Raw genomic sequence first — 55,639 nt, forward strand, 5'->3', positions numbered from 1 at the left:
ACCACCATCTACCGGTGGTGGCCGAACAAGGCCGCCGTCATCATCGACACGTTCCTCGAGAACCACATCCTGTCGACACCCGTTCGCGAGGACCTCCCGGCTCTCGACGCCCTGCGCGAGCACCTGGCGTCCCTCGCCGCCGTGTATGACGGCTATGAGGGGCGGCTGATGGCGCAGCTCATCGCCGAATGCCAGTACGATCCGGCCACGCTCGAGGAGTTCAAGAAGCACTTCTGGCGCCCGCGTCGCGAGGCCGTCAAGGTCCTCATCACGCGGGGGATCGAAGAGGGATCGATCCGCGGCGACCGGCCCGCCGACGAGCTTGCCGAGCGCATCTACGCCGCGATCTACTTCCGCCTGCTCTTCCAAGAGGGCTCGCTCGACCCGGCGGCGATGTCGGCTTCGTTCGAGCTCGCGCTCGAGGGCATCGCCGCGCGCTGACCCGCGCCCGCGGCGCCGATCAGAACCGGTCGGGCGACGGGGTGCCGTGGCCATAGCGGATCACGACGTCGGCGTGCCGGTCGAAGCGGTAGCCGACGCCGCGCACCGTGCGCACGACATCCTCGTACCGTCCGAGCTTGGCGCGCAGTCGCCGCACGTGCACGTCGATCGTGCGCTCGCCGGGGGCGTCCTGTTCGGTCGCGCTCTGCCAGAGCGACGAGACCAGCTCGGTCCGCTCGATCGTGCGACCCTCGCGCAGCACGAGATACTGCAGCAGCTCGAACTCCTTGAAGGTGAGCGCGGCCGACTCGCCGTCGATGACGACGCGCTTGCGCGAGATGTCGACCACGACGCCGCCGGGCACCGTCTCGGGCTCGGGGTCGGGCTCGGGCTTGGTGCGGGCCACGGCGCTCGGCTCGTGCAGCGCGAGGCGGACGACGTCCACATCCCGGCCGCCGGCGCCGACCGGGGCGAGGGCGACGGTCGCGTAGGTCTCGGCCTCGGGCGCGACCTCGGCGAGGGTGCGACGCAGCGCGTCGACGATGGTGCCGAGCGACACTCCGGATGCGGCGGCCTTGATCTCGTCGAACCCGACATACAGTGCGAAGCCGCGCGGCGTGGTCCCCGGGGGCAGGTTGCGGTCGGCGGTCGCGGCCGGAGCGGGAGCGGTGTCGGGGATGTCGGCGACGAGGCGGAGGGCGGGTCGGGTGGAACTCGTGGCGGTGGGGCGCTCGAGGAGGGCGGTGTTCGACATGGGATGACGTCCTTGACGGAAGAGACCTGCCGGTCGGCGATGCGATCGGCGGCGTGTGCGGTTGTGCTGCGATGACGGCCCGAAGCGGGCCGGGGCGAGGCATCCTTGCGCGGAGTGCGCCGAGGTGCTCGGGGGCTCAAGCAGCGCGGCCTTCGAGGATGGGAAGGCGGCGTGTGCGAGCCCGGCGGGGTTACCGGCTCAGCGGCACATTCGACAACACAGGACAACGCGGCCGGGCATCATGATGCCGGCAGTTCCGTTCGCCTCCCGGGCGGACAGAGAACGGGCGTTGTGAGTCATGTCGCTGATTATGACGGAATGCGTCCGCAGGTGTCAAATCGCTCGGATCCCGTCCCAGCCGCGCGTCGAAATGTGACAGATTGCTCAACCGGGCGATGGCAGTGTCGTCCGAGCGCCGAGAGGGCCGACCCGGCTGGCAGACTGTCCCCTCGTGAAGGTGCACATCGTCGGGACATCGGGCTCCGGAAAGTCGCGCCTGGCCGCGCGCGTGGCCGAGGCTCTCGGCGTGCCGCGACTCGAGCTGGATGCCGTGTTCTGGGATGCGGACTGGACTCTCCGCGACCTCGACGAGGCGCATCGGATGATCCCCGACTTCGTCCGTGCGCACCCGGACGGCTGGGTGATGGACGGCAACTGGGCGTCGCGGCTGGGCGACGTGCTCGACCCGCCCCACGAACCCGACGTCATCGTCTGGATCGACCACTCGCGCCTGCGGACCGTCGGCCGGGTGATGCGGCGCACCGCGCGCCGCGGGATCCTGCGCGAAGAGCTGTGGCACGGCAACCACGAGCGACCCTCGTCGTGGCTGCGCCGCGACCCCGAGGAGAACATCGTGCTGTGGTCATGGACGCAGCATCCGGTCGCCCGCGCGCGGATGGAGCAGCGCCTGGCCGACGGCGAGCCGATCGTGCGGCTGCGCGGTCAGCGGGCAGTGGATGCCTGGGTTCGGGCGATCCATGGCGCCGCCGACGTCGCACGGGGTTAGCCTGGCGATGTGGATGAGCTCATCTTCGCGAAGGAACCCGAAGCCTCGCGCTACACACTGCACCGTGGCGAGGATCTCGTCAGCGTGCTGGACTACCGCGACGACGGCCGCACCGTCGCCATGACCCGCGCCTACACCGTGCCGCCGTTCCGCGGCCACGGCTACGCCGGTGAACTCGTGGACCGCGCGGTGGCCGACCTCGAAGCCGACGGCGACCGGACCATCCGGCCGGTGTGCTGGTATGTCGCCGACTGGTTCACCGCGAACCCGGCGCACCGCGGCATCCTGGCGTCGTCGACGACGCAGCGCTCAGCGTCCTGAGACGAACGCGGATCCGCGCGGCCGCGGAACGCGATGACGGATGCCTCGGCCTGCCGCGATCGCGATGTCGGAGGGCGCCCGTACCGTGGGGGACATGCGCATCCTGCACACCTCGGACTGGCACATCGGGCGGACCTTCCACGGCAGCTCGACGCTGACGGCGCTGCGCGGCGTGCTCGACGCGCTGGTCGTCGAGGTGCGGGACCGCGAGGTCGACGTCGTCGTGGTGGCCGGCGACGTGTTCGACTCCGCCGCCCCCGCCGCCGACTGCTACACGCTGCTCACCGACACGCTGGTCGCGCTGTGCGACACCGGTGCGCGCGTCGTCGTCACCAGCGGCAACCACGACTCGGCGGCCCGGCTCGGCTTCCAGGCGAAGCTGCTGCGCGACGGCATCCACGTCCTGACCGATCCGACCGCGATCGCGACGCCGATCACGATCGACGACGAGCACGGCCCCGTCCACTTCTACGGGATCCCGTACCTCGAACCCGCCCTCGTGCGCCGCCAGTGGCCGGGTGTGCGCAGCCAGGCGCAGGCGCTGTCCCGCGCGATGGACCTGGTGCGCGCCGACGCCGCCGTGCGCGGCGGCCGGCACGTGGTCGCCGCGCACTGCTTCGCCGCGGGCGTCGAGGCGACGCCGCAGCTCGAGCGCGACATCCAGCAGGGCGGCCTCGACGTCGTGCCGCTGTCGGTGTTCGACGGGCCGGACTACACCGCGCTCGGGCACATCCACGGGCGCAACGTGCTCAGCGAGCGGGTCCGCTACGCGGGCGCCCCGCTGCACTACAGCTTCGGCGAGCGCGACAAGCCGCGGGGGGCGTGGCTGGTCGAGCTGGATGTCGCGGGCCTGGCCCAGGTCGAGTGGGTCGATCTGCCGGTGCCCCGGGCGCTGACGGTGATCAGCGGGCCGCTGGACGAGCTGCTCACCGCGGCGCGATTCGCCGACGCCGAAGGGGACTGGGTCAGCGCCCGCTACACCGACACGGCCGCGCAGCCGGATCCGATGCGGCGCCTGCAGCAGCGCTTCCCCCACTGCGCCGAGGTGCGGCATGCGCCGGAGCGCAGCGCACCGGCCGATTCCCGGTCGTTCGCGGCGCGCGTGAAGGCCGCCGAGTCCGAGACCGAGCTGGTCGAGGCGTTCCTCGCTCACGTCCGCAACGGCGAAGGCGCCGACGAGGCCGAGACCGACCTGATCCGCGATGTGCTGGACGAGCACGTGGCGGCAGAGGTGACGGCATGAAGCTGCACCGGCTCGAGCTCGAGGGGTTCGGCCCGTTCCTGCAGCACCAGAGCGTCGACTTCGACGCGTTCGACGACGACGGCATCTTCCTCATCGCCGGGCGCACCGGCGCCGGCAAGTCCAGCATCCTGGACGGCGTCGGATTCGCCCTCTACGGCGGGGTGCCGCGGTACGACGGAGGTGCGAAGCGGCTGCGCAGCGACCACTGCCGCCCCGAAGACCGGACCGAGGTGCGGCTGGAGTTCACCGTCGCCGATCGGCGATGGCGGGTGACCCGGTCGCCCGAGTACGAGCGGCCGAAGAAGAACGGCACCGGCACCACCACCGAGGACCACCGGGCGCTGGTGGAAGAGCTCGTGGACGGCGAATGGGTGGGGCGAGCGGCGAAGCCGCGCGAGGCCGGCGAGCTGCTCGGCGAGATCATCGGACTGAACCGCGAGCAGTTCCAGCAGGTGATCCTGCTCGCCCAGAATCGGTTCGCCGAGTTCCTGCTCGCGCGCAACGACGATCGGCAGGCCCTGCTGCGGACGCTGTTCGGCTCGCGTCGCTACCAGGACTACGAGAGCGCCCTCGAGCAGCGTCGCAAGGATGCCGAAGCGGCCGTGGCGACGGGGCTCCGCGGCGTCGAGGCCGTGCTCGACGAGGCCGACCGGGTGATCGCCGAGCACGACTTCGGCGCGGACGACGACCCGGCCGCGACCGTCCCGGACCGCCTCCTCGGAATCGAGCGGGCCACCGAGCGGGGCCGGTACCGGATCGAGGTGCTCGACACCGAGCGGGCCTCGGCCCTGGCCGCACGGGATGCCGCGCTGACCGCCCACCACGAGCTGCAGCGCCTGCACGAACGGGTGGCCGCCCGGATCGCCGCCCGTGCCGCGCTGTCCGCGCTGGAGGAGCGCGCCGACGAGATCGCGACTGCACGCCGCACGCTCGCGGACGCGCGCCGTGCCGAGGCCCTGCGCGCTCCGCTCGAGACCGCGGCCGAGGCCGAGGCGGCGGTCGCCGCGCACCGCGATGCCGAGGCGTCCGCGCGCTCCGCCTGGTTGGACAGCTGGGTGAACAGCAGGGTGGACGGCAGGGGCGACACCGCCGACGACGTGGACCGCGGCGCCGACGAGGCGTCCCTCGCCGCCGCGATCGACGAGCTGACCGGCGCACTGGCCGTGTGGCACACCGCACACGCGCACGAGACCGCGCTGTCCGAGCTGCGCACCACGCTGGCCGCGCGCGAGGCGGACGCCGCGGCGGCAGCCGAGCGGATCGTCGCGCTGGAGGCGCTGCGCGCACAGCTGCCCGCCCGGCGGGCAGAGCTCGAGACCGCGCGGCGGACGCAGGCCGCGACGGCTGCGACCGTGGAGGATGCGCGCACCGCCGTCGCCGATGCCGGGGCGCGCCTGTCCGCGGCGCTCGACGCGAAGGCGCGCGACGACGAGCGCGCGGTGGCCGAGAGGCGCCGGCTGGCCGCCGAGGACGACGCCGTGACGGCGGCCGCCGCCTACACCGCGCTCCTGCGCCGCCGGGTCGAGGAGCGCGCCGGCGAACTGGCCGCCGGACTCGCCGAAGACGAGCCCTGCCCGGTCTGCGGCTCGCGGGAGCATCCCGAGCCCGCGCCGGCCGCGGACGCGCCGGTGACCGACGACCAGCTCGCCGCCGCCGAACGAGACAAGGATGCCGCGCAGCGGCGCGCCCGCGAGGCCGCCGAGGCGTACGCCGCCGCCCGCACCGCCCATGCGGGGGCGGCCGGCCGCGCGGCCGGAATGGATGCGGCGGCCGCCCAGGCCGCCCACGACGAGGCGCGCGAGCGGCTCGCGGCGGCCGAGGCCGCCGTCCGCGTCCGCGAGTCGCTGGACGCCGATCGTGCCCGGCTGGACGAAGAGGACGCCCGCACCGCGGACGAGCTCACCGAGCTGGGTCGCCGCCAGGTTGCCCGGGGCGAAGAGATCGCCGCCCTGCGGGAACGGGCGACGGCCGCGATCACGGCGGTGGACGCTGCCCGGGGCGACTTCGCCACGGTGGCCGAGCGCATCGCGGACGGCGAGCGCCGCCGCACGGCTGCCGTGAGCCTGCAGGAGGCCCTCGTCGCGCGTGCCGCGGCCGAGACCGCGGCCCGCACCGCCGCCGCCGACCGGGACCGGCGGGTCGCGGCATCCGCCTTCGCCGACCCCGCCGCAGCCCGCGAGGCGCTGCGCGACGACACCGAGCGGCAGGTGCTGGAAGAGACGATCGGCGCGCACGACAAGAGCATCGACGTGCAGCGGGCGCGCCTGATGGACCTCGAGATGGAGCTGGCCGGCATCCCCGACCCGCTGCCCGCACTGGACGACAGTGCGGCCACGCTGGCCGCCGCACGGGAGCGCGCCGATACGGCGGCCACCGCGGCGGCCGCCGTCGAGCACGCCGTGCGCACGCTCGGCGGCCTGCAGGAGCGTGCACGCCGGGGGCACGAAGCCATCGCCGACCTCGAGCAGCGGCACCGGCTGATCGCCGGGGTGGCGCATGCCGTCGCCGGACGCAACGATCGCAAGATGGACCTGGAGACGTTCGTGCTGGCCGCCGAGCTCGAGCAGATCGTGGACGCCGCCAACCTGCGGCTGGACGAGATGTCGTCCGGCCGGTACCGCCTGCAGCACACGGACGCGCTGGCCGCACGCAATGCCGCCAGCGGCCTGGGTCTTCAGGTCATGGACGCGTACACCGGGCAGGCCCGGCCCGCGCAATCCCTGTCCGGCGGCGAGACGTTCCTGGCCTCGCTGGCCCTGGCACTCGGGCTGGCCGAGGTCGTCACCTCACGGGCCGGCGGCATCCGCCTGGACACGCTGTTCATCGACGAGGGGTTCGGATCGCTCGATCCCGAGACGCTCGAACTGGCGATGCGCACCCTGGACGAGCTGCGCCAGGGGGGCCGCACCGTCGGGGTGATCAGCCACGTCGAGGCGATGAAGGAGCAGCTGCCCGCGCAGCTGGTGGTCGAAGCGGCCGCCCACGGGCCGAGCACGGTCCGTCAGACCGCGCTCGACCCGGTGTGAGCTGCTACTTGACGAGGTACTGCTGGGCCGACGCGAGCACGGCGTGCATGAACTGCTCCGCCTGCTCCTCGGTCACGGCGCCCTGGCTGGAATCGACCATGGACTGCGCCTCGGTCGAGATTGCATCCTCGCCCAGCGCGTCATACGCCTGGAGCATCGCGGTGCCGATGAGCACGAGCGTGTCGTCCGCGTAGAGCTGGTCGATCTGGTCATCGGTGGCACCCGGCTGGATCTGCGTGACGAGATCGCGGATCTTCGGCCGCACGTCCTCGACGTACGCGGCCTCGTCGTAGGTGCCTGCGGCGCCGTCGGTGCCGTCGGTCGTCTCCGAGTCGGTGGCGTCGTCCGAGGCCTGCGCCGACGGAACCGATCCCGAGCTCGAGTCGGACAGCGACGAGTTCGCGGCCAGCCCGATCCACAGCAGCGAGACGGTGAGCGCGATCGCGAACACCACTCCGCCGACGATCGAGACGATCAGCCCGGCGATGCCGAAGCCCTTGCCGCCCTGTGCCTTGCTGGCCAGCGCGACGATCGACAGGATGAACGCGGCAAGCAGCAGCACGCCGCCGATGATCGCGAAGATCACGCCGACGAACGGCACGAAGCCGACGAACGTGACCAGCAGGCCGATGACCGCCAGGACCAGCCCGACGATCGCGAGCACCTTGGGCCGTCCATCCGGCTGCCGCGGCGCAGGCGCGCCGCCCTGCGGGTAGCCGGCCGGCGGGTAGCCGCCCTGGGCCGGGGGCGGATAGGCGCCGGCCTGCGCCGGGGCCGCCGGGGCGACGGGTCCGGCGGCGGTGGGACCTCCGCTCGGCGCCGGCGGAACCGGAGGCACCGGGGGCAGCGGATTGCCGGACGGGTCAAGGGGAGTGGTCAAGAGAGTCCTCCAAAGGACGTCGGTGTCCGATCAGCCTAACGAATTCTCTGCGGCGCCTATGAATGCGGCGCCGAGGGAGGCTGCACGTCCCGTGCCGACAGCGACACCGGGCGGACCAGGACGTGTCGCCGGTCGCGCACCCACCGCAGCCGATCGGCGCGGAACTGTGCCCGCGTCGCGAACCGATAGCGATACTCCACCACGCGCACCCAGCGGGGGCGGGCGCCGTCGAACGGATCGGAGTCCAGCAGCCGGAGGGTGGCCGGGTCCGCCTCGAGCAGGCGGATCAGCAGGGCCTGGAACCAGTCCTCCAGCGACCGGCCCAGTGGCAGGAACCACATCAGCCAATCCAGCCGCAGATGGTAGGGCGCCACCTGGCGGGGCAGGCGCCGCAGCGAGCCGGGCTTGCCTTTGAACTCGTACTCGGACCAGGCCGCGGCATCCGGGTCTTCGTCTCGCGTGCCCTCGATGATGTACTCGATCCGCACCCTGGTCACCGTCCCGAACGCCCCGTAGGCGTTGGCCAGCTGCCACCGGTTGAAGCTCGCGTTCATCAGCTGCCGCTTCGCCACGAGGTTGCGCGCCGGCCACCAGCTGAGCACGAGGTACAGCAGGAACACGGCGGACGTGACGGCCACCCAGTACACCGGCATGTCGTCCGGCGCCCACCAGTCCGTCCCGTTCGCGCCGGCCGCCGCGTCCCCCCGGTGCAGGCCGTAGCCCGAGAACGCGAGCACGACCGTCGCCCAGTTCAGCCAGGCGAAGTTGCCGGTGGCCACGAGCCACAGCTGGGTGGCGATGACGATGGATGCCGCGACCGCCCCCACGATCGTCGGCACCGGACCCGGCAGCCAGAGCCCGAGGACCGGGGCGAACAGGAACCACGGCACCACGAGCTGCGCGAAATGGTTGCCGAGCACCTCGCCGCGATGGAACCAGCGCGGCAGCAGGTGCGCCCGCCGGCTGAGCGGCCCCGGCATCGGCTGCGTCTCGTGGTGGTAGGTCAGCGCGGTCAGGTCGCGCCACTCCCGCCCGCCGCGGATCTTGATCATCCCGGCGCCGAACTCCAGCCGGAACACCAGCCACCACATCAGCACGATCACCGTCGTGGGCGGCGGCTGGGTGCTCGAGCCGAGGAATGCGGCCAGGAATCCCGCCTCCAGCAGCAGCATCTCCCAGCCGAAGCCGTAGAACGTCTGCCCGATCGAGACCACCGACATGTACCCGAGCCACAGGGCCAGGAAGCACAGCATGGGCACCCACGGCGGGGCCAGCTGCGGCACGCCGACCACCAGCAGCGCCGCGACCGCCATCCCGCACCAGCACAGCGCGGCCAGCCGCCGATCGGTGTACCGCCAGCGCCGGAACAGCGTCGGGCGCAGCATCCGCCCCGCCCGCGCCGACGAGCGGGCCCAGTCCAGCAGCTGCGGTGCCGGCAGCAGCCCGTGCTCGCCGAGCAGCGCCGGGAACTGGTTGCGAGTGGACAGGAATGCGATCAGGTAGAGCGCCGCGATGCCGCGCTGCAGCACCTCGCGTGCGAAGCCGAAATCGACCGCGGCGAATCCGTCCATCGGCTCACCCGAACAGCTCGGTCAGCTCGGTGGGCTCGGCGGTGTCGCGCAGCGCCTGCCGCGCGGCCAGCCAGCCCGGCATCCCGTGCACGCCGGGTCCGGGCGGGGTGGCCGCCGAGGCGAGGTAGACGCCCCGCATCGGGGTGCGCCAGGGCGTGCGCGAGAGCACCGGACGGGCGAACGCCTGGCGCATCGTGAACGATCCGCCGAGGATGTCGCCGCCGATGTCCGCCGGATTGTACGCGTGGCGCTGCGCGGCGGTCATGACGTGGAAGGCGACGATGCGGTCGCGGAAGCCGGGGGCGAATCGCTCCAGCTGTGCCGTCACGGTCTCGGTCGGATCCAGCGTCGAGCCGCTCGGCACGTGCAGATAGGCCCACAGCGTCTGGGCTCCATCCGGTGCTCGGGACGGATCGAGGATGCCGGGCTGGACGGTGAGCACGTACGGCCGGTCCACGACCCGGCCCGCGGCCACCGCGTTCTCCGCGGCCTCGATCTCGGCTCGGGTGCCGCCGAGGTGCACGGTCGGCGCGGCGGCGACATCCGGGTTCGCCCAGGGCACCGGCCCGTCCAGCGCGAAGTCGACCTTCGCCACGGCGGGCCCGTACCGGTACCGGCGGACCGCCCGCGCATACCCGGCCGGAACGCCCGGCAGGGTCAGGGCCAGGCGCGGGGCGGTGTCCAGCAGCAGCAGGTCGCCGGCGGCCGGGTCGCCCCAGTCCAGGGCCGACAGGTCGCCCACCCGGTGGCCGGTGTCGACCACGCCGCCGTGCGCGCGCAGATCGTCGATGAGCGCATCGGCGATCGCGTCCGAGCCGCCGCGCGGATACGCCCACCCGGTCGAATGCGCATGCGCGAGCAGGTAGAGCGCCGACGCGGTGGCCGCCAGCGACGGCAGGGTGCTGTTGGCGTGCGCGACCACCCCGGTGAACAGGGCCGCCGCCTCGTCAGTGCGGAATGTGGGCAGCACCCGCCGCCCGGCCGTCGTGCCCAGCTGCGCCATCCGCAGTGCGAACCGCGCCGCCGTGACCGGATGCCGGGGCACCCGGATCAGCTGGTTCCCGGTGAAATCGGCCACCCCGGCCAGCCGTCGGTTCAGCGGCCGGACGATGCGCCGCCATGCCGGGCCGTCCGCGCCGAGGTCCGCGACGGTGCGGTCCAGGTCGCGCCAGGCCACCGCGGCGCGCCCGTCGTCCAGCGGGTGGGCGAAGGAGGCCTCGGGCACGATCCAGTCGATCCGGTCGAGTCCGAACGCCCGGAAGAACGGCGAGCTCAGCGCCGCCGGGTGGACGGCCGAGCACACGTCGTGCCGGTACCCCGGGAGGGTCAGCGCGGCGGTGCGAACGCCGCCGCCGGGGGTGTCGGACGCCTCGACGACGCGTACGCCGTAGCCGGCCCGGGCGAGCGCGACCGCAGCGGCCAGCCCGTTCGGGCCGCTCCCGACGATCGTCGCTCGTCGTGCCATGGGTCCAGTCTGGCACCTGCGGCGTCCACTCATGGGGGGTTGACAGCGTCGGTGCCCACGATGCGGGGCCGACAGGCCATGATGGAGAGCACAGGTCCACGAAGGGGGAGTGGTTGAGATGGAATCGACGAAGCTGGATGCCCCGGATCCGATCGCGGCGCGGCTGGGCTGGGAACCGGGATCCGAAGCGGGAGCCCGGATCCGCGCGCTCGCCAAGGAGATCCTCGCCGACCGTCTCGAGATCGACCCCGTGTTCGTGAACGTCGAACGCGAGGCGCCCCGGCAGTTCGGGCATCACCCGCAGCCGATCGCCGTCGTCGACGGGCGCGAGGTGCCCCTGGCCGTGCACACCTCCAGCTTCCGGTCGGCGTCGGTGGTGGCCGTCTCAGAGCCCGGGGTGCTGGTCGGGCTCGACATCCGCGACCACCAGCCTGACGAGGGGATGCTGCACGAGATCCGCGGACACTCGCACCTGTGGGGCGACAGCCTGTGGGAGGACGCCAGCACCGAGAAGCTGCTCATGCACTGGTCGCGCGTGCAGGCGGTGCGCCAGGCCGACCCGCGTGGGGTGAGCGTGCGCCCGGAGCAGGTGCGGCTGGATCCGCCGTTCGCGAAGGCGTGGACGCCGGATCGGACGAATGCCTACCGGCTGATCGACCTGTCGCGAAAGGGCTTCATCATCACCCTCGCCTGCGGGTCGGCGGCCACCGACTGACCGGTCAGTCCACCAGGTCCGGCAGCGCCGCCTTCAACTCGGCCAGCCAGGCACGGGCGTTCCCGTCCGACGGAGCCCGCCAGTCGCCGCGCGGCGAGAGCGAACCGGCCGGCGACACCTTCGGCCCGTTCGGGATCGCGCTGCGCTTGAACTGCGCGAACGCGAAGTAGCGCTGCAGGAACACCTGCAGCCACGTCACGATCGTGGGCAGATCGTAGCCGTACCGCTCGTCGACCGGGAACCCGGGCGGCCAGGCTCCGGCATCCGGGTCCGCCCATGCGTGCGCGGCGAGGAAGGCGATCTTGGACGGCCGGAAGCCGTAGCGCAGCACGTGGAACAGCGTGAAGTCGTGCAGCGAGTACGGCCCGATCCGGTCTTCGGTGGACTGCATCCCGCCGTCGGCGTCGGCCGGGACGAGTTCGGGGCTGATCTCGGTGTCCAGCACCGACTGCAGCACGTGGGCGGCCCCGGCATCCAGCCACCCCTCGTCGGCACCGCTCGCGATCACCCAGCGGACGAGGTGCTGGATCAGCGTCTTGGGCACGCCCGTGTTGACGGCGTAATGGCTCATCTGATCGCCCACACCGTAGGTCGACCAGCCCAGGGCGATCTCAGACAGATCGCCGGTGCCCACGACGAACCCGCCGCGCTGATTCGCGAGTCGGAACAGATAGTCGGTGCGCAGCCCGGCCTGCACGTTCTCGAAGGTCACATCGTGCACGGGCTCGCCGCTGGCGAAGGGATGCCCCATCGTGGCCAGCAGCTCTTGTGCGGCGGGGCGAATGTCGATGGTCTCGATCGAGGCCCCGACGGACTCGGCCAGCGCGATGGCATTCGACTTCGTGTGCTCGCTGGTGGCGAAGCCGGGCATCGTGAAGGTCAGGATGTCGCTGCGTGGCCGGTCCAGCCGATCCATCGCCCGCGCGATCACCAGCAGGGCGTGCGTCGAGTCGAGCCCGCCGGACACGCCCAGCACGGGCTTGGGGCTGCCGATGGCCTGCATGCGCTGCACGAGCCCCGACACCTGGATGTTGAACGCCTCGTAGCAGTCCTGTGCGAGCCGGTCTGCGTCATCCGGCACGAACGGGAACCGGTCCAGCGGCCGGCGCAGCCCGATGTCGGCGGACGGCGGGTCCAGCAGCACGTCCACGGTCACGAACGCGGCATCGCCGATCAGGGCCCGGTTGTCGTCGAACGTCCCCTGCCGCAGCCGGTCCTGCCGCAGCCGGTCCAGGTCGACGTCGGCGACGCTGCGGCGCGGCCCGTCCGGGAACCGCTCGGTGGAGGCCAGCAGCTCGCCGGTCTCGAAGATCATGGTCTGCCCGTCCCACGACACGTCGTTCGTGGATTCGCCGGTGCCGGCGGCGGCATACGCGTAGGCGGCCAGGCAGCGCAGCGACTGCGACCGGCAGAGGGTCGCGCGGTCCTCGGCGCGGGCGATGGTGATCGGGCTGCCGGACAGGTTGACCAGCACCGTGGCGCCGGACAGCGCCGCGACCGAGGAGGGCGGGACGGGCACCCAGACGTCCTCGCAGACCTCGGCGTGCAGCACCAGCCCGGGAACGTCGCGCACGTCGAACAGCAGGTTGGTGCCGAACAGCGCCTCGCGCCCGCCGATCCGGATCGCCGCGCCGTCGAACGGGGCGCCGGCGGCGAACCAGCGCCGCTCGTAGAACTCGCGATACGTGGGCAGGTGCGCCTTGGGGGCGACGCCGATGATCTCGCCCCGGTGGATCACGACCGCGCAGTTGTACAGCCGGCTGCGGTGCCGCAGCGGGGCGCCGACCACCAGGACGGGGAAGAGGTCGGCGGATGCCGCGGCCAGGCGCTCCAGTGCCGCCTCGACGCCGTCCAGGACGGCGTCCTGCATCACGAGGTCCTCGATCGAGTACCCGCTCAGGCACAGCTCGGGGAACACGGCCACCGCGACGGCATCGTCGTGGCATTCGCGGGCGGCGGCCAGGACGGCGTCGGCGTTGGTCTGCGGATCGGCGAGGGCGACCGGGATCGTGCATGCGGCGACCCGCGCGAACCCGTGCCGGTATGCGCTGGCGAAGGGCAGGCTCATCCCCTCAGTCTGGCACCGACGCCGGGGTGTCGGTGGCCGTCTGTAGGGTCGAGGCGGAAGGGAAGGCATGCGGTACATCGAAGACGAAGGCCGGATCGTCTGGAGCGCCAGCGACCTGAAGGCGGCGGCCGAGTGCGAGTTCGCCTGGCTGCGCGCGATCGACGCGAAGGTCGGGCGCGTGCCGGCGGTGGTCGACCCCGAGGACGAGACGCTCGCCCGGGCCGCCCGGCTGGGCACCGAGCACGAGCGGCGGGTCCTGGCCGCGTACCGCGAGCGCCTCGGCGACGCCGTGACCGAGATCCCCACGGCCGCATCCTCGGACGCGACGGCGATGGCGGATGCCGTGGCCGCCACGATCGCGGCGCTGAACGACCCCGCGACCCGGGTGGTCTACCAGGCCACGTTCCAGACCGCCGAGTTCGTCGGCTTCGCCGACTTCCTCGTCCGCGAGGACGACGGCCGGTGGGTGGTGCAGGACTCCAAGCTGGCGCGCCACGCGCGGGTCACGGCGCTCATGCAGTTGGCGGCATATGCCGATCAGCTCGACCGGCTGGGGGTGCCGCGAGCCGGTCGGGTCGAACTGCTCCTGGGCGACGGCACCACCAGCGTGCACCGGGTCGACGACCTCATGCCGGTGTTCCGGCTGCGGCGCGCGCGGCTGCTCGCGCTGATCGCCGACCGGCAGCTCGCGCGCGGTCTCGAGGGCGAGGCGATCGCCTGGGGCGACGAGCGCGGCGAGCTGGGCGTGGTCGCCTGCGGGCGCTGCGCGACCTGCGATCAGGAGGTCGTCGCGTTCCGTGACCTGCTGCTGGTGGCGGGCATGCGGCCGGTGCAGCGCGAGCGGCTGCGGGCCGCCGGCATCCGCACGATCGACGCGCTGGCCGAAGCATCCGCCGCGCCGCCGAAGATGAGCGCCGAGACGTTCGCGATGCTGCGCACCCAGGCCCGGCTGCAGCTGCAGAGCCCGGCGGGCATCCCGGCGCTGGTACCGGCTCCGGCGCCGGCCTCCGCCGCGGTGCCGGTCGCCGCCGACGCGCCGCCGGTCGCGGTTCTCGCGCCGGCCGTCCCGACGTACGAGGTCGTCTTCCCCAAGGCGCTCGGCGCGCTGCCGCGCCCGGACCTGGGCGACATGTTCTTCGATTTCGAGGGCGACCCGCTGTACACCGAGGGCGCGCGCGCCCAGGACTGGGGCATCGACTATCTGTTCGGCTGGGTCGACGTGCGCGAGCAGTACACCGGGCTGTGGGCGCACAGCTTCGCCGACGAGAAGGCGACATTCGAGCGCTTCCTCGACATCGTCCGCGCGGTGCGCGACCGGCATCCCGGCATGCACATCTATCACTACGCGCCGTACGAGACGACCCATCTGCTGGCGATGGCCGCCCGTCACGGCGTGCGCGAGGCCGAGCTCGACGGGCTGCTGCGCGACGGTGTGTTCGTCGATCTGTATCCGATCGTGCGGCGGGCGCTGCGGGTGGGCTCGCGTTCCTATTCCATCAAGAAGCTCGAGCCGCTGTACATGGGCGACGAGGTGCGGACGAGCGACGTCCAGCGCGGCGACGACTCGATCGTCAAGTATGTGCAGGCGCGGGGCCTGTCCGACGACGGGCAGGATGCCGCCGCCCAGGTCGTACTCGCCGACCTCGCCGACTACAACCGGTACGACTGCGTCTCGACACGGCGACTGCGGGATTGGCTCGTCGACCGCGCCCGCGAGGCGGATCTGCTGCCCTCGCGCGACATCGAGTCGGTCGAGACCGCGTACGCACCGTCCCGCCGCGCGGACGACCTGCGGCGGCTGGCCGCCGACGAGGGTGTGCCCGAAGCAGACGCCGGGGCGCTGCGGCTGGGCGCGGCCGCGATCGACTACTACCCGCGCGAGGCGAAGTCGTTCTGGCAGGCGCACTTCCTGCGGCTGCGCGAGCCGATCACGGTGTGGGAGAACACGCGCGACGTCGTGGTGGTCGACGCCGACCACAGCGGGGTGACCGAGGACTGGCATCCCGGCCCCCGCTCGGTGCGCCGCCTGGTCCGGCTGCGCGGCGAGGTCGCCCCCGGCACCCGGCTGAGCGTGGGGACGCGGCCGTTCGTGCTGTACGAGACGCCCCCGCCGTTCGGTGCCGACGCGATGCCGCGATGGGTGCACGTGGCGCGCGAGGTCGAGGTGGTCGAGGTGCTCGACGACGGCGCGATCGTCGCCGAGACGGCAGCGGACGGGCAGACGTGGCACGAACTTCCGGTCGCGATCTGCCCGGCTGCGCCGCCGCGGGCGGGCAATCAGCAGGTCGCGATCGACGAGTGGGCGGATGCCGTCGTCCACGCCGCTCCGGCCTTCCCGGCCGATCCGGCCAGCGACATCCTGCGCCGCCGTCCGCCGCGCACCCGCACCATGCCGCTGGGTGACCAGGCGCGTCCCGCCGACCACATCGGCGCCATCTCGGCGGCGCTGCTCGACCTGGATCGCAGCTACCTCGCCGTGCAGGGGCCCCCGGGCACCGGCAAGACGTATGTGGGCTCGCATGTGATCGCGCGGCTCGTGCGCGAACACGGCTGGAAGGTGGGCGTGGTGGCGCAGTCGCACGCGGTGATCGAGCACATGCTCGACCGGGTCGTGGCGGCGGGGGTGCCGGCCGGCCAGGTCGGCAAGGCGCGCAAGGCGGGGGCCGAGGGCGACGTGTCGTTCACCGCCTTTCCGAAGAACGGCCTGGCCGGGTTCGCCGAGGAGCACGCCGAGGGCGGGTTCGTGGTCGGCGGCACGGCGTGGGACTTCAGCCACGTCGGACGGGTGCCCCGGCGATCCCTCGACCTGCTGGTGATCGACGAGGCCGGGCAGTTCTCGCTGGCCTCGACGATCGCGGTGGCCGCGGCATCCGATCGCCTGCTGCTGCTGGGCGATCCGCAGCAGCTGCCGCAGGTGAGCCAGGGGATCCACCCCGAGCCGGTGGACGCCTCCGCGCTCGGCTGGGTGATGGACGGGGCCGACGTGCTGCCGCCGGCGTACGGGTTCTTCCTCGATCGCACCTGGCGCATGCGCCCCGAGATCGCCGAGCCGGTCTCGCGACTCTCGTACGACGGCGAGCTCGCGTCGCGCCCGAGCGCCGCGCTGCGGGGGATCGAGGGCGTCGCCCCCGGTGTGCACGCCGTACCGGTGCGCCACCACGGCAACGCCACCCAGTCGCCGGAAGAGGCGGCGGTGGTGGTCGAGATCGTGCGCGACCTGCTCGGCCGCCCGTGGACCGACGTCGAAGAGGACCGCCCGCTGCCGCCGCGGCCGCTGGAGCAGTCCGACCTGATCATCGTCACCCCGTACAACGCGCAGCAGGTGATGGTCGAAGAGGCGCTGCACGCCGCCGGATTCGGTGCCGTCCCGGTGGGCACCGTCGATCGGTTCCAGGGGCAGGAGGCCGCGGTCTCGATCGTGTCGCTGGCCGCGTCGAGCGGGAAGGACGCCCCGCGCGGGCTGGAGTTCCTGCTGCTGCAGAATCGGCTGAACGTCGCGATCTCGCGGGCCAAGGCGGTGGCCTATCTCGTCTACGCCCCGGGGCTGCTCGACGACCTGCCGCGCACGCCCGACGGGGTCACCCGGCTGAGCGCGTTCGCCCGCCTGGCCGGGGTGGACGACGACCCGGAAGGGGATGATGGGGCACACCGTAGACTCGGCGCATGAGCGAAGACCTGCCCCAGCAGTTCGAGATCGATCTGCCGCCTGAGATCATTCCCGGCAACTACGCAGACTTCGCGAACGTCTGGCACACCCCGACGGTGTTCGTCATGGACTTCGTCACCCTGGCCCAGCCGCCGCGGGAAGAGACGCACCCCGACACCGGGGAGCAGATCGCCATCGTCCCGGCGCGGGTGGTCAGCCGCATCCGCATCCCCCCGGAGCAGGTGTTCGAGCTGGCCAAGGCGCTCACCCAGCAGCTCGAGTTCTGGGAGCAGGAGACCGGTAAGCGCTCCCCCTCCTGACCCCGCCCCCGCCTGACCTCGCCCCCTCCTCCTTCCCCGCCGAGGTTGTCTTCCGTCCGCCGAGGTTGTCTTCCGTCCCGCGAGGTTGTCTTCCGTTGCGCGAGGTTGTCTTGGGTCGCAGGATGCATTCGGATGCCTGGGGACAATCTCGGCGAACCGAGGACAATCTCGGCGAACGGAGGACAATCTCGGCGAACCGAGGACAATCTCGGCGGACCGAGGACAATCTCGGCGGACCGAGGACAATCTCGGCGAATGGGAGGGAGGGGCGGGCGGGTCAGACGGTGCCGTAGAGGCGGTCGCCGGCGTCGCCGAGACCGGGCACGATGTATCCGCGGTCGTTCAGGCCCTCGTCGCGCGCGCCGAGCACGAGCGTGACGTCGCGGTCGCCCACCTGCTCGTCGATCTTCGCGATCCCCTCGGGCGTGCCCAGCAGGCAGATCGCGGTGATGTCCTGCGCACCCCGGTGGAACAGGAAGTCGATCGCCGCACCCAGCGACCCGCCGGTGGCCAGCATCGGATCGAGCACGAAGCACTGCCGATCCGACAGATCCGTGGGCAGCCGCTCCGCATACGTGCTGGGCTCGAGGGTCTCCTCGTCGCGGACCATGCCGAGGAATCCGACCTCGGCCGTCGGCAGCAGCTTGACCATGCCCTCCAGCATCCCGAGCCCGGCGCGCAGGATCGGCACCACGAGCGGACGCGGCTCGTCGATGCGCACCCCCATCGTCGTGGTCACCGGCGTCTGGATCTCGACCGGGGCGACGCGCACGCCGCGGGTGGCCTCGTAGGCCAGGAGCGTGACCAGCTCCTCGGTGAGCTGCCGGAACACCGGCGACGGCGTGCGCTGATCGCGCAGCACCGTCAGCTTGTGGGTGATGAGGGGATGATCGGCGATGTGCACGCGCATGCTCCCAGGGTACTGGTCGGCCTCGCTCCCACCCGACCCCGTACCCTCGTGATGTGACCTCTGCCTTCGACTCCGCGATGGACCGCGCGCTGGTTCTGGCCGTGCGGGCCGGAGCCGCCGGCGACGTCCCCGTCGGCGCCCTCGTGCAGGATGCCGCGGGCCGCACGATCGCCGAAGGGTGGAACGAGCGCGAGCAGACCGGCGACCCCACCGCCCACGCCGAGCTCGTCGCGCTGCGCAGGGCCGCGGCATCCCTCGGCTCCTGGAACCTCGAGCAGCACACGCTCGTGGTCACCCTCGAGCCCTGCCTGATGTGCGCCGGCGCGATCCTGCAGGCGCACATCCCGCGGGTGGTGTTCGGCGCCTGGGATGAGAAGGCGGGCGCCGCCGGCTCGCTCTACGACGTGCTCCGCGATCGCCGCCTGCCGTACCGCGCCGAGGTCATCGGCGGCGTGCGGGAGGATGCCGCATCCGCTCTGCTGCGCGACTTCTTCGATCAGCGACGCTGACCAGCGGCATCCCGCGCCGCCCGATCAGCGACCGATCACAGCGCCCGCAGCCGCGGCAGCACGCTGCCCAGCAGCTCGAGGTGCTCGACGTCGCGGATGTCCACCAGCTGGAAGTAGACGCGCTGCGCGCCCAGCCCGCGGAGCCGATCGACCGTGGCCACGATCTCGTCGGGCAGACCGGCGATCACATCGTCGGCGCGCACGGCCGCCGGATTGCGTCCGATCGTCTCGGCCCGGCGCGACAGCTCGGCCTCGGTGTCGCCGACGATCGTCGGCAGCGCGACCGACAGCTTCAGCGTCGCCGGATCCCGCCCCGCCTCCGCACAGGCGGCGCGCACGCCGGCGAACTTCTGCGCGATGACGTCCTCGGGCTGGAACCCGATGTTGAACTCGGTCGCGAATCGCGCCGCGATCGCCGGGGTGCGGCGCATCCCGCCGCCGCCCACGATGATCGGCACCTGCTCCTGCACGGGCTTGGGCAGGGCGGGGGCATCGGCCAGCGTGTAGTGCCGGCCGGTGAACGAGAACGTCTCGCCCACCGGGGTGCTCCACAGGCCGGTGATCACCGACAGCTGCTCCTCCAGCATCCCGAACCTCTTCGCCGGGAACGGGATGCCGTAGGCCCGGTGCTCCGCCTCGAACCAGCCGGTGCCCAGCCCCAGCTCCACCCGGCCGCCGCTCATCGCGTCCACCTGCGCGGCCTGGATCGCGAGGATCGACGGCGCGCGGTGCGTGGCCGACGAGACCAGCGTGCCCAGCCGCACGCGGGACGTGTCGCGGGCGAGGCCGGCCAGGGTGGTCCAGGCGTCCGTGGGGCCGGGCAGCGGGCTGCCTGCTCCCATCCGCATGTAGTGGTCGCTGCGGAAGTACCCGTCGAAGCCGAGCTGCTCGGCGGTCTGGGCGAACACGCGCTGTTCGTCGTAGCTGAACCCCTGCTGCGGTTCGGTGAAGACGCAGAATTCCATTCAGTCCTCCGATTTCAGGATGAACGCCTCGGTCGGCGGCGCCGGGTCGTCCCCGGGACGGTAGACGTCCGGCTCCAGGTAGATCACGCGCGCCGCCGGGACCGCGGCGCGGATGCGGCGCTCGACCGCGTCGATGTCGCCGGCGACCGCGGCCAGCGGCTTGTCGCGGGGGAAGCCGAGCTTGGCGGCGACCATGAGCTCGTCCGGACCCAGATAGAGCGTCTTGATGTGGATCAGCTTCTGCACCTCGGGCCCGTCCTGCACCGCCCGCACGATGGCGTCGAGGTCGCGTCGCCCCGCGCCCTCGCCCACGAGCAGGCTCTTGGTCTCGATCCCCAGGGTGATGGCGACCAGGATCAGCAGCGTGCCGATCATGAGCGTGCCGACCGCGTCGAAGACCGGATTGTGCGTGAGAGTGGACAGCCCGACCCCCAGCAGCGCGAACATGAGGCCGGTGAGGGCCGCGACATCCTCCAGCAGCACCACCGGCAGCTCGGGCGCCTTGGCGTGCCGGATGAACGCGAACCACGACTCGCCCTGGGCCCGGTGCGGCCGCGACTCCCGCACCGCGGTGCGCAGCGAGAACGATTCGAGGCAGATCGCGATCACCAGGACCAGCAGCGGCACCCAGACGTTGTCGAGCTCGTGCGGGTGCGTGAGCTTGTCGACGCCCTCGTAGATGGAGAACAGGCCGCCGACCGAGAACAGGATGATCGCCACGACGAACGCGTAGACGTAGCGCTCGCGGCCGTAGCCGAATGGATGCTCGCGGTCGGCGGATCGCTTGGCCTGGCGCCCGCCCCACAGCAGGAGAAGCTGGTTCCCGCTGTCGGCGACCGAGTGGATCGCCTCGGCCAGCATGGAGGCCGACCCCGAGAAGAACCAGGCCACGAACTTCGCCAGGGCGATGCCCAGGTTCGCCAGGAACGCCGCGATGATCGCGGTCCCGCCGCCGGATGCACTCATGGGCTCGAGTCTAGGGAACCGCCCGGTCCAGCGGAGGGACGCGCGGTCCGGGGCGGGGATGCCGCGGCCGGCGTCAGTCCTCGGACTTGAGGATGATCGTCTCGGTCGGCGGGGACGGGTCGTGCTGCGGCTTGATGTACCCGATCGTCTGCAGCAGCGCGCGGCGGAACACGCCGGGGCGCTCCAGGTGCGGTGCGTGGCCGACTCCTTCGATCTCCAGTTCGACCAATTGGCCGCCGGCGGCACGGTAGGCCTCCAGCACGTCCCGGGTCTGGCTGACCATCGGCTGCGGCGGGGCGACCTCCTCGCCCGGCCACCCCGGGACCAGCTCGGCCTTGCCCAGCTGGTTCAAGTCGAAGTACGACGCATCCGACACGATCGCATCCGCCGTGCCGTGCACCCACAGGATCGGCGGCTTGGGGCGCAGGTCGACGATGCCCGAGACGTCGAAGTAGCGCGGCGCCATCGTGTTCAGCACGCCGATCGCGCCGGCGGCGAACCCCGGCCAGTTCTGGCTGGGCACACCGTCGCCCGGATAGTTCCCGGTGGCGGTCGAGGTGGTCAGCATCGAGTCGACCCACACATCCTCGTGCGCGGTCACGTAGTCGGCCGACACGTACGAGGACCGGAAGACGCTGCGCGGCGAGGTCGGGGCATCCGCCGACTCGTCATGGTCGATCAGCCGCTGCACGAAGTCGGGGTTCGCGCCGCCGCCGCCGCACCCGGCGTCATCGTCGGTCAGACGCGTGCCGTCGCGGCGGGTGCCGCCGAACCCGTACGGCGAGACCGGCGCCTGCAGCGTGAGGCTGCGCACCGGGTGATCCAGCGCGTACTGCATGATCACGCCGCCGCCCATCGACCAGCCCACCAGGTGCACCGCGTCCAGCTCGAGCGCCTGCAGCACCGCGTGCAGGTCGTCCGCGAAGTCACGCACTCCCCGGGTGGCGTCGACCGGCAGGCTCTCGGTGCCGCCGAAGCCGCGCAGGTCCACCGCGATCGGGCGGATGTCGCCGGGAAGATCCTCCATGATCTCCTGCCAGAACAGGGCCGACGACACGTTCCCGTGCACGAACACGACCGTGCGCTCGCTGGGCGTGCCCCGGTCGTCGGCAGTCCGCTCGAGGATGTTCACCCCCATCCGTGGGGTCTCGACGATACGTGCGGCGATGCCGTCGAACACGGTCATGGATCGGCCTCCTCATCGCTCCTGAGTCGACTATAACCGCGCCCGGCCGCCGTAGGATGAGCCGCATGCTCCCTCCCCTCGCGATCCTCGGCGCCGGTTCGATGGGCGGCGCGATCCTGCACGGTCTGGTCGAGTCCGAGCGCGCCTCATCGATCACCGTCACCAACCGCACGGCCGCCAAGGCGGCCACCCTGCGCACCCTGCCGGGGGTGCGCAGCGTCGCGCTCGAGGACGAGCCGGCCGGCAACACGGATGCCGCGGCCGCCGCGGACGTCGTGCTGGTCGGCGTCAAGCCGGCCATGGTCCCGGACCTGCTGCGCGAGATCGCCCCGGTGCTGCGGCCCGGCACGATCGTGGTCAGCATCGCGGCCGGGGTCACGATCGGCACGTTCACCGGGATCCTCGGCGACGGCATCCCGGTCATCCGGTCGATGCCGAACACCCCGTCGCTGGTACGCCAGGGGGTGACCGGGCTGGCCGCCGGCCCCGGGGTGAGCGCCGAGGACATCGCCGTGGTCAGCGAGCTCTTCTCCACGGTCGGCACGGTCATCCAGGTCGACGAGGAGCAGATCGACGCGCTGTCCACGATCTCCGGCTCGGGACCGGCCTACGTGTTCCTGCTGATCGAACAGCTCACCGCCGCTGCCGTCGGCAAGGGGTTCGACCTCGCGCAGGCACGGCTCATGGCCGAGCAGACGTTCATCGGCGCGGCTGCGCTGCTGGCGGCATCCGATGTGGACCCGGCCGAGCTCCGCCGGCGCGTGACCAGCCCCAAGGGCACCACCGAGCGCGCGATCGCCGTGCTGCAGGACGCGCACCTGGACGCCGTGTTCGCCACGGCGACGGATGCCGCGCTGGCGCGCGCGAAGGAGCTGGCCGCCGGCGGCTGAGCTATCGCTCCAGCGAGGCGAAGCGCTCGATGTCGGAGTTGGTCCCGGACACGATGATCAGGTCGTGGTTGGTGACGACGGTGTCGGCCTCGGCGTAGCGGAACGGCCGGCCGGGGCTCTTCACGCCGACCACGGTGACGTTGAACTTCGTGCGCACCCCGGACTGGTTCAGGCCGATGCCGCGGATGAACTTGGGCGGGTACATCTTGGCGAGCACGAAGTCGTCGTCGAAGCGGATGAAATCCAGCATCCGCCCGCTGACCAGGTGCGCGACGCGCTCGCCGGCCTCGCGCTCCGGGTAGACGACGTGGTTCGCCCCGACCCGCGCGAGGATCTTGCCGTGCGAGTGCGACACCGCCTTGGCCCAGATCTGCGGGATCTTCAGGTCGACGAGGTTCGCGGTGATCAGCACCGACGACTCGATCGACGAGCCGGTCGCCACGACCGCGACCTGGAAGTCCTGGGCGCCGATCTGCGTGAGCGCGTCGATGTTGCGGGCGTCGGCCTGCACCGCGTGCGTGACCCGCTCGGACCACTTCTGCACGAGCTCGAGGTTCGCGTCGATCGCCAGGACGTCGCGGTCCAGCCGGTCCAGCTCGCCCGCGCATGCCGCGCCGAACCGTCCCAGCCCGATCACCAGGACGGGCGCGTCGCCTCGGATCTGCTCAACCAACGATCGGCCTTTCCACCGGCAGCGCGTACAGCTGCGAACGGGATGTCGCGGCGACCGCCGCCGCGAGAGTCACTGTACCAACGCGGCCCATCAGCATCGTGGCCGCCATCACGTACTTGGCCAGGTCGGGCATGCCCTCGGTCAGCCCGGACGACAGGCCGACGGTGGCGAACGCCGAGATCACATCGAACAGCACATCCACCACCGGCGCCTGGGTGATCTGGGCGATCGTGACGGTCGAGACCGAGACCAGGGTGGCCCCCCACGCCACGACCGACAGCGCCACCCGCTGCACGTCGCTGGGGATGCGGCGGCCGAACGCCTGCACGCTGGGGCGTCCCTTCGCCTCGCTCCACACGGCCAGGGCGAGCACGGCCAGCGTGGTCACCTTGATGCCGCCGGCGGTGGACGCCGAGCCGCCGCCCACGAACATCAGCATCGAGCCGACGATCAGCGACGAGCCGTGCAGGCTGCCGATGTCGATCGTGGAGAACCCGCCGGATCGGGTCATCGCCGACAGGAAGAACGATTGATACAGCGTGTCCCACGCGTCGCGGTCGCCGAACGTCTTCGGATTGTCGAACTCGAGCGCCAGGAACACGGCGGCGCCGATCACGAACAGCAGCACCGTGGTGATGATCGTCAGCTTCGCGTGCAGCGACCACTGTCGCACGTGCCAGCGCTGGCGGGCCAGCGTGTAGATGACGGGGAAGCCGATCGAGCCGAGGAACACCCCGGCCATCATCACGGTGAGGAAGAAGTAGTCGTGCTGGAACGGCTCCAGCCCCCCGGGGTTGGGGGCGAAGCCGGTGTTCGTGAACGACATCGCCGCGTAGTACGGCGCCTCCCACAGCGCCCGCAGCGGGTCGACGCCGCCGATCACCAGCGACGGGTACATCAACACGGCGAGCCCGGCCTCGATGATCAGCGTGGACACCGCGATCGTGGCCAGCAGCGGACCGACTTCGCCCAGCCGCACCGTCTGCCCCTCGTTCACGGGGCCGCCGTGGGCGCGCAGCGGGTTGGTGTCGCTCGCGGCCATGAGCTTGGCCCGCAGGCCCAGCCGCTTCGAGATCACCAGACCCAGGATCGAGGCCAGGGTCAGCACGCCCAGGGCGCCGACGTTGACTCCGATGTAGATGATGACCCGTCCGAACGCCGACCAGTGCGTGGCCATGTCGACCGTGGACAGCCCGGTCACGCAGACCGTCGAGATCGCCGTGAACACCGCGTCCACGAACGGAGTGCGGACCCCGTTCGCGGCGGCGGCCGGCAGCGACAGCAGCGCGGTGAACAGCGCGATCAGGATGATGTACACCCCCACGGCGAACCGGGCGGGGGATGCGGTGGTGAACTCGCGGAACCAGTCCCAGGCCGCCGGCGGCCAGGTGCGCAGCGCGTGCGCCAGCGCGGACGGTCGCGCGGCGTCATCGGGACGTGGCATCACCCGTGTCATGGTACTCAGCCGGGCACCCGGCTAACCTAAGGACATGGCGGACATCTTCGACGTGATCGCGGACGGCACCCGTCGCGAGATCCTGCGACTGCTTCTGGATCGGTCCACCGCCGGATCGGACGGCACCAGCGTGTCGCAGATCGTGTCCGAACTCGGGGTCAGCCAGCCGACCGTCTCCAAGCACCTGAAGGTGCTGCGCGAGGCCGGGCTGGTCGCCGCGCGAGAGGAGGGCCAGCACCGGTTCTACCGGCTCGAGGCCGCTCCGCTGGACGAGGTGGACGAGTGGATCCTGCCGTTCCTGGACGAGCCGGCGCCGATCGTGGCCCTGCCCGAGCCGGCCGTCCATGCCGCCGAGGTCGTCGGCCGGACCGCGGCATCCGCCAAGCACGTTCTGGAGACGGCGCTGAAGAAGTTCCCCGGTCGCTGAGCCGCGCCGTGCCGCTGGACCCTGTTGTGAACGAGCCCGCCGTGCTGCTGCTGTGCGACTATTCGCTGCGCTACCTCGGCGGCGCCCAGACGGCGTTCGTGCGGCAGGCGCGCAGCCTCGCCGCGCAGGGCTGGTCGGTGGTGGTGGTCGCCCCGGACGCCGACGTTCTGTCCGGGGTCGAGAACATCACCGCGGTGGCCCCGGTCGTGCGGTGGACGATGCCGGGTCTGGGGCTGCCGATCCTGGGCCCGCCCGAGCAGCTGCGGGTGCGGGTGGAGGAGCTGATCGTGCAGCACGGGGTGCGGGGGATCGTCGTGCACTCCGAGTTCACCCTCGCCGCCGTGGCCCTCGCGGCCGGCGCTGCCCGCGGCATCCCGGTCCTGCACACCGTGCACACCTTCTTCTGGCGCTCCTCGCGCCTGCTCGGCCCGCTCGCGCCCGGCGTGCGCTGGTTCCACCGCCGGCTGACGCACCTGCCTTCCACGCCGCGCAGCACCGGCAGCACCGCGATCAACAACGCGCTGCGCGGCATGACGCTGCGGGTCGCGGTGCGTGCCGACGTCGTGCTGTCGCCCTCGGAGCACCAGGCCGAGGCGCTGCGCCGGGCGGGGGCGCGCTCGGCCCGCGCCTTCTCGAACGTGTCCGAGCCGCTGCAGCCGTCCGCCCCGCCGCCGGACGAGCCGCTCACCCTCGTGTGGGCCGCCCGGTTCGCGCCGGAGAAGCGGCTGGATGTCGCCCTGGACGCCGTCCGGATCGCCGGCGAGACGCTCGGTCCGGGGCGGGTGCTGCTGCACGTGGCCGGGGGAGCGCACCGCCCGCAGGCCGATGTCGTCTTCCACGGACGGGTGCCCGGCGACGAGGTCGCGCGGCTGGTCGCGGGCGCCCACGCCGTGCTGATCACCTCGCTCGGGTTCGACAACCAGCCGATGATCGCGCTGGAGGCGTTCACCCGCGGACGCCCGGTGGTGGTCACCGACCCGGTGCTGCGCGACGAGTTCGGCGCCGCGGCGCTCGGCACCGACACACCGGATGCCGCGGGCCTGGCGGCCGTGCTGGTGCGCGCCGTCCGCGACCGTGACCTGCTGCGCGCGGCGGGTCAGGCGGCGCTCACCTACGCGCAGGAACGGCAGCCGGATCGGCATGCGGCGGCGCTGCTGCGGATGATCGACGAGGCGGCGCGGACGGCGTGAGGACGCGGCGGCAGCCAGCGAACCGCGAGCCGTGCCATCCCGGCGGAGTACACAGCATCCGCCTCAGGAGTCCCATGGGTTTACACAACTCGCTCTGACACCATAGAGTGTGCTCAGCAGTCTGGGGGGACGACCGAGCTGGGGAAAGGTAGAGGACATGGCCGAGTTGCCTGATGTGCGATTTCTGACGGTCGCCGAGGTCGCCGAACTGATGCGCGTCTCGAAGATGACCGTGTACCGACTGGTGCATGCCGGGGATCTGCCGGCGGTGCGCTTCGGTCGCAGCTATCGGGTGCCGGAATCGGCCGTCGTCGAGGCCATGCATCGTCCCATCGCGGATGTCGGCTAAACTGACCTGAGGCATTTTTCCAACTGCCCGTTTCCGGACGCGGATCTCCTGCGTCCAGACCCCTTGACTGAGCGAGGTTTTCCGTGGGTTCTGTCATCAAGAAGCGCCGCAAGCGCATGGCGAAGAAGAAGCATCGCAAGCTGCTTCGCAAGACTCGCCACCAGCGCCGCAACAAGAAGTAGCGGCACCGACACCGAGCGCCTGTCCACTGGACGGGCGCTTCGTGTACCCCGGAGGACAAGACCGATGAAGTCCATCACCGTGCAGCAGCTGCGCGAGAGCGCCGGCGTGCCCCTGGTCGACGTGCGCGAGCCCGACGAGTACGCGGCCGGCCACGTGCCGGGCGCGATGAACCTGCCGATGTCGACGCTGGGCGATCACCTGGACGCACTGCCCGACGAGCCGTTCCACGTGATCTGCCAGGTCGGCGGGCGTTCGGCGCGCGTCGCGCAGGCGCTGGAGGCGCGCGGATACGACGTGACCAACGTCGACGGCGGCACCGGCGAGTGGATCGCCGGCGGTTTCGAGATCGAGCGCTGACGTCGCGATCGGGCAGCTCGCATCCCGCCCCGCTTAGGATGAGATCGTGACCACGCTGACCCTGATCGCCAAGCCCGACTGCCACCTGTGCGATGTCGCCCACGGCGTAGTCGAGCAGGTGCTCGCCGAGCTGCCGGAGCGCGTCGCCGACCGTGTCGAGGTGGTCGAGGAGTCCATCGCCGACGACGCCGCGCTGTATGCGCAGTGGTGGGAGAAGATCCCCGTGGTGCTCATCGACGGACAGCTGCATGCGCACTGGCGGGTCGCGCCCGACCGGCTGCACTCTGCTCTCCTGGATGCTGCTCTCTCGGATGCTGCCCTCTTGGATGTTGCCGGCGCTGCGAGTGCGGATGCGGGTGGCGACGTCGAGGGGCTCGCCTCGTGACGCTGCGTCACGTCGTCGCCTGGAAGCTGGCGGCGACGGATGCCGCGGCCCGCGCCGCGGAGGCGGCCGAGATCGCCGACCGGCTCACCGCGCTGGTCGGGGTGGTGCCCTCGATCGGGTCGCTGTCGGCCGGCGCCAACGTGGTCGACGGCAACTGGGACGTCGCCCTGGTCGCCGACTTCGCCGATGCCGCCGCGCTCGAGGCCTACGCCGTGCACCCCGAGCACCAGAAGGTCGTCGCGTACGTGCGCAGCGTCATCGCCGACCGGGTCGCCGTCGACTTCGAGCTCTGACGCGTCGAGCTCTGAGGCACCGGTTCCGGCGCGCAGGGAATCCGACCTTGCGCGGCTGCGGCTAGCCGCCGATCTCGACGATGGCGGCGCCGGCTGCGTTGGTCCGCACCGACTCGATGCCGTTCAGCGCGCTCGACTTGGAGTTGTAGCCCTGGCTGGTGGCGATCACCTGGCCGTTCGACGCCTTCAGATTGAAGCGCCAGTCGCCGCCCTTGTCGGTCCACAGTTCGAACTTGCCGGCCACGATGGCCTCCTTCGGCTCACGCGGGCCGATCCCGCGGTTGAGATCACGGTAGCGGTCCCGGGCCGCGGGCGATAGAGGCGATCGGCCGCCTACGGCGCGAGGCGGGTGGGACCGCGGAACAGGAACGTCACCTCGCGGATGGACGCCTCACCCAGCAGCAGCATCAGCACCCGGGCCAGACCCATGCCGAACCCGCCGTGCGGCGGCATGCCGTAGCGGAAGAAGTCCAGATAATGCGCGAGCCCGTCCAGCTTGAGCCCCTTGGCCAACGCCTGCTGCTCGAGCACCTCGATCCGGTGCTCGCGCTGGGCGCCGGTGGTGATCTCCACGCCGTTGAAAAGCAGGTCGTAGCTCTTGGTGAGCCCGGTGGCCGGATCGACCATGTGATAGAACGGTCGGATCTCGGGGTGGTAGTCGGTGATGAACACGAACTGGTGCCCGTACGTCTCCTGTACATGCGCGGAGATCTGGCGCTCGCCCTCGGGGTCGAGATCGCCGTCCGTGCGGGGGATCTCGTAGCCGCGCGCCTTCACGATCTCGTGCGTCTCGGCCAGCGGGATCCGCGGGAACGGCAGCGTCGGCACGGTGACCTCGACGCCGAACAGCTCGGCGATCTCTTCCCCGTGCTTGTCCTTCACCGCCTGGATCGCGGCGGCCAGCAGCTCCTCCTGCATGGCCGCGACATCCTCGTGCGAGTCGATCCAGCTGATCTCGGCATCCACGCTCGTGAACTCGGTCGCGTGGCGGCTGGTGAAGCTCGGGTCGGCGCGGAACACGTCGCCGATCTCGAAGATCTTGCCGAAGCCGGCGGCCTGCGCCATCTGCTTGTAGTGCTGCGGGCTCTGCGCCAGGTAGGCGGTCTTGTCCTCGAAGTACGGGAGCGCGAACAGCTCGGCATTCGACTCCGACGGGCTCGACATGAGCTTCGGGGTGTGCAGTTCGACGTAGTCGCGGTCGACCCAGTACTGCCGCATCGCGTGCTCGAGCGTCGTCGACACCCGGAAGATGAGGTTGTTGCGACGCTGGCGCAGGTCGAGGAAGCGCCAGTCCATGCGCTTGTCCATGCTGCTGTCGGCCGCGATCGGCGTCTCGGGCAGGGCGGCCGCGGCGATCTGGAGCGCGCCGATCTTGATCTCGATGCCGCCGAGCTTGACCCGCTCGTCGTGCTTGAGCTGCCCGGTCACGGTCAGGAACGTGCCGTGGGCGAGGTTCGAGATGGCGTCGGTGAGGGCCAGGGCCGCGGCATCCTGCTCCGCCTCGGGGTCGGGACGGGTGGCCGGGTTCACCAGCTGAACGGCACCGGTCTCATCGCGGAGGATGATGAACTGCACCTTCTTCTGATCGCGGACGGTCTCGACCCATCCGGAGACGACGACGGGGCCGTCAGGACGGGCGGCCAGCTGGTTCACGAGGATGCGTTCGGTCACGAGGGACCAGTCTACGGGGGATGCCGCAGGGCCGCCGCGGGCCCGCCGCCCCGTCACCCGTGGCGCTGGGCGATGTTCAGCACGCCGCCCGGTGCCCGGACGAAGAAGCGCCGCACGCCCCACGGTTCGGTCACGAGCGGGTGCACGATGTCGCGCCCCGCCGCGCGCATCCGGGCGTAGCTCGCATCGACGTCGTCCACCTTGATTGTGGCGATCGGATCCTCCGGTGCCGTCGCATCGCGGGTGAGCACCTGCAGAGCGGCCCCGGTTTCGGGGTCGATGAAGCGCGTCACCCAGTCCAGCCCCATCGGCTGTTCGGTCATGCCGAGTGTGTGGACGTAGAACCCGCGGGCCTCGTCGAGGTCGTCCACCCGCAGGTCGGCCATGATCTCGGTGACGGTCATGATTCCTCCGTGCCGTTGTGTCGTTGTGTCGTTGTGTCGTTGTGTCGTTGCGCTCTCGGGCGCTCGTGCTTCCCCTCGACGATACGCGCGGCCGCGGCATCCCTCACCCGTCGCCGCCGCACGGCCGCTTCGGGTCCATGACTGGTCAAAAACGGTCGCTATTCGTTCAGGAATTCCGGCCACTTCTGACGAGTCACGATGCTGCGCGGGTCGTCGGACCTGCTGCCGTGCGTGGAGAGGCCGCGTCTAGGATTGGCCGGTGACCTTCGATGACGCAGCGATCCTGGCCGAGCTCGACGATCTGCGCCGGGCCGACGCCCCCACCCATGGCGGTCGGGTGCTGTCGTATGTGTACGACTCGGGGATGCCGGAGCTGGACGAGCTGGCCGCGCAGGCCTCGCGGCGGATGCAGTCGGTGAACGGACTGGACCCCACCACCTTCACGTCGGTCGCGGCGCTCGAGCGCGAGGTCGTCGCGTTCGCCCGCGACATCCTCGGGGGCGATGAGGGTGTCGTCGGCTCGGTCACGTCCGGCGGCACTGAATCATGCCTGCTCGCGGTGCGGACCGCGCGGGACCTGTGGCGCGCCGCCGGCGGCATCGGCACCCCGCGCATCGTCGCCCCGGTCACCGCGCACGCCGCGTTCCGCAAAGCCGCGGAGCTGTTCGAGCTGGCCTTCGACGGCGTGCCCGTCTCGCCCGAGACCGGCACGGTCGAGCCGTCCGCGATCATCGAGCGGCTCGGGCCCGACGTCGCCCTGGTGGTGGTCTCGGCGCCGTCCTACCCGTTCGCCGCGATGGATCCGATCGCCCCGGTCGCGGCCGCGTGCGCGGCATCCGGCATCTCGTGCCACGTCGACGCGTGCATCGGCGGGTGGATCCTGCCGTTCTGGCCGGATGCCGCGGCCCGGCCGGGCTGGGATCTGCGCGTGCCCGGGGTCACGAGCCTGTCGGCCGACCTGCACAAGTACGGCTACGCGCCCAAGGGCGTGAGCGTGCTGCTGCACCGCGGCCGGGACCGGCACCGCGCCCAGTACTTCGCGACCACCGACTGGCCCGGGTACCCGGTGGTGAACCCGACGCTGCTCGGCTCGAAGTCGGCGGGAGCGCTGGCGGCGGCCTGGGCGATCATCCGGGCGCTGGGCGTCGAGGGATTCGCCCAGCTGGCCGGGCGGGCGGCCCGGGCGACCGCGGCGCTCCAGGCCGCAGTCGCCGGGATCGAGGGGCTGCGGGTGGTCGGAACCCCGGCCGGCCCGCTGTTCGCGGTGGCGGCCGACGAGTCGGTGCCGCCGGAGCGCCGCGTCGACCCGCACCACTGGGCCGATCAGGCGCGCGTTGCCGGGTGGGTGCTGCAGCAGCAACCCGGACTCGTGCAGGCCGACGGCATCCGTCTTCCGCATACGACGCATCTGACCGTGACGCCGGTGACCGAGTCGGGGCTGCCCGAGCTGGTGCCGGCGCTCGTCGCCGCCGCGGATGCCGTGCGCGGCATCCCGTCGGTCGATCCCGCCGGCGTGCTCGCGGCGATGCCGGGAGGCATGCCCGAGCGGCTTGATTCCGACGCGGCGGCCGCGCTGCTGACGGCGATCGGGCTCGGATCCGGGGGAGCCCTACCCGAGCGCATGGCGCCGTTCATGGCCCTGATCGAGGCGCTGCCGCATCCGGTGACCGAGCGCCTGCTCACCGAGCTGCTCGCCCGCACCATCGCCCCCTGACGCCGAGGTTGTCCTCGGTCCGCCGAGGTTGTGGTTTATGCGCCGAGGTTGTGCTCGGTTCGCCGAGGTTGTGGTTTGTGAGCCGAGGTTGTGCTCGGTCCGCCGAGGTTGTGGTTTGTGCGCCGAGGTTGTGCTCGGTCCGCCGAGGTTGTCACTGGGGGCTGAGGACAACCTCGCGTGACGGAGGACAATCTCGCGTGACGGAGGACAATCTCGCGTGACGGAGGACAATCTCGCGGGACGGAGGACAACCTCGGCGGGGAGGCGGCGGGGGCGGGGCTCCCAGCGCCTTCTGAAGCGGGGTCACCGTAGACTTGTCGGGTGCCCGCCGATCGCCTTCATCTCGTGCGCCATGGGGAGGTCCACAATCCCCGCCGCGTGCTCTACGGGCGACTCCCGAACTATCGGCTGAGCACGGCCGGACGACGCATGGCCCGTCAGGCCGCCGAGTACGTCCACGGGCTGCACCGCCCGATCACCGCACTGGTCAGCTCGCCCCTGCAGCGCGCCCAGGAATCCGCCGAGCCGTTCACTGAGCTGTTCGGCATCGAGCCGGTGATCGACGAGCGGGTCATCGAGCCCACCAACGTGTTCGAGGGCGGACGCATGAAGCGCGCCCTCCTCAACCCCCTCAACTGGTGGCACCTGCGCCGGCCGGCGCAGCCGAGCTGGGGCGAGCCGTACGCCCAGGTGATCGCGCGCATGGACGCGGCGATGACGGATGCCTGGGCCCGCACCGAGACCGGGGACGCCGTGATCGTCTCCCACCAGCTGCCGATCTGGGTCACCCATCTGGCCATCGCCGGCCTCTCGCCCCGGCACGACCCGCGCAAGCGGCGGTGCGCGCTGTCGAGCGTGACGAGCTTCGAACGGGCCGGCGACCGATGGGTCGAGGTCGGATACGCCGAGCCCGCCACCGCCGCGGGATCCGTCGATGTGGGAGCCGTGTGATGCGCAATGTGTTCAAGGTGGCGGCATCCGTCGCCGCGGCGGTGATCCTGGCCGCAGGCCTGACTGCCTGCACCGGGGGGAACGACGACCTCGCCGCGCAGTACCGGGCCGGCACCGACAAGGGATACATCGCGGGTGACTTCCGCGTGAAGGAGTACGGGCAGAACGACCGGCCCGCCGCCATCGCCTTCGCCGGCACGCTCGAGGACGGCAAGAAGGTGTCGGCCGCCGACTACGCCGGCACCGTGACGGTCGTGAACTTCTGGTACTCCAGCTGCGCGCCCTGCCGGCAGGAGGCGCCGCTGCTGGAGAAGGCCGCGCAGCAGTTCGAAGGGCAGGATGTCGCGTTCCTCGGCGTGAACACGTACGACCAGGCCGCGACCGCCGCCAGCTTCGCGAAGGAGTTCGGCGTCACCTATCCGAGCGTCATCGACGTGGACACCAAGTCGGTCACGGCATCCTTCGCGGATGTCGTCCCGCTGAGCGCCACCCCCTCCACCGTCGTGCTGGGCAAGGACGGCCGGCCGACCGCGCGCATCATCGGCGCGCTGCCGGACGCCTCGATCCTCACCTCGCTGATCACGACGGCGCTGGACGAGAAGTGACCGACCTGGTCGCGGGCGGCGCGCTCTGGATCGCGATCCCGATCGCCGTGCTGGCCGGGCTGGTCTCGTTCCTCTCACCGTGCGTGCTCCCGCTGGTGCCGGGCTACCTCGGCTTCATCGGGGGAGCGGTCGCGCCGCGCCGCGGCGCGACCGGCACCGCAAGCGCCGACGTCAGGCCCGCACGCGGACGCCTGGTGGGCGGCGTCCTCCTGTTCATCGCCGGATTCACCGTCGTATTCATGGCGATGAACATCCTCGGCGGGTCCGTCGGTCTCTTCTTCCTCACGTACCGGGATGTCATCACCCGGGTCATGGGCGTGGTCATCATCCTGCTCGGCCTGGTGTTCATCGGCCTGTTCGGGTTCGCGCAGCGCACGTTCAAGCCCGAGATCCGGGGCAACCTCGGGCTGGTCGGCGCGCCCCTGCTCGGCCTGGCGCTCGGCGTCGGCTGGGCCCCGTGCATCGGCCCCACCCTGACCGTGATCCTCGGGATGTCGCTGGATTCGGCCTCCGCGTCGCGCGGCGCCGTCCTGGGCCTGGCGTATTCGCTGGGCCTCGGCATCCCGTTCCTGCTCATCGCGCTCGGCTTCGGCTGGGCGACCCGCTCGGTGGCGTTCCTGCGTCGCCACATCCGCACCGTCAACCTCGTCGGCGGCGCGGTGCTCATCGTGCTCGGCGTCCTGATGGTCACCGGGGTCTGGGGAGTGCTCATGTCGCAGTTGCAGGGGGTGATCGCCGGTGTCACACCCGCGCTCTGACCACACCGACGCCGCGGGAGACGCCGTGCAGACGGATGCCGCGGCTCAGGCGGCCGCCGACCCGCTGCGTCCCTCCGACCACATCGACGGCACCCGCGACGACATCGTCTCGCCCCGGCTCGGGCCGATCGGGTGGCTGCGCTGGGGCTGGCGCCAGCTGACCAGCATGCGCACGGCACTCGTGCTGCTGCTGCTGCTGGCGATCGCCGCGGTGCCCGGTTCGATCGTGCCGCAGCGCACGGCCGACCCGAACGGCGTCACGAAGTACTTCCAGGACAACCCGTCGCTGGCGCCCGTGCTCGACAAGCTGCAGCTGTTCGACGTGTACTCCTCGGTGTGGTTCTCGGCGATCTACATCCTGCTGTTCATCTCGCTGATCGGCTGCGTGATCCCGCGGGTCAAGCACCACCTCAAGGCCCTGCGCGCCCGGCCGCCCCGCACGCCGGTGCGACTGTCGCGACTCGCCGACCACCGCGAGTCGCTGGTCGAACTGGTTCCCGGAACGGATGTGGAGGCCGAGGCATCCCGTGCGGTCGAGCTCGCCGCGCGTCAGCTGAAGGCCGGCGGATACCGGGTGCAGCGCTACGACTCCCGCGGGGCGTTCAGCGTGTCGGCCGAGCGCGGATACCTGCGCGAGACCGGCAACCTGCTGTTCCACATCGCACTGCTGGGGGTGCTCATCGCGGTCGGCGTCGGCGGCGGGTTCACCTACACCGGGCAGCGCGTGATCGTGCAGGACACCACGTTCGTGAACTCGGTGGGCACCGACTACTCCTCGTTCAACCCGGGCCGGTTCGTCGACCCCGACGCGCTCACGCCGTACACCATGCGGCTGGATAGATTCGACGTCACCTACCAGCCGCTCGGGTCCGAGTCGGCCGGTCAGGCCGGCGACTTCGTCGCGCACCTGACCACGACTCTGCCGGGGCAGAAGTCCGCCGACGACGAGATCCGGGTCAACCATCCGCTGACGATCGCCGGCGACCGGGTGTATCTGATGGGCAACGGCTACGCCCCGATGGTCACGGTGCGCAACCCCGCGGGGGACGTCGTGTTCCACGACAGCATCCCGTTCCTGCCGCAGGACAACAATCTCACCTCGTTGGGCATCATCAAGGTGCCCGACGGGCTGAAGGGCCAGCTCGGGATGCAGGCGTTCTTCTACCCGACGCAGGTGAAGAACTCGCTCGGGGCGTTCACCTCCGCCTACCCGGCGCTGGTCAACCCGGTGCTGTCCATCAACGTGTTCGCCGGCGATCTGGGCATCAACGACGGCATCCCGCGCTCGGTGTACGCGCTGGACACCTCGGGCATGACGCAGCTGAACGGCGGCCACTCCGGGGTCGACTCGCTCGAGCTCGCGCCCGGGCAGACCGCCGATCTGCCGAACGGCCTGGGCACCATCACGTTCGACGACGCGTCGCCGAAGGGGGCGAAGGATGCCTCGCAGTCGGTGAAGCGGTTCGTGTCGCTGTCGATCCACCGCGACGTGTCCGGCCCGTGGGTGCTCGGGTTCGCGGTGCTCGCGCTGGCCAGCCTGATGCTGGCCCTGTTCATGCCGCGTCGCCGGCTGTGGGTGAAGGCCACGCCGGCGGGCCCGACGCTCCGGCTGGAGTATGCGGGGCTGGCGCGCGGCGAGGATCCCACGCTGGCCGCCGCCGTGGATGCGCTCGCGCAGAAGCACGGTGACGCCCTCGACGCGTCCGCCGGTCGCGACCGGGCGACGGACGCCACTCGCTCGGCCGGCGCCGGCCCGAGCGTAGACTGAGCCCATGCCCTCGCTCGATCAGATCTCCGTGCTGCTCGTCTGGACAGCCGTCGCGATCTATGCCCTGGCGTTCATCTGCTACACGATCGACCTCGCTCGTCGGTCGGCGCAGGCGCTGGACGCGAAGGACGCCGCCGCCGTCCGGGAACGCGAACTCGTCGCCGCGGGGGGTGGGGATGCCGTCGCCGGCGCACGTGCCGGAGGCTCCTCGCGCTCGCCGCTGGTGGTCGCGCCGTCACAGCGCGCCCGGCCGGTCTTCGCCCGCATCGGCACCTCGCTGACCTGGCTGGGCTTCCTCTTCCACGTCGGCGGCGACATCACCCGCGGCATCGCGGCCGGGCGCGTGCCGTGGGCCAACATGTACGAGTTCGCCCTGACCGGCACCATGCTGATGGTGGCCGTGTACCTGGCCGTGCTGTTCCGCTACGACCTGCGGTTCCTCGGGGCGCTGGTAACTGGACTGGTCGTCCTGCTGCTGGGCGGATCGAGCCTGTCGTTCTACGTCGCCGTGTCTCCGCTGGCCGATCCGCTGAAGTCGCCGTGGCTGGTCATCCACGTGTTCGTCGCGTCGCTGGCGACCGCGTTCTTCGCCCTGACCTTCGGCCTGTCGCTGCTGCAGCTGATGCAGTCGCGCCGGGAGCGCAAGGTGCTGGCCGCGGACGGCAAGCCGGTCAAGGCATGGGGCTTCCTGCGCACGCTGCCGTCGTCCGAGGCGCTCGAGTCGCTGGCCTACCGCTTCGCGATCGTCGGCTTCATCTTCTGGACGTTCACCCTCATCGCCGGCTCGATCTGGGCCAACGACGCGTGGGGCCGGTTCTGGGGCTTCGACACGAAGGAAGTCTGGACGTTCGTGATCTGGGTGCTCTACGCCGGGTACATCCACGCCCGGGCGACACGCGGCTGGCGCGGCACCCGGTCGGCCTGGCTGTCGATCATCGGCTTCGCCGCGGTGCTGTTCAACTTCGCGATCGTGAACGTCTTCTTCCACGGACTGCACGCGTACAGCGGCCTGACCACCTGAGGTCTTGGATCCGGGCGAGAACCGGCCTAGCCTGTCACGCATGTGCCGCAACATCGTTCCGCTGAACAACTTCGAGCCTGCCGCCACCGACGACGAATGCCACGACGCCGCCCTGCAGTTCGTGCGCAAGATCGCCGGCACCACCAAGCCCTCCAAGGCCAATCAGGCCGTGTTCGACCGGGCCGTCGCCGACATCGCGCAGGCGACGCGACACCTGATCGACGGCCTGGTCACCACCGCGCCGCCCAAGAAGCGCGACGAGGAGGCCGCCAAGCGCCAGGCGCGCTCGGCCGATCGCTACGAGGCCCTGCGCGCCTACCAGCAGCACAAGCGCGCCGCCGGCGTCGCCCGCGCCGCCTCCTGATCCGGACCGCCCGAGGGGCCGTGCCGCGATTGTGCCGCGCCGCGGTGGCACGTTCCCGCGGCTGCGCCGTGCCAAACTCCGGAGAATTGTGACGGTGGGCGCGTCGAACCCGCCCCAGACGCCTCATGTGCCACTTCCTTCCGGAGTTCGGTGCACTCGGCGCCGGGCATGGAGTCGTCGCCTTCAGAGAAGCGTCCGCAGAGTCAGCTCACGAGGAGCCAGAACCGGGCGACGACCCCTGAGTCGCGACCGACGGCGACTTCCCAGCACCCCGGGACGTCAAACGAGAGTCCGATCCCCACCCGTCGCCTGGCCGATCGAAAGGTACTTGAGATGGGTCGGGTCCCCATGTCACCGGCCGCGTGGCGGCGTCCGGGTCGGTGACAGTGAGGGAGAGAGGGCCCGTACCGGTCGCACGCAGCACGAACTTCACGTCGTGCCCGGCGTGGAGGTCGTTAGGCAAGGACCCTCCACCATTCCGAACGCGGACGAGTCGTCGCTCGTCGGCGTCGCCTGTAGGACCTGAGGTCATGCGACCGTCCGGGACGTCATGGTATGCCGCGGATGCTGCCGCCACCTGTCTCCAGCGCTCGGCATCGGGTCTGCGGGCGAACAATCCGCGTGCAGCGGTGTCAGGCCGAGACCGGCTCCGCGCAGGAGAAGCGCGCCCGGTACGCGGTCGGCGTGGTGTCGAGCACTCTCGTGAAGTTCTGCCGCAGCACCGCGGCCGAGCCGAAGCCCGTCTCGGCGGCGATCTGCTCGAGGCCGAGATCGGTGCGCTCCAGCATCCGCTGCGCCTGGATCACCCGCTGCCGCGTGAGCCACGACGCCGGCGGGGTCCCGAACTCCGCCCGGAACCGGCGGGCGAACGTGCGCGGCGACATGTGCGCGCGCCGCGCGAGCTCGTCCACCGAGAGCTCGTCCCGCATATTGGCGATGGCCCACGCCGCGGCGGCAGCCAGGGCATCGCCGCCGGCGGCCGGCAGCGGCCGGTCGATGTACTGCGCCTGGCCTCCGTCACGCTGCGGCGCCACCACCATCCGCTTCGCGATGCGATTGGCCAACTCGGCGCCCAGCTCGATGCGCAGCAGGTGCAGGCTCGCGTCGATCCCCGCCGCCGTTCCGGCGCTCGTGATGATCCGCCCGTCCTGCACGAAGAGCACGTCGGGGTCGACGTCGATCCGCGGGTACATCGCCGCGAGGACGTCGGCGTACATCCAGTGCGTCGTTGCGCGCCGCCCGTCCAGGACTCCGGCCGCCGCGAGCACGAACGCCCCGCTGCACACGCTCATCGTCCACGCGCCGCGGGCGACGGCGTCGCGGGCCAGCGCCACCAGGCGCGGGTCGATTTGCGTCCAGGAGTCCCGGGGCAGCGGACAGAAGACGACGAGGTCGGCGCCGTAGGCGAACGAGAGATCCTCCTCCACGTTCACCGAGAAGCCGAGCTTGGACCGCACCGCCCCCGGGGTGGCGGCGACCACGCGGAAATCGAAGTTCGGCACGCCGTCGTCGCTGCGATCGAGGCCGAACGCCTCGCACGCGACGCCGAACTCGAACGGCGCGAATCCGTCGTCGATCACGCAGGCGACCGTCTTCATCGCTTCCTCCTCGTGTGAGCCATGCGCAGGATGCCGCGGTGCGAAGTTGGCAGGATTCCTCCGAACTATGACCAGTCTGCCACTTTTGGCAGGAATGCACTGAGCATAGCATTTCTGCCATGTTCATCATCATCGTGCTGGCAGTGCTCGCCGTGTGGGGTGTCGCGGCGACGATCGTCGAGCTGTTCCGCGGCGGTGAGCGTCCGGTTCCCACGGACTGGGCACGGGTCGCTCTCGCCGACGATCGGCCCGCGCGGGCGACGAGCCGCCGGAGCCGACACCCGGCGCGTCGAGCTCGCCTCAGCCTGCGGCCGGGGTACCCGTCTCCCAGGCCGTGATGTGCACGGTGGTCCCCGGAATGATATCGAGCGCGACATCCCACGTCGTGCGCGTCACTCCCGCGGACGGTGCCGCCCACAGCGTGCGGGCGGCGAGCTGGCCGTGCTCCGAGTTCGCGTCCCAGCCGAGCGCGGCGCGCGCCGTCTGGCCGGGCTCCAAGGTGATCAGGGTGGCGCCGGGATCGGTCGCCATGAACGAACTGCCGTAGACGACCGTGACCGGCAGCAGATGCCCGTTCTGATCTCCGAACGCGACATCGGGGTAGCCCTCGAGGGTGCACGCGGTCTCGCCGATGTTCACCAGCTGCAGGGGCTGCACGCGGTGGCCGGTGGCGGCATCCGACGGCGGCGCCATCATCGTGGAGTCATCGAACGCGCACGAGCCGTCGGCCGCCGGTTCGGCGGACTCCGCGACGGTGGGGACGGGGATGCCGGTGGACTGTGGGTCCTTCGGGGCGGCGCCGTTCGGATCGGCGTTCGCCTCGGCCTGCGCCTGCGCCTCTGCCTGGGTGCGCTGCAGCTCGGCCTGTGAGGCGGCGTGCGCGGACTGCGCGGCGATCGGCAGCGCCACGGCGATGACGGCGGCGATGACGGTGAGGGCGGTCAGGGCGGGCGGCCGGCGCCGTGCGTCGTCCGCCGGGTGATCCTCGGTGCCCGGGCGACCATCGCTGTGCAGACCCTGAGCGACAGCACTGTCTGCACGCTGCGCGACGGTGAGCGCCGGGATCCAGCCGACGATGAAGGCCCAGAACACGGTGAGCGCGGCAGCGCCCGTGGCCGAGGCGGCCCCGCGCACGCTGATCGACATGGTCAACGAGCGCGCGATGTCGCCGAGATCGAGCATGCCGCCCACGACGAACCCGGTGAGCACCGCGGCCAGCCATCCGGCGGCGAACGTCACGCGCCCGCCGCGCGCGAACCAGGTCGCGATGACGGTGTAGGCCAGGACGATGAGCACCACCGTCAGCCCGTAGACGGTGACGGCCCACCCGGTGGGCAGCCCGAAGAAGCCGCCGCGCAGGGGCGAGGGGATCATCCGGGCAAGCGTCGCCGCCGATCCGCCGGCGAACTGGAGGAAGTATGATCCGAGGCCGAACAGCAGCCAGAGGACGGCCAGCACGCCTCCCGCGATCAGCCTGCGTGCCACTGAATCCCCCTCGTCGTCCGCCCGCGTCAGTCTACGAGATGCCTCGCCGCGGGCCCGGACCTACGCGGCGGCCGGCAGCTCCGTCAGCAGCGCCTTCACCGACGTCGTGCGTCGGCGCATGACCGCCAGCACGGTCGCGGCGAAGGCCAGCACAGCCCAGACCGCCAGACCCGCGATGCCCGCGCCCAGTCCCGAGGCCGAGGTGAGAGCGGCCAGTCCTGCGGTCAACCCGGATGCCGGGGGCAGCACCGAGGCGATCGCCACGAGCACCCCGGGCACGGTCGAGACGACCCCGGTTGCGACCGCCAGCGCTCCGATCAGCGCGGCGATCCACCGTCCGGCGCCGCCGAAGACGGCCACCAGCGCCTGGTTCACCGCGGCGAACGCGACGCCGGCCACCACGCACACGACGGCGAAGATCGACCAGGTGCCCCAGTCGTAGGATGCCGCGAGCTGCACGATCCCGGCCACCAGAAGCCCCTGCACGGCACCGATGACCGCCGCCGGAGCGAGCGCGCGCAGCGCGAGCAGCGCCGAGGGGCGGCGGGATGTCAGAGCCCGGCGCGATACTGCCTGCAACGCCACGAACGAGCCCAGCCCGCCGAACCACAGCGCGAGCATGGCCAGGAGAGGAATCGCCGATGCGCCGAACATCGAGTCGCCGACACCCTGCGTCGCGACGGGGTCGGCCACCACCGCGGCGAGGCTCTTCGCCTGCTGATCGGTGAAGCTCGGCAGGGCGTCAGAGGCCTTGTGCAGGCCGGCCGACAGATCGTCGGCGCCGTCGGCGAGCTTGTCTGTTCCCCCGGCGAGGGTGTCGGCGCCGTCCGCGGACTGGGCCGCGCCGGACGCCCAGGTGTGCGCGCCGTCGGCCCACGTCGAGGCTCCGCCGACGGCCTGTGCGGCACCGACCGACAGGGATGAGGCTCCGTCGGCCAGCGTGTCCACGCCGGTCGAGGCATCCGTGGCCCCGTCGGCGAGTCCGGTCATGCCGCCGGCGACCTGGGTCATCCCGTCGGAGATCTGCGTGAGCCCCTGCGCCACCTGAGGCAGCCGGCTGAGTCCGTCCACACCCTGCGCGATCGCGCCCGAGTTGTCGATCACGGCCGTCACCTGCGGCAGCGCCTTCGCGGCGCCGTCCGCGAGCTGGGTCAGGTTGGCGCAGAACTCGGCGGACGCGCCCTGCGCCGCACAGTCGGCGACGAGCGCGTCGAGCTGGTCGGCGGTGTCGGTCACGGTCTGCTTGACCTGTGCGCTGTTGTCGGCGAGCTGGTGAGTGGCCTCGACGAGCGCCTGCGGGAGCCGCGGCGCCTGCGACAGCCCGGCCGCGATCTTCGACAGGTTGCCCGCCAGCTGGCTGGTGCTGCCGGCAAGCTTCTGCGCCCCGCTCGACCACTGATCCAGTCCGGTCGCCGCCGCGTGCGCGCCGGAGGCCCAGGTGGAGGCTCCCGACGACAGCTGCGAGACGCCCGACGAGATGCCGTCCGCGCCGTCGGCCAGGCTCGAGGCGCCGCCGGACAGCTGCCGCACCCCGTCGGCGAGACTGCGCGCGCCGTCCGCGGTCTTGCCGGCGCCGTCGGCCCAGGTCGTCGCGCCGTCGGCGGCGGTGCCCAGCTGGTCGCCGAGCGTGGTGAAGCTCAGGAACACGTTCTGCAGCGTCGTGGACGAGAGTGTGGAGCCCAGGGCGGAGGAGGCGGCCTGGGTCACCTGCGCGGTGATGGCGTCGTCGATCACCCGGGCATCCGGCGCGGTCTCGACCTTGATGGTCGCCTGCTGCGCCGTGCCATCGGTGCCGGACAGCTCCTGCCCGGGCGAGACGGCGGCGGCCGAGAACCCCTTGGGGATCGTGATGACGGCCTGATACGTGCCGTCGGCGAGTCCGGCCTCGGCATCGTCGGTGTTCGAGATCGTCCAGTCGAGGTTGCTGGGCACGTCGTCCGAGCCCTTCACCAGCCCGGCGGTGAGCTGCCGGCCCAGCGGCACCGTCTGGCCGTCCACCGTGACCGGCTCGTCGTTGTTCACGATCGCGGCGCTCATCGCGTCGAGGCGTTCGGTCGGGTTGTACAGCGCGGCCACCAGCACCCCGCCGATGAGCACCGGCAGCAGCAGGACGCCCAGCAGGGTCAGCCACGTGACGGGGCGGCGGGAGCGGGCGCGTTCGATGGGCAGTCTCATGCGGTCACCTCGGAGGCAGAGAGGGGAAGAGCGGCGGTGCGCCGCGGGGGAGTGAGATCGACGACGTCCACGTCCGGGCGTCCGGCCTCGGCGAGGAGGCTGCGGGCGCGAGTGGCGTCGTCGGCGGTGGCCACGATCACGAGGCCGGGGGTGACGGATGCCGCATCCCGCAGGGCTGTGGTCACCTGATCGCGCCCGCCCGGTGTCGCCGCGGCATCCAGCCCGTCGACGACGAGCAGGCGGGTCCGGCGGCGCAGGGCCCGGCGCACGTCCGCCGCCGGGTCGGCGCTGCCGCCGAGCAGGGCGACCCCGGCGTGGGCGCGCACCCAGACGGCGCGCTCGGGCAGGAGGTGCCCGTCGACCTTGAGGCGTCCGCCGGTCGGGCCCACCCGGCCGGCGATCGTGAGGGCGAGGGCGCGGGTCGCGCGCGGGTCGACCCCGGTCAGCAGCAGCGATCCGCCGGCTTCGACGCGGACCGAGATGTCCTGGTAGAGCGTGACGCCGTCGTGGGCGGCCAGTTCGATGTCCTCGGCGACGATCGCCGCGGTGGTGTGCGGCTCGGGCCATTCGGCCAGGGAGATCTCGCGCTCGACCGCCTCGCCTTCGATATCGAAGCGGGGGAGGATCCGATCGAGCCAGCGCGGCATCCACCATGCCTTCGCGCCGAGCAGCGCCATCACGGCCGGCACCAGCGTCATCCGCACGAGGAACGCGTCGATGGCGATGCCGGCCGCCAGCCCCAGGGCGATGGGCTTGAGGCTCGAATCGCCCTCGGGGATGAACGCGGCGAACACCGCGAACATGATGACGGCGGCGGCGGTGACCACGCGGGCGGACGCGGTGAAGCCGCTGCGGACGGCATCCGTGGCCACCTGGCGGTCGACGCGTCCGTCGCGGCGGCGCCGGCCGTGGACGTAGTCCTCGCGCATCCGCGAGACCAGGAACACCTCGTAGTCCATGGCCAGACCGAACAGCACGCCCATCAGCACGATCGGCATGAAGCTGATGATCGGGCCCACCTTCGTCACGTTCAGCAGCTCGGCGCCGACGCCGTGGATGAACACGAGCGAGACCACGCCGAAGGCAGCCGCAACCGACAGCAGGTAGCCGGCGGCGGCCTTCAACGGCACCCAGATCGAGCGGAACACGATCGTCAGCAGGATCAGCGACAGGCCGACCACGAAGATCCCGAACGGCAGCAGTGCGCCGCCGAGCCGGTCGGAGATGTCGATCGCGACGGCGGTGAATCCGGTGACCTTCATGTCGACGCCGTACTGGTCCAGGATGCGGTCGTGCTGGGCGCGCAGCTCGCGGACCAGATCGGCGGTCGCCGGGTCGTCGGGTGCGGTGGTGGGGATGATCTGGACGATGCCCGTGTCGGCGGTGGCGTTCGGAGTGGCCAGCGCCACCGTCTTCACGCCCGGCAGCTTCTCGACGTCCTTGCCGATGTCCTGCATCAGGGTGAGCGGGTCGTTCGAGGTCACTATCGTGCCGGTCATGATCAGCGGACCGTTGAATCCGGGGCCGAAGTGCTCGCCGACCAGATCGTACGACTGGCGCGCCTCGCTGGTCGCGGGGAGCATCCCGGCGTTGGGCAGCGCCAGGGCGAGGCTGGTGGCGGGGATGGCGAGACCGCCGAGGGCGGCCACGACGGCGACGGTGGTGACGATCGGATGCCGGGTGACCAGACCGACCCAGCGGGCGGCGAAGGAGGTCCGGGAGCGAGCGGAGCGAGAAGGGTCGCCGGCCGCGGGGGCCGCGTCGGGGGCCGGCCCTTCGTCTCGGTCGCGCTGCGCGCGGCCTCGCTCAGGGACCCGGGTGTCGCGCTGCGCGCGGCCTCGGCGCTTCCAGCCGAACACGCGGCCCTTTGCGAAGCCGAGGAACGCCGGGGTCAACGTGAGTGAGACCATCACGGCGATCGCGACGGCGACGGCGGCGGCGATGCCCATCGTGGTCAGGAACGGGATGTTCGCGAACGCGAGTCCGATCAGCGCGATCAGCACCGTGACGCCGGCGAACACGACGGCCGAGCCGGCGGTGCCGGTCGCGCGCGCCGCGGACTCCTCGGCATCCATCCCCCCTCTCACCTGGTCCTGGTGGCGGGAGATGATGAACAGCGCATAGTCGATGCCGACGGCCAGGCCCAGCATCAGGGCCAGCAGCGGCGTGGTCGACGAGATCGTCGAGAACGCGGTGGACACAAAGATCAGGGCCATCGACAGGCCCACTCCGAGCAGTGCGGTCAGCAGCGGCATCCCGGCCACCAGGAACGAGCGGAACGTGACGATCAGCACCAGCAGGGCGATCACCAGGCCGACCGCTTCGATCAGCGAGAGGGCCGGGAGCGTGGTGGCGAACAGATCGCCGCCCAGGGCGACCTGCGAGCCGGCCGGAAGCTCCGCCTGCAGGTGGTCCGTGACCTGTTCGAGATCGGCCTTGGTCGCCGCACTGATGTCGGTGACCTGGCCGTCGAACTGCATCTGGATGATGGCGGCCGTGGCGTCCTCCGAGACGAGGCCGTCGATCTGGTCCGAGAACGGATCGCTCACCGCGAGCACGCCGGGCAGCTTCTCGAGCTCGTCGATCGTGGCGTGGATGTCGTCGGTGAACGGGGCCGCGTCGACCCGGTCGCCCTTCGGCGCGACCACGATCGCCTGGGCGCTGGTGCCGGACACCTGCGGGAACGTGCGGCTGAGCTGCTCGAGTCCGGCCTGCGACTCGGTGCCGGGGATGGAGAACGTGTTGTCGGTGCCCTGTGCGAACAGCGCCACGCCGCCGCCGGCCAGCCCCAGCAGGAGCAGCCAGGAGACGAGCACCCGCCACGGGTGACGATACGACCAGCGCCCGAGCGCGGCGAGGAGTGTGGACACGATGCCTCCGGATCGAGGAGCGGACGATGTCGATACGTCGCTGTATCCAATACAGAAGTGTATCGGATACAGTTGTGTATCGTAGCCCGGTCGGCAAAGGTGAAACTGGATGCCGGTTGTGAATGCGCGGCGGGATGCCGCGGCAGGGGAGAGAACGTGAGCGACGCACCGACGACGGCCACCCGCAGCCGCGAGAACACCCGGGCGCGGCTGCTGGACGCCGCCTTCGACGTGTTCGCCGACGTCGGCCTGGATGCGGCATCCGTCGAGGCGGTGTGCGAGCGTGCGGGGTTCACCCGCGGGGCGTTCTACTCGAACTTCGAGTCCAAGGACGAGCTGTTCATGGAGCTGGCCCAGACCGTGTCGGAGCGCAAGCTCACGGCGGTCACCGACCGGGTGCGCGAGTTCACCGGCCAGGCGCCGCCGGCCGAGCGGCCCGAAGAGATCGTGCGCCAGCTGGTGGACGTGTCGCTGGACTCGCGGCAGGGCGTGCTGCTGATGAGCGAGATCCGGGCGCGGGCGATGCGCGACGCGCGGATGGCCGCGTCGTATCGGGAGTGGTCCGAGGGGATGGTGCAGCGCGTCGCCGGGATGGCCGACGACCTCATCGCCGCGTACGGGCTGCGGCTGCGGCTGACCGCGGCCGACTTCGCCCGGATCATGCTCGAGGTCTGGGAGAGCACCCTGGTCAACGCGGTCATCGACGAGCTGGACGACGCCGCCACCGGGACGCGGATGCACAGCCGAACGCAGGCGCTGGTGGCCGCCGTGGTCGAGGGCTTCGCGGACTGACGGCGGGGCGGGGCGCCGGCGGGCGGGGCGGGCGGGCGCCCGGCGCCGCGAGATCGGGTTCGTGCACGTATTTCGGCTCGAGATCGTGCATTGTCCCGATCTCGTGGCGTGGCGTGGCGTGGCGGGGCGCGCCCGGGGCGGCGCGCCGGCGGGCGCCCGGCGCCGCGAGATCGGGTTCGTGCACGTATTTCGGCTCGAGATCGTGCATAGTCCCGATCTCGTGGAGGGGTGCGGGCGCGTCCGGCCCCGAGCTGGGTAGCGCGCGGCGTGGGCGGCAGCCCGGCGCAGAGCCGGCGCGGAGTCAGTCGGCCAGCAGCGCGGCGAAAGTCAGGCGAGCAGGGTGTGGCAGCGTTCGAGCCGCGCGAGCCACCACGCGATGCGTTCGGGGGATACCGCGAGCTCGTCGAGCAGCCGCGGGTCGGGCGCGACGCGTCCGACCGGCAGCAGGCCGTCGACCGGGCGCAGCGGTCGAGCCGCGACATCCGTCGTGAACAGCGAGGCCGTGCCCAGTCCGCAGTCGTGGGCGAGGTCGGGGAGCGCGGCGGCCAGCGTGGTGCCCATCGCGAGCCCGACCGAGGTGTCCAGGGCGCTGGAGACCACCGCGGGCAGTCCGGCCGCGGCGACGATCTCGAGGGCGCGGCGCACGCCGCCCAGCGGCTGCGCCTTGATGATGAGGATGTCGGCGGCGCCGGCACGGGCGACGGCGAGCGGGTCCTCGGCCTTGCGCACGCTCTCGTCGGCGGCGATGGGGATGTCCCAGCGCACGATCCGGCGGCGCAGCTCGGCGAGTTCGTCCACGCTCGCGCACGGCTGTTCGACGTATTCCAGGTCGGCGTCTGCCAGGGCGTGGATCGCGCGTTCGGCCTCGTCGACGTTCCAGCCGCCGTTCGCGTCGATGCGCACGCGGCCCTCCGGCCCCATCGCCGTGCGCACGGCGTGGACGCGGGCGACGTCCTGGGCGAGGGTCTGACCCCGCTCGGCGACCTTGACCTTCGCGGTCCGGCAGCGGTCATAGCGGGCGAGGATGCCGGGGACGTCGGCAGCGTCGACCGCGGGCACCGTGGCGTTGACCGGGACGGCCTCGCGGACCGGTGCCGGCTGCGCGGCATAGGCGAAGTCGATGGCGGCGGCGAGCCAGGTGCTGGCTTCGGCATCCTCGTACTCTACGAAGGGGGAGAACTCGGCCCAGCCCTCCGGCCCCTCGAACAGGAGCGCTTCGCGCACGCTCACCCCGCGGAATCGGGCGGCCATCGGGAGGGCGACCACGCGCGCGGTGGCGCGCAGTTCAGACAGAGACGGCTGGCTCACAGCATCCATCCTCCGCCCTGGGGCCCGCGAAATCGTACGATCCGGCCGAGTGAACATCAATTTCGGCCAGGTTTCATGTGCACTCGGCCAAATCGTACGATCTCGAAGGGCGTGGGCTGGACAATAGTGTGTGATACACAGTAAAGTGTGAGGCGTGGGCGACAACGAGATCCTTGACACGCACCTCCAGGAGCTGCGGCGCGGCACGATCGTGCTCGCCTGCCTCCGGCTGCTCGTCACGCCCGGGTACGGGTACGGGCTGCTCGAAGAGCTCAGCAGACGCGGGTTCCCGACCGACGCCAACACGCTCTACCCCCTCCTGCGGCGGCTCGAGAAGCAGGGGTATCTGACCAGCGAGTGGAATACGGACGAGTCGCGTCCCCGCAAGTTCTACCGCACCAGCGCGACCGGCACCGCCCTGGCCGCCACCCTGACCGCAGACTTCCGCGCGATCGCCGACGCGATCGCCTCGCTCCCCCAGGAGGATTGACATGGATGCCGCCACTCTCACCGAACGCTATGTCGACGCCGCGATGCGCACCGTGCCGCAGCCCCAGCGCAGCGACCTGTCCGCCGAGCTGCACGCATCGATCGCCGACCAGATCGACGCGCGCATCGAGGCCGGCGACGCTCCGGCTTCGGCCGAGGCCGCCGTGCTCACCGAACTCGGTGATCCGGAGGTGCTCGCCGCCGGCTACACCGGCCGTCAGCTGCACCTGATCGGACCGCGCTACTACCTCGACTGGTGGCGCCTGATGAAGGTGCTGCTGTGGATCGTTCCGGTGTGCACGGCGTTCGGCGTGGCACTGGGACAGGTGCTCGCGGAGGCACCCGCCGGCGGCATCATCGGCACCACGGTCGTGGCCGTGCTCACGTCGATCCTGCACGTGGCGTTCTGGACGACGCTCATCTTCGTCATCCTCGAGCGCACCGGCCACGAGACGATGGATGCCGGACCCTGGACGCCGGAGAGGCTGCCCGAGCCGAAGCAGAGCGGGGCGACGTTCGCCGACATGGTCGCGTCGATCGTGATGCTGCTGGCGCTGGCCGGCGCGATGCTGTGGGACCTGTGGCTCGGCTTCGTGCCCGGACACCGGGTGTCGCTGCTGGATGCCGAACTCTGGCCGATCGCCATCCTCATCCTGTTCGCGATCATGGCGTGCAACGCCGTTCTCGTCATCATGGTGCACCTGCACGGCCGCTGGACGGCGCGGGACGCGGTGGTCAACGCGGTGCTCGTGCTGGCGGCGGTCGGCACGCTGGTCTACAACAACGGGCATCTGCTCAACCCGGGCTTCTTCGAGGCGGTCGGCGGTGCCGACGGCGCCGCGGGTGCGCATCGCGTCGTGACGATCGTCGCGTGGTTCGTCATCGGCGTGATCGCGCTGTGGGACATCCTCGACACGTTCCTGAAGGCGCGTCGTGCGCGGCGCTGACCCCCGCCCGGCGCGCCGCCCGGCGTCCGCCCCCGCCCGGCGCCCCGCGCCCCGCTGACGCCCGCGACCGCGTCGAAATCGTACGATCCGGTCGAGTGAACATCATCCTGGGCCAGGTTTCATGTGCAGTCGGCCAGATCGTACGATTTCGGCAGACCCCGGGGCCGGGGCGCGCGGCGCTGACCCGGAAGCCGCGCCATAGGCTGGGAGCCATGCTCCTCGACACGCCCGTGCGCCTCGGCGTCCAGCTGCGGCCCCAGCTCGTCCAGTACTCCGACCTGCATGACGCCGTGCGCCGCCTGGAAGACGAGGGGGTGGACATCCTCTTCAACTGGGACCACTTCTTCCCGCTGTACGGCGACCCCGACGGCACCCACTTCGAGGCCTGGACGATGCTCGGGGCCTGGGCCGAGCAGACCTCGCGGGTCGAGTTCGGCACCCTGGTCAACTGCAACAGCTACCGCAACCCCGATCTGCAGGCCGACATGGCCCGCACGCTCGACCATATCTCCGGCGGCCGGTTCATCTTCGGCACCGGCGCCGGCTGGTTCGAGCGCGACTACGACGAGTACGGGTACGAGTTCGGCACCCCCGGCACGCGGCTCGACGCGCTCGCCGAGGGGCTGCGCCGCATCGAGGCGCGCTGGACCAAATTGAACCCGGCGCCGACCCGCCGCATCCCGGTCATGATCGGCGGGAAGGGCGAGCAGAAGACGCTGCGCCTGGTGGCCCGCCACGCCGACATCTGGCACAGCTTCGTGCCGGCCGACGAGCTCGCGCACAAGGTGTCGGTCATCGAGCGCTGGGGCGCCGAAGAGGGCCGCGACACGTCGGGCATCGTCATGTCGAACGAGCTGCACAGCCGCGACCAGCGGACCGCCGACCAGCTGTACGACGCCGGCGTGCGCCTGTTCACCCTCGCGCTGCAGGGGCCGGACTTCGACTATCCGCTCGTCCGGAAGTGGCTTGCCTGGCGCGACGCGCGCAACTCCTGACGGCCGATCTCAGGCGACCCGCTCGCCGCACATGCCGCATACGCCCGTCGGCGGCACCTCGACGAAGCAGGTCGGGCACACCACCGCCGGCTTCTCCGCCTGCTGCGCGGCCCGGGGCGCTGCCCGGCTTGCGGCGCGGGCGGGCGTCCGGCGCTCTCGCGGCGCCCGCGCGGCGGCGGATGCCGCAGCCACCGGAGCGGCGGTCTTCGGCGTGTGATCGGCGCAGTACAGCCGGACGGTGCCGGCCGGATCATGCGGATGCCGGTGTTTGACCGCCCAGAGCTGGGTGCGCGCGAGCGGCTCCGAGTCGATGCCGCACGTGGTGCAGCGTGCGGGCTCGCCCGGCATCACGGAATCGGCGATCATCGGGGTCTCGAAGGGGATGGCCTCGCGCCAGTCCGACGATCGGGTGATCTTCATGTGCGCCTTCCCGGGGCGCCGCTGCTGACACGATCGCCCGGCTTCCAGTCTCGCACGCGCCCACCGGTGCGTAGGCTGGTCGGGTGAGTGTTTCCGAGCTGTTCGCCCCGGATGAGTGGATGCCGGCACCCGGCGCCGATGCCTACACCGACATCACCGCGCACGTCTCGCGGGACGGCCGCATCGCCCGGATCGCGTTCGACCGGCCGGAGGTGCGCAACGCGTTCCGGCCGCGCACCGTGGACGAGCTGTATCGCGCCCTGGACAACGCCCGGCAGGACCCGAGGATCGGCGTCGTGCTGCTGACCGGCAACGGACCGAGCGCCAAGGACGGCGGATGGGCCTTCTGCTCGGGCGGCGACCAGCGCATCCGCGGCCGCGACGGGTACAAATACTCCGACGACGAGACCGCAGTCGCCGACCCGGCCCGTGCCGGCCGCCTGCACATCCTCGAGGTGCAGCGGCTGATCCGGTTCATGCCGAAGGTCGTGATCGCCGTGGTCCCGGGCTGGGCGGCCGGCGGCGGTCACTCGCTGCACGTGGTGTGCGATCTGACGATCGCCTCGGCCGAGCACGGCCGGTTCAAGCAGACGGACGCGGATGTCGGATCGTTCGACGCCGGCTACGGGTCGGCGTACTTCGCCCGGCAGATCGGCCAGAAGTTCGCGCGCGAGGTGTTCTTCCTCGCCGAGGAGTACTCGGCGCAGCGCGCGTACGAGATGGGCGCGGTGAATCGGGTCGTTCCGCATGCCGACCTCGAGCGCGAGGCGATCGCGATGGCCCGCACGATCCTGACCAAGTCGCCCACCGCGATCCGGATGCTCAAGTTCGCATTCAACGCGGTCGACGACGGGCTGATGGGCCAGCAGGTGTTCGCCGGCGAGGCGACGCGGCTCGCCTACGGCACGGACGAGGCCGTCGAGGGGCGCGACGCGTTCCTGGGCAAGCGCGACCCGGACTGGTCGCCGTATCCGTGGCACTTCTGATGAGGCTCGCACCGGTCTCGGGCGACGCCGCCGAGGTCCTGGCGGCGCTTCGCGCGGTGCTCGACGGCACCGGGCCGGCACTCGCCCTCGGACGGGACAGCGCCCCGCCCACGGCGAACACGGCGGATGCCGCGGCCGCCGAGATCCCGGAGGGCACGGCCGCCGTGATCACGACCTCCGGATCCACCGGCGTGCCCAAGAGCGTCGTGCTCAGCCGGGACGCGCTGATCGCCAGCGCCCACGCCACCGCGGAGCGGATCGGCGCGGGCACGTGGCTGCTCGCGCTGCCGGCCGGCTATGTCGCCGGGCTCCAGGTGCTCAGCCGGTCGCTGCTGGCCGGGTGCGAGCCCGTCCTGCTGCAGGGATCGTTCCAGCCCCAGGCATTCGCCGCGGCGGCGCTGATGATGCCCGCCGGCTCGGCCTACACCTCGCTGGTGCCGGCACAGCTGAGCCGGCTGCTGGACGTCGCCGAGACCGACCGGGCAGTCGCCGCCGCGCTGCGCTGCTTCTCGGCGATCCTCGTCGGCGGGCAGGCGCTGCCGCCGGCCGTCCGCGAGCGCGCGCTGGAGGCCGGCGCCCGCATCGTCCGGACGTACGGCTCCACCGAGACGTGCGGCGGCTGCGTGTACGACGGCGCCGCACTGCCGGGCGTTCAGGTTCGCATCGTCGACGGCGAGGTGCGGCTGGCCGGGCCCATGCTCGCCGACGGCTACCTCGGCGACGTGGAGCTGACCGACCGGGTGTTCGTGCGCGACGCGGAGGGAGTCCGCTGGTACCGCACCGGCGACGCCGGTCTCGTCGAGGACGGCGTCCTGCGCGTCCACGGACGGATCGACAACGTGATCGTCTCGGGCGGCATCAACATCTCGCTGGACCGGGTGGAGCGCATCGTCCGGGATGTCCCGGGCCTGGCCACCGCGGTCGTCGTCGCCGTCCCGGATCCCACGTGGGGCGAGGCATCCGTCATCGTCGTCGCCCGCGGCGACGCGCTGCGCCGCAGCGAGTCCGGGCAGCTGGACGAGGCCCGCCGGGCGGTCGCCGCCCAGCTCGGTGCGCACGCGCGGCCGGCACGGCTGGTGCTGGTCGACCAGCTCGCGACCCTGCACAGCGGCAAGCCCGACCGCGAGACGATCCGTCAGGCCGTGCTGGCGCTGCGCTGAGCCGAGCGCAGCACCCGGCACGGGGTGCCCGGATGCGGCATCCACCGATCCGGCCCCTACAATGTGCTCTCGTGGCTGGATCCTCGCGCAACACCCGTACCCGCGCCCGCGGCAAGACCGGCGGCAACCCGGCGAAGGCGCCCGTGCGCCGCATCCCCAAGCCCACGGCGGGCGACTGGATCGGCGCCGCGCGGCTGCGCACCCTGCCGCTGGCGATCACGCCCGTGCTCATCGGCACCGGCGCGGCGCATGTGATCGACATCCGGTTCCACTGGGTGCTGGCGCTCGGATGTCTGCTGGTCGCGGTGTTCCTGCAGATCGGCGTCAACTACGCCAACGACTACTCGGACGGGGTGCGCGGCACCGACGACGTGCGGCACGGGCCGGCACGCCTGACCGCATCGCGCAAGGTGAAGGCGCGCACGGTGCTGGTCGTCGCGCTGTCGTTCTTCGCCCTGGCCGGGATCGTCGGGCTCGCGCTGGTGATCCGCACGCAGCAGTGGTGGATGCTGCTGGTCGGGGCGGCCTGCATCGTCGCCGCGTGGTTCTACACCGGCGGCAAGCGCCCGTACGGGTACCACGCGCTGGGCGAGGTGTTCGTGTTCGTCTTCTTCGGCCTCGTCGCCACGGTGGGCACCACCTGGATCCAGGTGCAGTCGGCTCCCCAGGAGGCCTGGCTCGGCGGCATCGGCGCGGGGCTGCTGGCCGTGGCGGTGCTGGTCGCCAACAACCTGCGCGACATCGACCAGGACCGCGCGGCCGGCAAGAAGACGCTGTCGGTGCTGATCGGCAGACGCGGATCGCAGATCCTGTTCACGGCCTGCGTCGTGCTGGCGTTCGCGGTGGCCGGGCTGATCGCGGTGTTCTACCCGATCGCCTGGCTCGTGTTCATGGCGCTGCTGGGCGGCATCCCCGCCCTGCTCATCGTGTGGCTCTATCGCGAGCCGCGCGAACTGGTGGTGGCGCTCGGGATCACATCGCTCACCTCGGTGGCGTACGGCGCGCTGCTGATGTGGGCGTACTTCGGCTGATCAGCGCGCGGCGTCGCCGTCGGCGTCCTCGTGGCGCAGCGCCGCGTTCGCGGCATCCTCCAGATCGGCGTCCTTCTCGGCATCCGTCTTCTGCGTGCGCTGCTCACGGCGAGCGGCCAGGCCCGAGGCGACGTCATCGAGCGGACGACGCAGGAAGATGATCGACAGCGACACCCCGATCAGCGCGGCGAAGATCAGCGCGATCCAGTACATCTCCCGGAAGATCGGGAACAGCAGCATGATCCCCAGCGGCACCAGGAACGCCAGCAGGCGCAGCACCGAGTAGAGGACGACGGATCGGGTCTTCACCTGTCCATCCTATGCAGGACGCCTGTGTGCGGGCTCCGGAACGGGGCTCGTCCCAGCGGCTCGGCTTAGGATGAGGGCATGGCTCGGCTGCTTCTGATCCTCGTCCTCGCGGCGGTGATCTTCTGGGTGTTCGCGGTGGTGGATGCCGCGGTGCAGCCGCCCGCACGCCACCGGGGTGTGAGCAAGCCGGTGTGGGTCGTCATCGTCATCGTGTTCCCGGTCGTGGGCGGCATCCTGTGGTTCACGGTGGGCCGCGTGAGCGCCCGCGCGTCGCGGGTCATCGCCCCTGACGACGACCCCGAATTCCTCCGCGGGCTGGGCCCGTCCTCGGCCGGGCCGCATGCCGCACGGCACAGCGCCGCCGAGCAGGCGGAGCGCATCCGCCAGCTCGAGCAGGACCTGGCCCGCAGCGACCCCGACGACGAAGACCCGCCGGCGAGCCCGCGTGGGCGCTGACGGGTCGCCGGCCACGGATGCTGCGGCCGCCCTGCTCGGCCGGCTCGTCGAGCGGGGAATCCGGCATGTCGTGCTCAGCCCCGGCTCGCGCTCGCAGGCGCTGGCGCTGGTCGCGGCCGAGCTCGAACGTCGCGGTGTGATCCGCCTGCACGTGCGCATCGACGAGCGGGTCGCCGGCTTCACCGCCCTCGGCCTCGGCCGCGAATCGGGGATGCCGGCGGCCGTGATCTGCACGTCCGGCACAGCGACCGCCAACCTGCTGCCGGCGGTGATGGAGGCGGATCACTCCGGCGTGCCGCTCCTGCTGCTGACCGCCGACCGGCCGCCCGAGCTGCGCGGCGTCGGGGCGAACCAGACCACCCACCAGCCCGGCATGTTCGGTGCGCACGTGCGCTGGCAGATCGGCCTCCCCGTCCCGGATGGCGTCGACCCAGACGGCTCGTCGCCGCAGGCCGCGGCGGTGCGCGAGGTCGCCGACACCGCGTGGGATGCCGCGCAGGGCGGCGCCGGCCCCCGCGGTCCGGTGCACCTGAACCTGCCGTACCGCGAGCCGCTGTCGGGGCCGCTGCCCGGATGGCTGCCGGCCTCTCGACTCGCTTCGCTCGCTCCGGGACCTGACCCTGCCAGGTCCCTGAGCGAGGAGCGCAGCGACGAGTCGAAGGGCCGGGCGCCGCAGAGACCGGCCGGCACCGGCCCGCGCATCCTCGACCGCGGCCCGCGCACGATCGTCGTCGCCGGAGCCGATGCCGGACCTTCCGCCGAGCAGCTCGCCCACGACGGCGACTGGCCGCTGGTCGCCGAGATCGTCAGCGGGGCGCGCTTCGGTCGTCACCTCGTGCACGGGCACCGCGCCCTGCTGCGCGACCCGGAGCTGGGCGGACGCGTCCAGCGGGCGGTCGTGTTCGGGCATCCCACCCTGTCGCGCGAGGTCACCGCGCTGCTGGCGCGGCGCGACGTCGAGGTGATCGCCGTCGACGGGCCGGGCGAGCGGTTGAACCTGAACGGGGCGACCGTGCCCGCGGCATCCGTCGTCGTCGCCGACGGCGAAGGCGACCGCGACTGGCGGGGGGAGTGGATGCGGGCCTCCCGCGCGGCCGCGGTGGATCTGACCCCGCCCGCCCCCGACGCGGACGGACTGGCCTCGGCCGTTCCGCGCGAGCGGCTCAG

At 71.6% G+C, this 55,639-nt stretch carries 55 protein-coding genes (2 of these 55 only partly in view); 34 read left to right on the forward strand and 21 right to left on the reverse strand.

Annotated features, from left to right (window positions below; genetic code table 11):
- A protein-coding gene (locus tag AC0L6F_RS13910; RefSeq protein WP_274637185.1) for a TetR/AcrR family transcriptional regulator crosses the window boundary here: on the forward strand, window positions 1-441 show its 3' portion. The gene continues 138 nt to the left of window position 1, outside the view; the window shows 441 of its 579 coding nt (coding positions 139-579); the start codon falls outside the window, past its left edge; its stop codon occupies window positions 439-441.
- Window positions 442-460: 19 nt separating this feature from the next.
- Here the strand turns inward: AC0L6F_RS13910 and AC0L6F_RS13915 are convergent, their stop codons facing one another.
- Window positions 461-1,195, reverse strand: a complete 735-nt coding sequence (locus AC0L6F_RS13915; RefSeq protein WP_274637186.1) for a winged helix-turn-helix domain-containing protein — start codon at window positions 1,193-1,195, stop codon at window positions 461-463.
- Window positions 1,196-1,646: 451 nt separating this feature from the next.
- Between AC0L6F_RS13915 and AC0L6F_RS13920 the strand changes: the two genes are divergently transcribed.
- The 4 genes from AC0L6F_RS13920 to AC0L6F_RS13935 all read left to right on the forward strand — a co-directional run bounded on the left by AC0L6F_RS13920 (window position 1,647) and on the right by AC0L6F_RS13935 (window position 6,791).
- Entirely contained in the window at window positions 1,647-2,201 is a 555-nt protein-coding gene (locus AC0L6F_RS13920) for a P-loop NTPase family protein (protein ID WP_274637187.1), read from the forward strand.
- A gap of 9 nt (window positions 2,202-2,210) precedes the next feature.
- Entirely contained in the window at window positions 2,211-2,522 is a 312-nt protein-coding gene (locus AC0L6F_RS13925; protein ID WP_274637188.1) for a GNAT family N-acetyltransferase, read from the forward strand.
- A gap of 94 nt (window positions 2,523-2,616) precedes the next feature.
- Window positions 2,617-3,765, forward strand: coding sequence for an exonuclease SbcCD subunit D (locus tag AC0L6F_RS13930; RefSeq protein ID WP_274637189.1), 1,149 nt, complete (start codon window positions 2,617-2,619; stop codon window positions 3,763-3,765).
- The gene (locus AC0L6F_RS13935; RefSeq protein WP_473538355.1) at window positions 3,762-6,791 is read left to right on the forward strand and encodes an AAA family ATPase; all 3,030 of its coding nucleotides are present in this window, start codon (window positions 3,762-3,764) and stop codon (window positions 6,789-6,791) included. Before AC0L6F_RS13930 ends, AC0L6F_RS13935 begins: the two co-directional genes overlap by 4 nt.
- A gap of 4 nt (window positions 6,792-6,795) precedes the next feature.
- On the opposite strand, the gene AC0L6F_RS13940 is transcribed toward AC0L6F_RS13935, so the two are convergent.
- From AC0L6F_RS13940 to AC0L6F_RS13950, 3 genes are read right to left on the reverse strand one after another with little or no spacing between them, the layout of a single operon-like run.
- Complete coding sequence (locus AC0L6F_RS13940) at window positions 6,796-7,671, reverse strand: hypothetical protein (protein WP_473538356.1); 876 nt, start codon at window positions 7,669-7,671, stop codon at window positions 6,796-6,798.
- 56 nt (window positions 7,672-7,727) lie between these two features.
- Window positions 7,728-9,242: a lipase maturation factor family protein gene (locus AC0L6F_RS13945; protein ID WP_473538357.1), complete on the reverse strand. Its 1,515-nt coding sequence runs from the start codon at window positions 9,240-9,242 to the stop codon at window positions 7,728-7,730.
- 4 nt (window positions 9,243-9,246) lie between these two features.
- On the reverse strand, window positions 9,247-10,707 hold the full coding sequence (locus tag AC0L6F_RS13950) for a phytoene desaturase family protein (protein ID WP_473538358.1): 1,461 nt from the start codon (window positions 10,705-10,707) through the stop codon (window positions 9,247-9,249).
- 118 nt (window positions 10,708-10,825) lie between these two features.
- On the opposite strand from AC0L6F_RS13950, the gene AC0L6F_RS13955 reads away from it, so the two are divergent.
- Entirely contained in the window at window positions 10,826-11,422 is a 597-nt protein-coding gene (locus AC0L6F_RS13955; protein ID WP_473538359.1) for a hypothetical protein, read from the forward strand.
- Window positions 11,423-11,426: 4 nt separating this feature from the next.
- Here the strand turns inward: AC0L6F_RS13955 and AC0L6F_RS13960 are convergent, their stop codons facing one another.
- Entirely contained in the window at window positions 11,427-13,490 is a 2,064-nt protein-coding gene (locus AC0L6F_RS13960; RefSeq protein WP_473538361.1) for an NAD(+) synthase, read from the reverse strand.
- Window positions 13,491-13,557: 67 nt separating this feature from the next.
- On the opposite strand from AC0L6F_RS13960, the gene AC0L6F_RS13965 reads away from it, so the two are divergent.
- Window positions 13,558-17,157 (forward strand): TM0106 family RecB-like putative nuclease, encoded by a 3,600-nt coding sequence (locus tag AC0L6F_RS13965; protein WP_473538362.1) that lies wholly within the window; start codon window positions 13,558-13,560, stop codon window positions 17,155-17,157.
- Window positions 17,154-17,456, forward strand: a complete 303-nt coding sequence (locus AC0L6F_RS13970; protein WP_259611325.1) for a DUF3467 domain-containing protein — start codon at window positions 17,154-17,156, stop codon at window positions 17,454-17,456. Before AC0L6F_RS13965 ends, AC0L6F_RS13970 begins: the two co-directional genes overlap by 4 nt.
- 277 nt (window positions 17,457-17,733) lie before the next feature.
- Here AC0L6F_RS13970 and upp read toward each other — a convergent pair whose 3' ends face one another.
- On the reverse strand, window positions 17,734-18,366 hold the full coding sequence (gene upp / locus AC0L6F_RS13975) for a uracil phosphoribosyltransferase (RefSeq protein WP_274637197.1): 633 nt from the start codon (window positions 18,364-18,366) through the stop codon (window positions 17,734-17,736).
- A 77-nt stretch (window positions 18,367-18,443) separates the two neighbouring features.
- Between upp and tadA the strand changes: the two genes are divergently transcribed.
- Window positions 18,444-18,875, forward strand: coding sequence for a tRNA adenosine(34) deaminase TadA (gene tadA, locus AC0L6F_RS13980; protein ID WP_274638509.1), 432 nt, complete (start codon window positions 18,444-18,446; stop codon window positions 18,873-18,875).
- 35 nt (window positions 18,876-18,910) lie between these two features.
- Here the strand turns inward: tadA and AC0L6F_RS13985 are convergent, their stop codons facing one another.
- The 3 genes from AC0L6F_RS13985 to AC0L6F_RS13995 all read right to left on the reverse strand — a co-directional run bounded on the left by AC0L6F_RS13985 (window position 18,911) and on the right by AC0L6F_RS13995 (window position 21,992).
- Window positions 18,911-19,840, reverse strand: a complete 930-nt coding sequence (locus AC0L6F_RS13985; protein ID WP_473538363.1) for an LLM class F420-dependent oxidoreductase — start codon at window positions 19,838-19,840, stop codon at window positions 18,911-18,913.
- Window positions 19,841-20,806, reverse strand: coding sequence for a cation diffusion facilitator family transporter (locus tag AC0L6F_RS13990; RefSeq protein ID WP_259611326.1), 966 nt, complete (start codon window positions 20,804-20,806; stop codon window positions 19,841-19,843).
- 73 nt (window positions 20,807-20,879) lie between these two features.
- Window positions 20,880-21,992: an alpha/beta hydrolase gene (locus tag AC0L6F_RS13995; RefSeq protein ID WP_473538364.1), complete on the reverse strand. Its 1,113-nt coding sequence runs from the start codon at window positions 21,990-21,992 to the stop codon at window positions 20,880-20,882.
- 56 nt (window positions 21,993-22,048) lie between these two features.
- Here AC0L6F_RS13995 and proC point away from each other — a divergent pair, with 56 nt between their 5' ends.
- Window positions 22,049-22,882 (forward strand): pyrroline-5-carboxylate reductase, encoded by an 834-nt coding sequence (proC, locus tag AC0L6F_RS14000; RefSeq protein ID WP_473538365.1) that lies wholly within the window; start codon window positions 22,049-22,051, stop codon window positions 22,880-22,882.
- A 1-nt stretch (window position 22,883) separates the two neighbouring features.
- On the opposite strand, the gene AC0L6F_RS14005 is transcribed toward proC, so the two are convergent.
- Together AC0L6F_RS14005 and AC0L6F_RS14010 are read right to left on the reverse strand one after the other, a co-directional pair.
- Window positions 22,884-23,555, reverse strand: a complete 672-nt coding sequence (locus tag AC0L6F_RS14005; RefSeq protein WP_259611327.1) for a potassium channel family protein — start codon at window positions 23,553-23,555, stop codon at window positions 22,884-22,886.
- On the reverse strand, window positions 23,548-24,999 hold the full coding sequence (locus AC0L6F_RS14010) for a TrkH family potassium uptake protein (RefSeq protein WP_473538366.1): 1,452 nt from the start codon (window positions 24,997-24,999) through the stop codon (window positions 23,548-23,550). Before AC0L6F_RS14010 ends, AC0L6F_RS14005 begins: the two co-directional genes overlap by 8 nt.
- A 46-nt stretch (window positions 25,000-25,045) precedes the next feature.
- On the opposite strand from AC0L6F_RS14010, the gene AC0L6F_RS14015 reads away from it, so the two are divergent.
- From AC0L6F_RS14015 to AC0L6F_RS14045, 7 genes are all read left to right on the forward strand, one after another.
- Window positions 25,046-25,438: an ArsR/SmtB family transcription factor gene (locus AC0L6F_RS14015; protein ID WP_473538367.1), complete on the forward strand. Its 393-nt coding sequence runs from the start codon at window positions 25,046-25,048 to the stop codon at window positions 25,436-25,438.
- A gap of 26 nt (window positions 25,439-25,464) precedes the next feature.
- Window positions 25,465-26,628 carry a glycosyltransferase family 4 protein gene (locus AC0L6F_RS14020; RefSeq protein WP_274637202.1) on the forward strand — a complete coding sequence of 388 codons (1,164 nt, stop codon included), beginning with the start codon at window positions 25,465-25,467 and terminating at the stop codon, window positions 26,626-26,628.
- Between the two features lie 157 nt (window positions 26,629-26,785).
- Complete coding sequence (locus AC0L6F_RS14025; RefSeq protein WP_259611331.1) at window positions 26,786-26,977, forward strand: helix-turn-helix domain-containing protein; 192 nt, start codon at window positions 26,786-26,788, stop codon at window positions 26,975-26,977.
- A gap of 83 nt (window positions 26,978-27,060) precedes the next feature.
- On the forward strand, window positions 27,061-27,159 hold the full coding sequence (locus tag AC0L6F_RS14030; RefSeq protein WP_003792170.1) for a 30S ribosomal protein bS22: 99 nt from the start codon (window positions 27,061-27,063) through the stop codon (window positions 27,157-27,159).
- A 64-nt stretch (window positions 27,160-27,223) separates the two neighbouring features.
- Window positions 27,224-27,517: a rhodanese-like domain-containing protein gene (locus AC0L6F_RS14035; RefSeq protein WP_274637203.1), complete on the forward strand. Its 294-nt coding sequence runs from the start codon at window positions 27,224-27,226 to the stop codon at window positions 27,515-27,517.
- A gap of 46 nt (window positions 27,518-27,563) precedes the next feature.
- Window positions 27,564-27,902, forward strand: a complete 339-nt coding sequence (locus AC0L6F_RS14040; protein ID WP_473538368.1) for a glutaredoxin family protein — start codon at window positions 27,564-27,566, stop codon at window positions 27,900-27,902.
- On the forward strand, window positions 27,899-28,195 hold the full coding sequence (locus tag AC0L6F_RS14045; protein WP_274637205.1) for a Dabb family protein: 297 nt from the start codon (window positions 27,899-27,901) through the stop codon (window positions 28,193-28,195). Before AC0L6F_RS14040 ends, AC0L6F_RS14045 begins: the two co-directional genes overlap by 4 nt.
- A 61-nt stretch (window positions 28,196-28,256) precedes the next feature.
- Here the strand turns inward: AC0L6F_RS14045 and AC0L6F_RS14050 are convergent, their stop codons facing one another.
- The 3 genes from AC0L6F_RS14050 to AC0L6F_RS14060 form a co-directional block, all read right to left on the reverse strand.
- Window positions 28,257-28,439, reverse strand: coding sequence for a YegP family protein (locus AC0L6F_RS14050; RefSeq protein ID WP_259611333.1), 183 nt, complete (start codon window positions 28,437-28,439; stop codon window positions 28,257-28,259).
- 89 nt (window positions 28,440-28,528) lie between these two features.
- On the reverse strand, window positions 28,529-29,866 hold the full coding sequence (gene aspS / locus AC0L6F_RS14055; protein ID WP_274637206.1) for an aspartate--tRNA(Asn) ligase: 1,338 nt from the start codon (window positions 29,864-29,866) through the stop codon (window positions 28,529-28,531).
- Between the two features lie 53 nt (window positions 29,867-29,919).
- The gene (locus tag AC0L6F_RS14060) at window positions 29,920-30,270 is read right to left on the reverse strand and encodes a VOC family protein (RefSeq protein ID WP_274637207.1); all 351 of its coding nucleotides are present in this window, start codon (window positions 30,268-30,270) and stop codon (window positions 29,920-29,922) included.
- Window positions 30,271-30,529: 259 nt separating this feature from the next.
- Between AC0L6F_RS14060 and AC0L6F_RS14065 the strand changes: the two genes are divergently transcribed.
- The 7 genes from AC0L6F_RS14065 (at window position 30,530) to AC0L6F_RS14095 (ending at window position 37,451) form a co-directional block, all read left to right on the forward strand.
- A complete protein-coding gene (locus tag AC0L6F_RS14065) occupies window positions 30,530-31,984 on the forward strand; it encodes a pyridoxal phosphate-dependent decarboxylase family protein (protein WP_473538369.1) in 1,455 nt (484 codons plus the stop codon).
- 321 nt (window positions 31,985-32,305) lie between these two features.
- Window positions 32,306-32,935, forward strand: a complete 630-nt coding sequence (locus tag AC0L6F_RS14070) for a histidine phosphatase family protein (protein ID WP_274637209.1) — start codon at window positions 32,306-32,308, stop codon at window positions 32,933-32,935.
- Entirely contained in the window at window positions 32,935-33,540 is a 606-nt protein-coding gene (locus AC0L6F_RS14075; protein WP_274637210.1) for a TlpA disulfide reductase family protein, read from the forward strand. Before AC0L6F_RS14070 ends, AC0L6F_RS14075 begins: the two co-directional genes overlap by 1 nt.
- A complete protein-coding gene (locus tag AC0L6F_RS14080) occupies window positions 33,537-34,298 on the forward strand; it encodes a cytochrome c biogenesis CcdA family protein (RefSeq protein ID WP_259611340.1) in 762 nt (253 codons plus the stop codon). The genes AC0L6F_RS14075 and AC0L6F_RS14080 overlap by 4 nt, the downstream gene beginning before the upstream one ends.
- A 25-nt stretch (window positions 34,299-34,323) precedes the next feature.
- Complete coding sequence (gene resB, locus AC0L6F_RS14085; RefSeq protein WP_473540009.1) at window positions 34,324-36,066, forward strand: cytochrome c biogenesis protein ResB; 1,743 nt, start codon at window positions 34,324-34,326, stop codon at window positions 36,064-36,066.
- A 4-nt stretch (window positions 36,067-36,070) separates the two neighbouring features.
- On the forward strand, window positions 36,071-37,087 hold the full coding sequence (gene ccsB, locus AC0L6F_RS14090) for a c-type cytochrome biogenesis protein CcsB (RefSeq protein WP_274637211.1): 1,017 nt from the start codon (window positions 36,071-36,073) through the stop codon (window positions 37,085-37,087).
- 40 nt (window positions 37,088-37,127) lie between these two features.
- On the forward strand, window positions 37,128-37,451 hold the full coding sequence (locus tag AC0L6F_RS14095) for a DUF2277 domain-containing protein (RefSeq protein ID WP_473538370.1): 324 nt from the start codon (window positions 37,128-37,130) through the stop codon (window positions 37,449-37,451).
- Between the two features lie 632 nt (window positions 37,452-38,083).
- Here AC0L6F_RS14095 and AC0L6F_RS14100 read toward each other — a convergent pair.
- Window positions 38,084-39,049 carry a GlxA family transcriptional regulator gene (locus tag AC0L6F_RS14100; RefSeq protein WP_473538371.1) on the reverse strand — a complete coding sequence of 322 codons (966 nt, stop codon included), beginning with the start codon at window positions 39,047-39,049 and terminating at the stop codon, window positions 38,084-38,086.
- Between the two features lie 119 nt (window positions 39,050-39,168).
- On the opposite strand from AC0L6F_RS14100, the gene AC0L6F_RS14105 reads away from it, so the two are divergent.
- On the forward strand, window positions 39,169-39,387 hold the full coding sequence (locus AC0L6F_RS14105) for a hypothetical protein (protein ID WP_473538372.1): 219 nt from the start codon (window positions 39,169-39,171) through the stop codon (window positions 39,385-39,387).
- On the opposite strand, the gene AC0L6F_RS14110 is transcribed toward AC0L6F_RS14105, so the two are convergent.
- The 3 genes from AC0L6F_RS14110 to AC0L6F_RS14120 are packed head-to-tail and all read right to left on the reverse strand — an operon-like array spanning window position 39,350 to window position 45,579.
- Complete coding sequence (locus tag AC0L6F_RS14110; protein WP_473538373.1) at window positions 39,350-40,534, reverse strand: DUF4232 domain-containing protein; 1,185 nt, start codon at window positions 40,532-40,534, stop codon at window positions 39,350-39,352. The genes AC0L6F_RS14105 and AC0L6F_RS14110 overlap by 38 nt on opposite strands.
- Before the next feature lie 60 nt (window positions 40,535-40,594).
- Window positions 40,595-42,709, reverse strand: a complete 2,115-nt coding sequence (locus AC0L6F_RS14115; RefSeq protein WP_473538374.1) for a YhgE/Pip family protein — start codon at window positions 42,707-42,709, stop codon at window positions 40,595-40,597.
- Window positions 42,706-45,579 (reverse strand): MMPL family transporter, encoded by a 2,874-nt coding sequence (locus AC0L6F_RS14120; protein WP_473538375.1) that lies wholly within the window; start codon window positions 45,577-45,579, stop codon window positions 42,706-42,708. Before AC0L6F_RS14120 ends, AC0L6F_RS14115 begins: the two co-directional genes overlap by 4 nt.
- Window positions 45,580-45,735: 156 nt before the next feature.
- Between AC0L6F_RS14120 and AC0L6F_RS14125 the strand changes: the two genes are divergently transcribed.
- Entirely contained in the window at window positions 45,736-46,371 is a 636-nt protein-coding gene (locus tag AC0L6F_RS14125) for a TetR/AcrR family transcriptional regulator (protein WP_473538376.1), read from the forward strand.
- A 327-nt stretch (window positions 46,372-46,698) separates the two neighbouring features.
- Here the strand turns inward: AC0L6F_RS14125 and AC0L6F_RS14130 are convergent, their stop codons facing one another.
- The gene (locus AC0L6F_RS14130) at window positions 46,699-47,688 is read right to left on the reverse strand and encodes an o-succinylbenzoate synthase (protein WP_473538377.1); all 990 of its coding nucleotides are present in this window, start codon (window positions 47,686-47,688) and stop codon (window positions 46,699-46,701) included.
- A gap of 145 nt (window positions 47,689-47,833) precedes the next feature.
- Between AC0L6F_RS14130 and AC0L6F_RS14135 the strand changes: the two genes are divergently transcribed.
- From AC0L6F_RS14135 to AC0L6F_RS14145, 3 genes are all read left to right on the forward strand, one after another.
- Complete coding sequence (locus AC0L6F_RS14135) at window positions 47,834-48,169, forward strand: PadR family transcriptional regulator (protein ID WP_259611347.1); 336 nt, start codon at window positions 47,834-47,836, stop codon at window positions 48,167-48,169.
- 1 nt (window position 48,170) lies between these two features.
- Window positions 48,171-49,115: a permease prefix domain 1-containing protein gene (locus AC0L6F_RS14140; RefSeq protein WP_473538378.1), complete on the forward strand. Its 945-nt coding sequence runs from the start codon at window positions 48,171-48,173 to the stop codon at window positions 49,113-49,115.
- 212 nt (window positions 49,116-49,327) lie between these two features.
- Window positions 49,328-50,110, forward strand: coding sequence for an LLM class F420-dependent oxidoreductase (locus AC0L6F_RS14145; protein ID WP_473538379.1), 783 nt, complete (start codon window positions 49,328-49,330; stop codon window positions 50,108-50,110).
- 9 nt (window positions 50,111-50,119) lie between these two features.
- Here the strand turns inward: AC0L6F_RS14145 and AC0L6F_RS14150 are convergent, their stop codons facing one another.
- A complete protein-coding gene (locus tag AC0L6F_RS14150) occupies window positions 50,120-50,530 on the reverse strand; it encodes a glucose-6-phosphate dehydrogenase (protein WP_259611349.1) in 411 nt (136 codons plus the stop codon).
- Window positions 50,531-50,649: 119 nt separating this feature from the next.
- Between AC0L6F_RS14150 and AC0L6F_RS14155 the strand changes: the two genes are divergently transcribed.
- The 3 genes from AC0L6F_RS14155 to AC0L6F_RS14165 all read left to right on the forward strand — a co-directional run bounded on the left by AC0L6F_RS14155 (window position 50,650) and on the right by AC0L6F_RS14165 (window position 53,707).
- Window positions 50,650-51,516, forward strand: a complete 867-nt coding sequence (locus AC0L6F_RS14155; RefSeq protein WP_435526281.1) for a 1,4-dihydroxy-2-naphthoyl-CoA synthase — start codon at window positions 50,650-50,652, stop codon at window positions 51,514-51,516.
- Window positions 51,516-52,676, forward strand: a complete 1,161-nt coding sequence (locus AC0L6F_RS14160) for an AMP-binding protein (protein ID WP_274637224.1) — start codon at window positions 51,516-51,518, stop codon at window positions 52,674-52,676. The genes AC0L6F_RS14155 and AC0L6F_RS14160 overlap by 1 nt, the downstream gene beginning before the upstream one ends.
- Window positions 52,677-52,747: 71 nt before the next feature.
- Window positions 52,748-53,707 (forward strand): 1,4-dihydroxy-2-naphthoate polyprenyltransferase, encoded by a 960-nt coding sequence (locus AC0L6F_RS14165; protein ID WP_259611351.1) that lies wholly within the window; start codon window positions 52,748-52,750, stop codon window positions 53,705-53,707.
- Here AC0L6F_RS14165 and AC0L6F_RS14170 read toward each other — a convergent pair whose 3' ends face one another.
- On the reverse strand, window positions 53,708-54,016 hold the full coding sequence (locus AC0L6F_RS14170; protein WP_259611352.1) for a DUF4229 domain-containing protein: 309 nt from the start codon (window positions 54,014-54,016) through the stop codon (window positions 53,708-53,710).
- 78 nt (window positions 54,017-54,094) lie between these two features.
- Between AC0L6F_RS14170 and AC0L6F_RS14175 the strand changes: the two genes are divergently transcribed.
- Window positions 54,095-54,472 carry a PLDc N-terminal domain-containing protein gene (locus AC0L6F_RS14175; RefSeq protein WP_259611353.1) on the forward strand — a complete coding sequence of 126 codons (378 nt, stop codon included), beginning with the start codon at window positions 54,095-54,097 and terminating at the stop codon, window positions 54,470-54,472.
- A protein-coding gene (menD, locus tag AC0L6F_RS14180; RefSeq protein WP_473538380.1) for a 2-succinyl-5-enolpyruvyl-6-hydroxy-3-cyclohexene-1-carboxylic-acid synthase crosses the window boundary here: on the forward strand, window positions 54,357-55,639 show its 5' portion. 574 nt of this gene lie beyond the right edge of the window; 1,283 of the gene's 1,857 nt are visible here — the first part of the coding sequence; it begins with the start codon at window positions 54,357-54,359; the stop codon falls past the right edge of the window. Before AC0L6F_RS14175 ends, menD begins: the two co-directional genes overlap by 116 nt.

The sequence above is a fragment of the Microbacterium sp. G2-16M genome (assembly GCF_055809115.1).

Excerpts from the sequence above, each read along its gene's own strand:
- AC0L6F_RS13915 (WP_274637186.1), bottom strand. The coding sequence starts at position 1,195 with ATGTCGAACACCGCCCTCCTCGAGCGCCCCACCGCCACGAGTTCCACC.
- AC0L6F_RS13930 (WP_274637189.1), top strand. The coding sequence starts at position 2,617 with ATGCGCATCCTGCACACCTCGGACTGGCACATCGGGCGGACCTTCCAC.
- AC0L6F_RS13935 (WP_473538355.1), top strand. The coding sequence starts at position 3,762 with ATGAAGCTGCACCGGCTCGAGCTCGAGGGGTTCGGCCCGTTCCTGCAG.
- AC0L6F_RS13945 (WP_473538357.1), bottom strand. The coding sequence starts at position 9,242 with ATGGACGGATTCGCCGCGGTCGATTTCGGCTTCGCACGCGAGGTGCTG.
- AC0L6F_RS13950 (WP_473538358.1), bottom strand. The coding sequence starts at position 10,707 with ATGGCACGACGAGCGACGATCGTCGGGAGCGGCCCGAACGGGCTGGCC.
- AC0L6F_RS13955 (WP_473538359.1), top strand. The coding sequence starts at position 10,826 with ATGGAATCGACGAAGCTGGATGCCCCGGATCCGATCGCGGCGCGGCTG.
- AC0L6F_RS13960 (WP_473538361.1), bottom strand. The coding sequence starts at position 13,490 with ATGAGCCTGCCCTTCGCCAGCGCATACCGGCACGGGTTCGCGCGGGTC.
- AC0L6F_RS13965 (WP_473538362.1), top strand. The coding sequence starts at position 13,558 with ATGCGGTACATCGAAGACGAAGGCCGGATCGTCTGGAGCGCCAGCGAC.
- AC0L6F_RS13970 (WP_259611325.1), top strand. The coding sequence starts at position 17,154 with ATGAGCGAAGACCTGCCCCAGCAGTTCGAGATCGATCTGCCGCCTGAG.
- upp (WP_274637197.1), bottom strand. The coding sequence starts at position 18,366 with ATGCGCGTGCACATCGCCGATCATCCCCTCATCACCCACAAGCTGACG.
- tadA (WP_274638509.1), top strand. The coding sequence starts at position 18,444 with ATGGACCGCGCGCTGGTTCTGGCCGTGCGGGCCGGAGCCGCCGGCGAC.
- AC0L6F_RS13985 (WP_473538363.1), bottom strand. The coding sequence starts at position 19,840 with ATGGAATTCTGCGTCTTCACCGAACCGCAGCAGGGGTTCAGCTACGAC.
- AC0L6F_RS13990 (WP_259611326.1), bottom strand. The coding sequence starts at position 20,806 with ATGAGTGCATCCGGCGGCGGGACCGCGATCATCGCGGCGTTCCTGGCG.
- AC0L6F_RS13995 (WP_473538364.1), bottom strand. The coding sequence starts at position 21,992 with ATGACCGTGTTCGACGGCATCGCCGCACGTATCGTCGAGACCCCACGG.
- proC (WP_473538365.1), top strand. The coding sequence starts at position 22,049 with ATGAGCCGCATGCTCCCTCCCCTCGCGATCCTCGGCGCCGGTTCGATG.
- AC0L6F_RS14010 (WP_473538366.1), bottom strand. The coding sequence starts at position 24,999 with ATGCCACGTCCCGATGACGCCGCGCGACCGTCCGCGCTGGCGCACGCG.
- AC0L6F_RS14015 (WP_473538367.1), top strand. The coding sequence starts at position 25,046 with ATGGCGGACATCTTCGACGTGATCGCGGACGGCACCCGTCGCGAGATC.
- AC0L6F_RS14025 (WP_259611331.1), top strand. The coding sequence starts at position 26,786 with ATGGCCGAGTTGCCTGATGTGCGATTTCTGACGGTCGCCGAGGTCGCC.
- AC0L6F_RS14035 (WP_274637203.1), top strand. The coding sequence starts at position 27,224 with ATGAAGTCCATCACCGTGCAGCAGCTGCGCGAGAGCGCCGGCGTGCCC.
- AC0L6F_RS14060 (WP_274637207.1), bottom strand. The coding sequence starts at position 30,270 with ATGACCGTCACCGAGATCATGGCCGACCTGCGGGTGGACGACCTCGAC.
- AC0L6F_RS14075 (WP_274637210.1), top strand. The coding sequence starts at position 32,935 with ATGCGCAATGTGTTCAAGGTGGCGGCATCCGTCGCCGCGGCGGTGATC.
- ccsB (WP_274637211.1), top strand. The coding sequence starts at position 36,071 with ATGCCCTCGCTCGATCAGATCTCCGTGCTGCTCGTCTGGACAGCCGTC.
- AC0L6F_RS14095 (WP_473538370.1), top strand. The coding sequence starts at position 37,128 with ATGTGCCGCAACATCGTTCCGCTGAACAACTTCGAGCCTGCCGCCACC.
- AC0L6F_RS14100 (WP_473538371.1), bottom strand. The coding sequence starts at position 39,049 with ATGAAGACGGTCGCCTGCGTGATCGACGACGGATTCGCGCCGTTCGAG.
- AC0L6F_RS14105 (WP_473538372.1), top strand. The coding sequence starts at position 39,169 with ATGTTCATCATCATCGTGCTGGCAGTGCTCGCCGTGTGGGGTGTCGCG.
- AC0L6F_RS14115 (WP_473538374.1), bottom strand. The coding sequence starts at position 42,709 with ATGAGACTGCCCATCGAACGCGCCCGCTCCCGCCGCCCCGTCACGTGG.
- AC0L6F_RS14130 (WP_473538377.1), bottom strand. The coding sequence starts at position 47,688 with ATGGATGCTGTGAGCCAGCCGTCTCTGTCTGAACTGCGCGCCACCGCG.
- AC0L6F_RS14140 (WP_473538378.1), top strand. The coding sequence starts at position 48,171 with ATGGATGCCGCCACTCTCACCGAACGCTATGTCGACGCCGCGATGCGC.
- AC0L6F_RS14145 (WP_473538379.1), top strand. The coding sequence starts at position 49,328 with ATGCTCCTCGACACGCCCGTGCGCCTCGGCGTCCAGCTGCGGCCCCAG.
- AC0L6F_RS14150 (WP_259611349.1), bottom strand. The coding sequence starts at position 50,530 with ATGAAGATCACCCGATCGTCGGACTGGCGCGAGGCCATCCCCTTCGAG.
- AC0L6F_RS14155 (WP_435526281.1), top strand. The coding sequence starts at position 50,650 with ATGCCGGCACCCGGCGCCGATGCCTACACCGACATCACCGCGCACGTC.
- AC0L6F_RS14160 (WP_274637224.1), top strand. The coding sequence starts at position 51,516 with ATGAGGCTCGCACCGGTCTCGGGCGACGCCGCCGAGGTCCTGGCGGCG.
- AC0L6F_RS14175 (WP_259611353.1), top strand. The coding sequence starts at position 54,095 with ATGGCTCGGCTGCTTCTGATCCTCGTCCTCGCGGCGGTGATCTTCTGG.